The organism is Citrobacter sp. L55 (assembly GCF_002850715.1).
Classification (GTDB): domain Bacteria; phylum Pseudomonadota; class Gammaproteobacteria; order Enterobacterales; family Enterobacteriaceae; genus Citrobacter; species Citrobacter braakii.
Genome location: NZ_KZ559421.1, coordinates 1 through 45,298 on the forward strand (window position 1 = coordinate 1; position 45,298 = coordinate 45,298).

Here is a 45,298-nt window from a genome sequence, read left to right on the forward strand (position 1 = left end):
ACCCGAAATACCGCGATGCGTATTCCACCCACATTCCGGCGGTGATACTGGCCGTAAACAACAATCCGATGCGCTTCACCGACCGCAGCGGCGGCGTGTCGCGTCGCCGGGTGATAATGCATTTCCCGGAACAGATAGCCCCGGAAGAACGCGACCCTAAACTGAAAGATAAAATCGCCCGCGAGCTGGCCGTCATCGTGCGCCAGCTTATGCAGACGTTCAGCGACCCGATGACCGCGCGCACGTTGCTCCAGTCGCAGCAGAACTCCGACGAGGCACTCAGCATCAAGCGCGACGCCGACCCGACGTTCGATTTTTGCGGCTACCTAGAAGCACTGCCGGAGCCTGAGGGTATGTATATTGGCAATGCCAACATCATTCCGCGTCAGCCGCGCCTGTATCTGTATCATGCCTATCTGGCGTATATGGAAGCCCACGGCTACAAGAATACCCTGAGCCTCACCATGTTCGGTAAGGGGTTGCCAGCCATGCTGAAAGAGTACGGGCTAAGTTATGAGAAGCGCCGAAAAAATCAGGGTATACAAACCAATCTCGCACTAAGAGAGGAAAGCAACGCCGACTGGCTGCCGAAATGTGATGACCTCATAGCGAAATAACCTAACCTGACCGGCAATAGCCGGTCTTTTTTTTATACTCTCAATCCAGACATCATACACAATTAAAGATACAGTTCTGAGTGAGAATTGATTCAATGCAATGAAATAATCGTATGATTGCATTGCAATGAAGGAAGTCGCTATACTTCACTTATCACGGCTAATTTCTCCATATTAATAGCATTTACAGGCAGTTATTAAATGACAACTCTCAATTATCAAGGAATTTCAATGGAACTATACACAGGCAGCTCCGATGAAAAAGATGCAAGTTATCTCCTTTCTTATTTGGATGAGGTTTTAACCCCTGCATCTGAAGAATTTTTCACAATACTAAACAACAACACACTGAATCTTCATCATGTATTTTCATTTAACGCAATATTGGCCCATGTTGTTGATTACATGATATTCATTGCAAAAAATAAAATTAAAATAACCAGAACTGATTTCATTAAAAGCTTCGATGAACGATATAAAGTGGATGGAAGTAAGCACATTAGCAATAAGTTTGCTCTTTTGGATGCGATTAACAACTCATTCAAGCACGTTGAACTGGATAAAAAAAGATATAAAGAACTTATAGAAAAATATGGGGATTTGTCTTTTCACAGTCTTAAAGCTGATGGTGGTAAGGTTTTCTTTGAAATGCCCCTATACAAATTTGATTATGCGAGGGTAGTGCTTAGACCTATATCAAATATTTTCAACTGCCAGTTAAGAAATATTAGTGACATTGACGATTTCATAAATGGAAGAATTTATGGCAGTAGTGGTTATGGGCATTTCGACTACGATTATGAGCCTTGGGATGCCATTGATAGGATGATAGATTACTGTAATGCTGAATGCATGGACTGCGGCGAAAGTGACAGAAATTGTGATTGTCAAAATTTCATTTATGAAAGTAAAAATGGCCAATTTAACCCAGATACAGATCCAAGATTCAATTTCGACGATGTGATGTCTAACATTAGTGGAACAAGAGAGTGGCGAAAATGACCGCAAGTGCTTAAGGATTCATATGGTATATCCTCTGCGAGCCAGTAAAATGAACAGTAAAGTGTTCACTGTTCACCAACCATTCACCTTGTAACATTATGATTATAAAAGATAAATAAACGAAGTGAACAGTGTGAACAGTTTTTCTAAAAAAAAGTTTTTTTCTCAAAGTGATTCATGCAAAGCATGGTTTGATTAAGTTCAGGTATTACTGCAACAAACCACCATTGGTATACGCTTAGGTATACCAATGAAAGTTGAATTGATTAAAACCCTGTATAAACAAATGATTATCGGCATTATTCAGACTCCGCCAGCACCAAAATTCTCCATCGGTGATTACCAGAGTCATCCGATGAAGTCCTAATAGCCCGCACGGCGCAAGCCCTGCGGGCTTTTTTGTGCCCTCAATTTGTCCCACGAAGTCCGAAGAGAACTAATTAAATCCGAACCTTTTAGGCCCATTGATAGGCCCAACGAAAAGCTCTATTGTTTTCGTTGGGCCTAAACGCATGGAGACTTACACATACTTAATATATCCATGCTTAATAACGACAACCACTTATTATTTAACCTAACATTAAATGCGTCTTTTTGCCCCACCACAAAATTACCGTATTGATCGCTCACAGCTGCACAAAATGGATAAATACCGTCATCAGAACTTACAGTTTTTTCCTAAAGCCAGCGCTTCGTTCGTGTGCCATGCTTAATCACGCTAATAACTTATAACGCTAAGCGAGGATATTATGAAAAAGTCAATTATCGCATTATCTGCAATTCTGCTGGCTTCTCCCGTTATTGCCGCGACGACACACGCAACTGATAATGATGTAGCCGCCGCGCACGAAAATGCCAATACCGCAAAAGAAAAACTGCATCAGGCACAGAATCAAGGCGAAGAGCAACAGTTAAAAGCAAAACATGCTGCTGAAGGTAAACAAGATGACCTGAGCAGTAAAGTGAGTGAAGGCTCACAAAAAGCCTGGAATACAACCAAAGAAGGTACTGAAAAAGGTTGGAATGCAACAAAAGAAGGTACCGAGAAAGGCTGGAATAAGACCAAAGAAGGTGCTGCCTCCGTTGAGAAAAAAGTCAGCGAGTAATCTTCCATCCATTCAATAATAAAAAGCCGCTTTCGCGGTTTTTTATTATTAGCAATCCTTATAATAAACGTAGAAACGCATTAAAGGGTATTGGTTTACTGAACAGATACCCCTGACCAAAGCTAACGTTAATCCGTCGCAGTCTCTCCATCTGTTCTTCACTTTCTATTCCTTCCGCCACCAGTGGGATCCTGGCTAGTTCAGACAGGTGAACAATATTGCTGATGATAGTATCACTCACGCCGCCTTTACCCAGTGAGTCGATAAACATCTTATCAACTTTCAAGAACCGCGGCGAAATGCGTTGCAGCGCAGCATAGTTAGAATATCCGGTCCCAAAGTCATCCAGGGCTAGCGCAGCGCCTGCCTCTTTCAAGCGTCTAAGAACACTTTCACGGATCAGATTCTGCTGCCGTTCGGTGATTTCCAGCATTACGCCAATATGAAACAAGTTCATCCGCTGAATAAAGGCGATAGTGGCATCGGTAAATTCATGATCCTCCAGTGAAAATGGAGGTACGTTAATACCGATATGAAATGGTATATCACACTGAGCCCTAAGGCACCGCATATCAACCTCTACCTGCGTCAACAATTTTAGCGTCAGCGCATTAATCAAGCCGCTATGTTCAGCCGTGTGGATAAATTCGTTAGGGGGAATAATTCCCTGCTCAGGGTGATTCCAGCGAACAAGCACTTCAGCCCCGACGATTTTTCCGCAAGCGAGTTCAACGACGGGCTGATAAAACGGAATAAATTCATCATTATTAATCGCACGCTGCAGTATTTTTATCGGTGATATCCGCTGCGCCCGGCGTAAGTGGAAATATAACAGCAAAGACAGAACCACAAATAAAATAAGAAGATAATGATTATCCCGCACATAATCCGCAATGCCATCCTGTGAATCCGTCACAATCCAGAAAGGATAGTTTTGCGAGGCCATCTGCACGAAAGGATGTTTTTCTGGATACAATAAAAAATGCACATCAATTTTTTCTTTACGGGCAAAATCCATAAGAATTTTATCGATCGCCGCTTTATATACTGCAACAGCCACCACCTGCCCCTGAAACGGAAAATAGATTATATACATCTCCGTGTTCAGCCGATAAATCTGTTCAATCATCAGTGAGTGTGTAGTCGTTCCATTGGAAATAATCCCCGGCGATTCTCGACCTTCAAGAGAAGAGCAGTTCCACTCACCGTTCCTGATGATACTGACTGAACGAATCTTCTCGCCAGACGCCGTAAGAAGACGCAATTTTCGTAGCAGATCGTCAGTGCAATTCTCTTGTATATGTGCGCTGGCTAACACAGCCAGTGTATTTACGTCGTCAAATATCGTATCGATTTCTTCGACCAGGCTATTTATCGCGTGTTCTCTGACAAGTTGTCCCTCTCTATCCCATTGCTGCCATGACGTCAGCACACCGGCCAGAAGAAAAAGCAACACCAGCATGATGGGTGTGATTTTCTTGGTTACAGACATGATTAACTCGTGTTGTTGAACAGAGCGCCCCGAAGGACGCTTTTTGAGATTATTTCAGGAGGAAATGGCCTGACTGACATGCGCCAGTCTGGCTGAAATTGCCCGGTAGAATCAGCTTAGAAGTTCCATTTCACACCTACCATCGCAGCGCTGTCGTTATACCCTTTATCGCCAGCCTGAACCCCGATATTGCCCCACAGATTAAGACGAGGACTCACCTGTCCCTCCACACCCACTTTTACCTCGGCAATATTTTTCGCTCCATCCTGGCGCACATTCACGCCATCCATGGTCGTACTGAAATCGCGTGAATTGTGCAGCCAGTTCAGCTCGGCAAACGGCTGGAATTCACGCTCTTTAGCGTTATCCATCTGGTGATGGCTCTTAATCCAAGTTTTCAGGCCCAGTCTGGTCTGCACATTACCATTATCGTTGCTGGTGATACGGGTACCGTTACTTTCACGATGGTCGTTCGCTTTCACTCCCATCCAGACTGCCTGCGCCTGAGGTTGTATGTACCATTCGTTCAGCGTTCCGTGACTGCCGGCAAACTCGCCCATTTTTTGGGCATATCCCATTTCCAGCGAAGCGGTAACCCCTTTCGATTTGTACGATTCGCCTTGCAGGTCATCGCCTTTAACATTGTTATCAAACCAGCTGTACTGAGCCCAGCTGTCCAGCCAGGCGCCGTTATGCGACGCATCATTGGCATACCACGTGGCATAAACGCCGGTGCTGTAGCCATTCACTGAGCCTTTTGAACGATAGCCCGTGCGTGAAGACTGGGTATTGCTGTGATCGTTACCGTAGCCCGCCATCACGCCAAGGTGCCAGCGATCAAGCCCATTCTGGCTCCATTGCGCAATGTCGCCCCCCAGTTGCAATACGTAACGGTTGCTCTGGGTTTTCAACTGGCCGCTACCGTCACGCCAGTTGTTGTGCCCACCGACGTGGCGCATCCACATGCTGGTGACTTTCTGCTCGCCGGTCAGGGCATCGATATACTGCGTTTCGCCCAGACGATCGTGCAAACGGGTGACGAACATGTTGTTGGCTGCCGCCAGGTTAGCCGTGTAGCTGCCGCCTTCCGGACGCAGATCTTTATCGGGATCCGGATCCGGGTTTGGCTGCGGATCGGGATTGGTTTTACCGCTGGTCAGATACCAGTTGCCGCTGTTTTCATCCTGACCACGTCCAAGGCTGTAGTCATATGCCCCCGCCACAATACGGCCAGCCTGAATAAACTCACCATCCGATACGCCATCAACATGGATAACTTCGATACCATCAATCGTTGCGGCACCTTTCCCACCGGCGTTAGTGACGCTGACAGAAGTAGTGCCACTGGTATCACCTTTCACCACCAGCTTATCCGTAACGGAATTGTCATCCCCCAGCGCAGTGTTTAAGGAAAGATGACCATCATTACCCGTGTAATTGCCATTGACCACCAGTTGATTACCGGCCTGCTGACCATTCACACCGGTTGCGAGGATACCGCTGTTAACCAGGTTTCCCTCTACAGTGAACAGGAGGTTGTCACCGGTCCCGGTACCCACCTGCAGCACACCGGCGTTATTCACATTACCTGCGACTCCCCCTACGCCCGAGAGCATCCCCGCCGTAGCTATGTTGACCTCGGTACTGGCAAGCGTGACGGGAGATGTGCCGTCACCCAGAACCAGGCCGCCCTGCTCAATATCCGTTTTCCCCGTCCAGGCGGCGTTATCACCGACAGTAATGGATCCGGCTCCCAGCTTGGTCACGTCGCCGCTACCATAAACGTCGTTATTAAGCTGCCAGTCGGTATGACTGTCCAGCACCAGTGAACCGCTATTGCGCACCTCTGCGCTGCCCAGATTTTCTGCGGTGAACGCGGTGAGCCGGGAATCCGCATCAATAGCAAATTGTCCCGTAAAGGCACTATTATTGCCCACCAGCGCGACATCGCTTTCGGTAAGTTCAATCCGTCCGGCATCGCTGATGCTGTTGTAAAGTACACCTGCCGCCTTATTCATCGTCAGCGTTCCCGTCGCCACAATATCGCCCGTGCCGAGACCCAGCGTCGTGTTCATCAGCACGCGCGCGCCTTCTGCAATGGTCGTTTTTGCCGTCAGCGTGCTGTTTTCACCGGTGATGGTCAGCGTATCGCCATTGATGTTTAGCGCGCCGTTTCCGGTCAATATTCCATCGGCTGTTCCGCCCTGCTCCAGGGTCAGGCTACCGCCATTGATGTTCAGCAGTGAGTCAGCCCCCGCCGTCAGCTTACCGACAGTCTGGCTATGACCATTCATGTCAAAACCGGTATCGGCGGCCAGACGTAGTTCACCGGTCTGTCCCAGAACATTATCGTTTTTCATCAGCAGGTTGCCGCTGCGCACATCGGTGATACCGGTGTAATCGTTATCCATATTCGATAGCGATACCGTCTGGCCTTTGGCGCTGTCAAACGCCAGATCGCCACTGCCAGTCACGCGAGCGCTCAGATCTGCAGCATTACCGGTTTTTCCGTTCGCATCCAGGACCAGTGCATTGTCTCCGGATGCGAGCAGTTCGACTTGTGTCAGACCATAGCTAATGTACAGTCCATCATCGTTATCCCCTCCGGTGAGGCGATAATCATAGGTTCCATTCGCAACAATCTCGCCATTTTGGCTGATACCGGCTTCAACCCCATCGCTGATGATATTGCCATTGCTATCGGTCAGCGTCAGATTGCCCGCACCGCCGGTGACGGAAGAATCAGATGTTGCCAGTTGAATCAGGGACTGCGCATCGTCCTGCTCAAGAAGTGATAGCGTGGTATCAGCCAGCGGACGATCGTTTGTAATCGTGCCGGTATCAACCTGCACGGTTCCGCGTCCGGAGAGATCCATCGCGCCAGCATGAATTGTTCCTTCGGAACTGCTCTGCCCCGGCGTCACCCCGTCAAAGCTGATGGTGCCGCCGTTAAACGCCAGGCCTCCGATATTTTGCTCACCAGACCCCACGTGGGTGACGTTCCCCTCGCCTACATTTAATGTTGCCTGGCTCAGCGCCTGAGTGTTTAATCCAGCCAGCTCAAAGGTGCTGTTCGTTAGCGCCAGCGTACCGTTGAATCCATCTGCCGTATTGTTGCTGGTAAAATCAAACGCATTACCGCTGGCATCAACGGCGACAGTTCCGGTTCCCGCCAGATGGCTATTAAAAGCCAGCGCAGCGTCAGAATTCAGCGACAAGGTGCTGGTCGTATCAATGTTGTAACCCGTACCGGTCGCATCGTTTTGGTTATCACCCAACGCAAAATCAACATTATTAACGGTAAATACTGAACCAGCAGTCAGATCGATATGCTCCATGCCGGTAATAGCATCGGCGTGATTGAGGATGTACTGTGCGCTATTCAACTGAAGTGTATCCTCCCCATCACCACCATTGAGGCTGGTAAACAGCGAGGTTTCTGTCTCTTTGACATCTTTCAGTAGGTACAGATCGTTACCGCTGCCCGTCTTGATGTCGGTTGCGGTACTGCCAGACTCCAGCGTAACGGTGTTATCACCGCTCATCAGGTTAACCTGACCAACAATGCTGGCACCCGCCGCGTTAGTAAACGCGATGCCTGCCCCCGAGAGCATTTCTACCGCTTTTTGCGACGCATCCAGCGCTTTAATAACGCCTTTATTAATAAACGTTTCCAGGGAACCGTTATCAACATTCACCACTGCGTGGCTGGTCGATTTCGATGTCAACTCACCGGCCTGTTCAACATTTTTGGTCGTGCCACCGACAATCAACGCTTCACCACCGTTAGCGTCGAGTACGTTAACGCTGACGCCCGTTTTCAGGTCGGTTGACGCATTGGTGACGATCCCTTTACCCGCAGCCTGCTCAACATTGATAACCAGATCGCGTGAGTCAGACATATCCAGCGTTTGATTCGTTTCGCTGCCGTCGATATTTTCAAACAGGATCCCCGTACCGCTCCCCGTAACATTAATCGTTCCGGAGTTGGTCTGCGCCAGGGATGCTCCGGTATGAATACCGATTCCATTCCCCACACTGATAGTTGTATCTTTTAGCTGGATACCCGCAATGTTGGCGACGTTTTCAATCGCGCTTCCTTTACCCGTACTGTCCATCGTGATGATGGCTCCATCGACCAGCAGACCTTTCGCACCGGCGGCCAACAAGATACCGTGCGCGTCTCCCGATGCTTTGGTTTCTCCCGAACCCGTCAAACTTAATGACGCATCATTGCCCACGAGATAGGCTGCGGTGCCATCCGTCGCGGTAACCGTCGCATTGTTGTTCACAACGGAATCAGCGCCTTCGATGCTGACCGCCACGCCATTAACCTTGATGTCGCCGTCGTTATTCAACGTACCACCGGAAACCAGCACGCCTGTGCTGCCCGCCTGGTCAAAGTCGATGCTGCCTTTATGGTTGAGCGTACCGCCGTTGCGGGCGATGTAGCCGAAAGCACCATCCGCCGTATTACTGGTATTCAGCGTGGCGTAACTGGTCAGCATTGAGTCACCTTTCTGATTCTCATCGACATTCCCGGACAAGTCATAATAATTACCGTCCACAATCCCGGCGGTGGTGTCTTTACCGGAAAGTTTCACGATCACCGCGTCTTTGGTGATAACCCCATCCGCTCCGCCTTCAACCCGAATCCCGGTCGCGCCGTCACCCGTGATACTCAGCGATTGCGAGCCGGAATCAAAATGGCTCCCCGTCCCGGTCACCTGCAGAATAGTGCTGTCGGTGCCTGATGCCGTCATTGTCGTACCAGACGACCCGCTGCCATCAAAAGTCGCACCACCTTCTATGCGATATAATGTTGACCCTTCAGTCGAGACATCTTGCGTATTGGTAGAGGAGGCGTTTACTTTTGAACCTTCACCATAAATAAAATAGCCAATCTGGTTTTTGCCACTGGTAAATGAGACTTTGCCCGTATCGGTAATATCGATAACGCCGCCGTCACGAACGTGCAGACCAATGGCGTTATCAGCAGCAAGATTCACACTCCCACTCATCGTAAGTTGAGACCCGGTCCCCTCGACCCAGGCACCAATATTTTTTAATGTATTATCCGTGGTACTACCATTGGTGATATTTATCGTACCCGAATGAAGCGCCTGACTCCCTCCCTGCAGTTCAATACCGCTGGCGCTGTACCCATTGAGGTTAATCGTGCCGCTGTTTACCAGCCCTTTTGCACCGTTAATTCCCATCAGGCCAATATTTTGCGCTGAGCCGATGCCATTGATGTCAATGACGCCGTCCTGGGTAACGTTGATTGCACCAGGAGACGCACTGCCGTTTGCCTGAATGGCAACAGCATTCTCGACTTTTTCTCCGATCGTGATGTTCCCGGTGTTATTGATGGTTCCACTCTTCACAAACATACCAATGGCTGGAAGAGTGACCTGGACTTCACTGGTCGCCTCATCTTTTACCGCTTGTGCAGTTCGTCCGATGTAGAGCGTCCCGTTATTAGTAGCCACTGCATTACGTTGAACAAACACACCGTAGGTATAGACACCATCGGAAGATTTCGCAGGCTCACCTCCGGTGGCAATATTCATTACTCCGTTATTAATAAAGGTCGCCGTGTCATTCATCAGCACGCCATAGGCGTTATAGATATCCTGATGCGAGGCAAGGTTGATGACGCCGTCGTTCTGTACCTTTGTCGTCCCGGTCGCGAGAATCCCGGTATGGGCGCCAACCCACGCATTTTTCACATCAAGACTGGTACCCGCATCAATAACTCCATTGTTATTTACGATGCTATCACGCGCTGAAACGACATAATCACCACCGGATGCACCGGCGGCAACCCCCAGTGTGCCGTTGTTATTGAGGGTGGCTCCGTCGGTCAGCGTCACCACGGAGGTATCGCTAAAAACCGCCTGAATATTGGCATCAGCAGAAATATTGACGACAGAGCGCGCACCGGAAGCTTTAATAAAACTGTTCACATCACGATTCGCAGCCTGCAACACCGCATCGCCATCCGGGATATTGGTGTCGAAGTGAATGTTTTTCTGTTCCGTGGAATAGGCTTTATGAAGCTCAGCTTCATAGTCCGTGGGCGAAAGTTGCCCAGCCTCTACGGCTTTCACCAGAGCATCATTGTAGTTTTTTAAATCATCAAGATTATTAACCGTATACTCGCCAAGCGCGCTGGAGAAGGTGCCGTTATAGGTTGCGGTATCAAAGTTATAATCTTTACCGGTATTTTTCGCGACATTACCAACGCTACCGCTTTGTACGATGGTTTTGGCGTTGTAATTCAGTACCGCGTCTTTAGTGTCACTGGCGCTGCTCTCAACGTTATAAACTCCAGAGACCTTGGTGACAGCATTGAAGATATTTGCCGAGTTTGATGCCCAGCCGCTTTCCCTTGAACCAACATTCACATCAAGCGTGCCGCCTGATGTCACTGTCGCCAGCTTCATATTCACATACTGCCCATCACCGACGCTGACCCCCAGATAAGTCGTCAGATCGCCAACGCTGGTAGAGGCAAAATTATCGCTGTCATACACCTGGACTGTACGCGAAGCCCCGGTGATGGGGTCAACGTATTGAATGCTGTGGGTACGACCACCTAAAGTCGTCTGCGTCAGATTTATATTTTCACTACCTGACGAAATATAACCATTATCCATTGCCTGCTGAATAGTCATCGTTTTAAAGCCCGATGCACCAGAGGCAATGCTGCCATATCCTTTAGTACCGGTGATAATATTCATGGTTTCACCGTCACCGACAACAAGTTGCCCTGCGCCATTAGCATTAGTCGACGGTAAGTAATCAGGCAAGACGTAGTCAGCGGCAAAAGCATATATTGAATGCGTAGCCAGTACGACACCTATTATACTTAGCGCAATTCTTGAAATATTAAATTTATGCGTTCCAGATTCAATGCGGGCAGAACTATTGGTTTCCACAGAAGCACCACAACGTTTTGCCAGTTCAGAAACAACAACCGCGCAAGAGTGCGAAACACTCCATACCACTTTAAAAATCTTATTCATCATTACCATTCCGAATAATTCCACGAATACCCTTCCTGGGAAAAATTCGTGGTCACATAGCATTATGGGATGCTCATAATTACCCAGCGGTCAGATACCTCTTCTCTGGAGTTTTTTCCGCTGAAACATTGAGCGATCTGTACATGACGAATGGTATTACCGCATCAACAACCAATCTATTTATACTGATAAATTTGCAATTTATAGATGTTTTATCTAAAAAGATAAGTTATTATAGATTTAAGTATCGATATCATCACAGGAACACATAAGCAACTGTTAATGAATTGCATAAAGAATGTAATATGATGAACTAATTTTCGACACAATAAACAAACATTTCAAATTAAATAAAACGCATATTAATTTATTTCATACCCCGTAAAAACATTTATAATCACAGCTCTTAAGCAACAAACAACTTATAAGAGAAATCTTATTGCATGGGTTATATTGAAAAACATAACCCATTTGAGTTACTTAAATTATAACTGCGAGAAACAGGGATTTCAGTCAGTCGAAAACACATCTCACGATAAGCAAGTTCCGCGGCATCTGTACCGCCAGGGGTTGAATGTAATAAGTGAAAAATATCAAAGCCTTTCTAATTGTTGTTTAAGACGCTTGATACCATACTATTTTTAGATTATTTTACTTAAGTAACTTTTCGTTTACTCATTATAAAAATGCCACTTACTAAAGTTACTGACAATTTGTAAATCAACCAGAGACTCAGAACTACGCAGTTCTCAAACCGGCGAATGACTATAATGGTCTATCTGAAAATAGTAGCACTCTTATAATTTAAGCAGAGTGAAGCAGGTATTTATACTTAAAATGAACAATTTTATAGTTTTTTATGCCAGAGGGGATATTTTATAATGCTAAAATGCCCCTCCTCCTGCCTCGGCCCTGTCACCTCTCACGATACTGTAGTGAAGAAGAAATACCACTATGGTTTATAATTAAGTAATACTCTGTTAATGATGAAAAAATGAAATATCTAATTAACAATGAAGTTACATTTAGGACTGATGATGGCGTTTTGGCGAGTCTGAGTCCGTCGGACAACTCACTCACCCTGTCTATTACCGCGAACAGGATCTTCACCTATCTCCTCGAGCAGGAAGGGAAAGTAGTCTCGAGAGAAGAGATGTTTACGAATGTCTGGGACAAAAATGGTCTGCAAGCCTCAAACAACTCATTAAGCCAGTATATTTCTTTGATTCGTAAAGGATTACAGGAGCTCGGTTGTGAACACGAGATCATTCAAACCGTACCACGGGTCGGCTTTTTCATCGCTGAAGGATTGGTAACCACCATAGAGGAACCGCCTTTGGTTTCCGCGGCGTCCCTCACTCCCGCAAAAGCCACGCCTTCCCTGTCAAAACGCGTAAAAATGATGCTGCTTGCAGCTGGGGGCGCCTCATTATTCATGCTTCTTTACCCAGTCAACACATTGTTTAACAGCACTCAAAACCACCTTCCCGTCGTGCAGTTGTATAAACTTGGCAATATCGATCTCTGTCCGGTCTATACCGTTTTTGAAAGCTCACGAGAAGTGGCAACTGCGAAACTTGAAAAAGCCAAAAAAATGGCTGATTTACACCTGAAGTGTCTGGCTGGCGCATTGTTTATTTTCCAGCCTGACGATCTGTACGTCTACGGCGAAAAAGGTCGCATATTTTTATCCCGCTGTACTTTCAATAATGCAGAAAAAACAAAGTTTGCTGGATGCAAGGACCTTTATATCCATGAATACTAAATATAAAACCAAGATATTACTTGCAGGAGCGGCCGTTCTGGTCGCTGTCAGCGCCTTGTTAAGCGCGAATGGAATCACCCTCATTCCAGTCAATCAGGGAATAAGCGTGCATTGCGTCTCCACACTTTCACTACCCGAACTGCCCGGGGGTGGGAAATACGATGGTAGCCTGATGATCCAGTTGCAAACAGATAACACTGGCGTCATTGATTTCTCAGGGATTATTACCACAACCCCACTGGCAGACAACCGCCCAGGACGTCGCCTTATCCTGCAACGCTCCGTCAGTTTTAATTATCGGATAAAAGATAAAGGCGTCGTTTTTCTGCAAGACGTGAAAATGAGTAAACACAGTCTGGATAACGTGTCGGATGAGATGTTTATCCATAATATCTATGACCCGTTCACACCCAGTAAGCGTGCGCAAATATATAAAATTGATAATGCCTACCTGTTAGGCAATACCTTTTCGCCAACGAACGTCTGCGTTAGTAAATCGTAGTAATAAGCCGTAATCCAGGATTGCCTAACCGCAAGGCTAAACCAGAGCTGGGCCACGATAACGCATTGGACCTGACTCCACATGTGGCGACAGTAAATCGCTTTCCCTGTCGCCACACACTTTCGCCCTCATCCAGCGACCAGAGAAAATACAGTCCGTTATTACCATAAGCTACAATAATATTAATTTTAGATAATCAACGGCACGTTTGCTGACAATAATGAGCAAAGGGTTACTATAGGCCTGTCTTTTTTTTAGCAGGAAAGTAAAATGAAAAAAACAAAAGGGTTGATAATTGTTGCCCTTGCTTTCACCCTGGCGTCATGTGCTTCAATTCCTGAGAATATCAAAGGTAATAATCAACCAGATATACAAAAAAACTTTATCTCCGTGCATAACCAACCGGGATTATATACCGGTCAGCAGGCCCGCTTTGGGGGTAAAGTCATCAATGTGATTAACACCAAAACGGATACATTACTGGAAATCGCCGTTCTGCCACTGAACAACTATGCTAAACCGCAAATAGACGCGAGCTATCAGGGGCGTATTCTTGCCCAGCAGAAAGGTTTTCTCGATCCGGTAAACTACAGAAACCATTTCGTTACTATTTTGGGGACAATTCAAGGAGATGAACCAGGATTCATCAACAAAGTCCCGTACAACTTTGTTAAAGTTGATTTACAAGGTATTCAGGTTTGGCATTTAACAGAGTCAGTCAACACCACCTATAATATGTGGGATTACGGCTATGGCTCATTCTGGCCTGAACCCATGTGGGGCGCCCCCTACTACGCTAATACAGTAACTCAGGTAACTCCGGAGCTAGTGAAATAATCTCTGTAGTAAGATGGCGCGAATATATACCGGAGTCGGGTACTGACAAACGCCCAGCACATCACCCCGCGTTGACCTTATTGCGCCATCCTGCTTTATGAGATCCTTCGCTTAGCACGCATTCTTCCTGTTACATATAATTTTACCCGCTAACACTTGAGCGAAAAAATGGGCTTTAGCCATCTCATGCCTGAGCATCTTTTGTTATTTACCGATAACTCTTCCACCCTGCCTGTAATAAAAGAACATTGGTGTTTACGATTTATTCAGGGATTACTATGAACAGAAAATGCTTACTGTTGATACCATTATTTTTTAGTAGCGTCATCATCACCGCCTGCGATAATAAACCTGCAGTAAAAACCACCGCGATGGAGCCCGAGGTCGGCGTTGTTACCTTAGCGCCCTCTTCAGTGAATATTAAAAGTGAACTTCCAGGTCGCGCGGTTTCATTCGAGATCGCCGAAATCCGCCCTCAGGTTGGTGGGATCATCATAAAACGCAACTTTATTGAAGGTGATAAAGTCAGCAAAGGAGAGTCACTGTATCAAATTGATCCAGCCCCGCTGCAGGCACGACTGGATTCAGCCAAAGGCGCGCTGGCAAAGGCACTGGCGACGGCCAATAATGTGCGTCTGACATTAAATCGGCAGTCAGCGTTAATAAAATCCAATTACGTCAGCCGCCAGGACTACGACACGACACGCTCACAGCTTAATGAAGCAGAAGCCAATGTCGCCGTCGCCAAAGCGGATCTTGAGCAGGCCACCATCAACCTTCGTTACGCTAATGTCACCTCACCGATTGATGGCATCAGCGGTAAATCCTCCGTAACCGTGGGTGCCCTGGTCACCGCAAATCAGGAAAACGCGCTGGTCACCGTTCAGCGGCTGGATCCGATTTATGTTGATTTAACACAGTCAGTACAAGATTTCTTACGCCTGAAAGAAGAGAAAGCCAACGGCAAAATTGCCCAGCAACAAGGCAAAATTCCTGTTGAGCTGATGCTGGAAAACGGCAAACCCTATCGCCATACCGGTACGCTTGAGTTTTCCGATCCCGCCGTCGATGAGACCACCGGATCGGTGACTTTGCGCGCCGTGTTCCCCAATCCTGAAGGTGAAATTTTACCCGGCATGTATGTCACGGCGTTGCTGGACGAAGGCAGCCAGCAGAACGTTTTGATGGTCCCCCAACAAGGGATTACGCATAACGAACAAGGAAAAGCCACCGCGCTGATCCTTGACCAGCAAAACGTGGTGCAACTGCGCGAAATAAACGCCGTGAAGGCCGTTGGCAATAAATGGCTGGTGACCGCAGGATTACGCCCCGGCGATCGGGTCATTGTGTCCGGATTACAAAGAATTCGTCCGGGAATCAAAGCCCGGGTCCTCCCTTCAAAACTGACCACTCCTGACGCGGGAACTGAACAGTAATATTTCAGGTATTAAGGACACTTTCTTCATGGCCAACTTTTTTATTGAGCGCCCGGTTTTCGCCTGGGTGCTCGCCATTATCATGATGTTTACGGGCGGTATCGCGATAATGAACCTGCCGATCGCCCAATATCCACAAATCGCTCCCCCAACCATTACCATCAGCGCTGCCTACCCAGGGGCAGACGCAAAGACCGTTGAAGACTCCGTAACTCAGGTGATTGAACAGAATATGAATGGTCTTGATGGCCTGATGTATATGTCATCCACCAGCGATGCGGCAGGTAATGCGTCGATTATCCTGACCTTCAAAACGGGCACGTCACCCGATATTGCGCAGGTTCAGGTACAGAATAAACTGCAGCTGGCGATGCCTTCTTTACCGCAGGAAGTACAGCAGCAAGGGATCAGTGTTGATAAATCCAGCAGCAATATTTTGATGGTCGCCGGCTTTATCTCTGATAATAACAGCCTGAGCCAATATGATATTGCCGACTATGTGGCCTCGAACATCAAAGACCCAATAAGCCGCACTGCCGGGGTGGGGAGCGTACAGTTATTCGGTTCGCAATACGCCATGCGTATCTGGCTGGATCCGCAAAAGCTCGACAAGTATAACCTCACACCTCAGGACGTAATTACCCAGCTCAAAGTTCAGAACAACCAGATATCGGGCGGGCAGTTGGGAGGCATGCCTCAGTCAGCCGATCAGCAGCTAAATGCGTCGATAATCGTCCAGACGCGCCTGCAAACTACCGATGAATTTGGCAAGATCTTCCTTAAAGTTCAGCAAGATGGTTCCCAGGTTCTGCTGCGCGATGTCGCGCGAATTGAGCTGGGTGCGGAAAATTATGCAACGGTTGCACGCTACAACGGAAAACCCGCCGCCGGGATTGCAATTAAACTTGCCGCTGGCGCGAATGCCCTGGAAACATCCCAGGCAGTCAAACAGGAGCTGAACAGATTATCGGCCTGGTTTCCGGCCAGCATGAAAACCGTTTATCCCTATGACACCACTCCGTTTATCGAAATTTCGATTCAGGGGGTTTTTCATACTTTGATCGAGGCAATCATTCTGGTATTCCTCGTCATGTATCTGTTTTTGCAAAGTTTCCGCGCAACGCTTATTCCCGCAATCGCCGTTCCGGTAGTGATCCTTGGCACCTTTGCGATACTCGACGTCGCGGGTTTTTCGATTAATACGCTCACGATGTTTGGCATGGTGCTGGCGATAGGGTTGCTAGTCGATGATGCCATTGTGGTGGTTGAGAACGTAGAACGCATTATTGCCGAAGAACACTTGTCACCAAAAGCGGCGACCCACAAAGCGATGGGCCAGTTGCAGAGAGCGCTGGTCGGTATTGCCGTTGTGTTATCCGCCGTATTTATGCCGATGGCATTTATGAGCGGAGCAACCGGTGAAATTTTCCGTCAGTTTTCTATCACCTTAATCTCCTCCATGCTGCTGTCGGTGTTTGTGGCGATGAGCCTGACGCCAGCACTCTGCGCCATGCTGTTGAAATCCCACGAGGGAGAAAAAGCAAACACACATTTTCTGTTTACCCGTTTCAATCACTTTATGGAGAAATGTACTCAGCACTACACGGACAGCACCCGTAAACTGCTACGTTGCACAGGCCGTTATATGGTCGTGTACTTAGTGATTGGCGCGGGCATGATTGTGCTGTTTCTACGTACCCCGACCTCCTTTTTGCCTGAAGAAGACCAGGGGGTATTCATGACCACCGCGCAATTGCCTTCGGGCTCAACGATGGTGAACACCAGCAAAGTGCTCGGGGAAATAACGGATTACTACCTGACGAAAGAACAGAAAAATGTCGCTTCGGTTTTCACCGTCGGCGGATTTGGTTTCAGCGGCCAGGGGCAAAACAACGGTCTGGCGTTTATCAGCCTGAAACCGTGGTCAGAACGCGTTGGTGAAGAAAACTCAGTTACCGCCATTATTCGACGGGCGATGATGGCCTTAAGCACCATCAATAATGCCGTCGTTTATCCGTTTAATTTACCCGCTGTTGCAGAACTGGGAACGGCTTCAGGGTTTGACATGGAGCTGCTGGATAACGGTAACCTTGGGCATGAAAAAATGATGCAGGCCCGAAACGAGCTTCTGGCGCTGGCCAACCAGTCGTCCGGAGAGGTCGACGGGGTGCGCCCGAATGGTCTGGAAGATACACCGATGTTCCGCATTCATGTCAACGCCACGAAGGCAGAAGCCATGGGCGTTGCATTATCGGATATCAATCAGACCATCTCTACGGCGTTCGGTAGTCGCTATGTCAATGATTTCCTGAACCAGGGACGCGTTAAAAAAGTGTATGTCCAGGCCGATACACCGTTCCGTATGTTGCCGGATAATATTAATCACTGGTACGTACGTAATGCCTCCGGCGCCATGACGCCGCTTTCGGCCTACTCATCCACCGAATGGACCTACGGTTCTCCCCGCCTTGAACGCTACAACGGTCAGCCTGCAATGGAAATTCTGGGCCAGCCGGTCGAAGGGAAAAGCAGCGGCGATGCGATGAAATTTATGGCATCGCTGATAAACAAACTGCCCGCGGGCGTCGGCTATGCCTGGACCGGTCTGTCTTATCAGGAGGCGCTGTCCACAAACCAGGCACCAATGCTGTACGGCATTTCGCTGATCGTCGTGTTTCTGGCACTGGCGGCACTGTATGAAAGCTGGTCGATACCGTTCTCGGTAATGCTGGTTGTGCCAATCGGGGTGGTCGGCGCTTTGCTGGCGACCGACTTGCGCGGCCTGAGCAATGATGTTTACTTCCAGGTAGGCCTGCTCACCACCATGGGGCTCTCGGCTAAAAACGCCATTCTGATCGTCGAGTTCGCCGTCGAGATCATGCAAAAGGAAGGAAAAACGCCGCTTGAAGCCGCAGTAGAGGCCGCGCAAATGCGCTTACGCCCTATTTTGATGACGTCACTGGCCTTTATCTTAGGGGTTATCCCTCTGGCAATAAGCAACGGCGCGGGCTCTGGTGCGCAAAATGCCGTCGGTACGGGTGTTATTGGTGGGATGCTGGCCGCAACAGTGCTGGCGATCTACTTTGTTCCGCTGTTCTTTGTTCTCGTAGAAAACATGCTGGCGCGATTCAAAATACGGCGCTGATTCCCTGCCCTCGTACGTGATTATCCCTGGGATAAGTTTATTAAATCCCAGGGATTCTCAATGCTCTCTCAGAGAAAGGGTTCCATTCACCTTAATTTCTTCATTTCATTACAGCGACGATACTGTGACTACGTTAAGAGTGGCATTCTCCACCACACTTGAGTCCCTCTGCTCTGCGGGTAATCAATGCCCGGTGGCGCTTCGCTTATCAGGTCTACGGTTGTTAGCGGGCCCTGTTATCCAGCGAATTTCTCGTGGATAGCAGGGTAAACATTACGGGGATTTTTTCTTGTAGGGTAACAACTAAGGTAGGTACAGAGGTTGTCAATTCGGACTCATGCCAGGCTATCAAAACGGGTAATCAATAGTGCAGACCGGAACCCTTCAGATTTACGGCCAGCTCGCCCAATTTAGTATCAGGGTGTCGATGACACATTTTAATCATCTTCGGTACAGCGACAGTTTCCACCTCATGCAGGGGAACATAATCATCGCCTTTAAAGTCCGAATTTTTATTAACAATCACAAAGGCAATTGCTGTCATGTATTGCCGACTCATATCAACGAATTCTTTACAGGTCATATCTTGTGGCGCCGCTTCCGTTGCCTGTGTAGCAAAAGCACGGCTCATCGGCGCCATAACAGAGGCCATAAGAATAGCTGCAGAGACAATCAATTTAATATTCACAATGCGCTCCAGAAGTAGCATTAATTTTTATCGGCGAGTTTTTCAGTTTGTACCAACGACGCATTTCTGCGCAGACTGATAAAAGCCAAAGAGCTAAAAATCATCTCAACGCCTATAAAGATGGAGGTAAACACATAAGAACGGTCGGGATCCATATTCAGCCATACGGCTGCAATAAGCAGGTCAAAGATACCGATAAAAATATTCCATCCATAGCCCGGACTGCGGAACATTTTGACGCCGGAAGCAACACGAAAAATCCCGCCAAGAATAAACAGGCAGCAAAAAACCATTGCCAATGAATTCATACCTATCACAGGATTTTCGAGGAAACAGTATCCCAGCAGCAACCATGCGATAGCAAAAAAGGCATAGGTAAATTTGGCTTTCAACTGCTTTTTACCCGAGGAAAACAGGCTGTAAATAGAATAGAAGCCGCACACCAGGAACATAAAACCTGTTGCATAGCTTAAGTAAACACCTGCAGCGATTGGATAGATTAAGCAGCAGATGCCGCAAACCAACAACAGCACGGCCATGATTGTGGCGTGTCTTTTATAATGAAATAGTGTTTTTTCATTAAATGCTTTCAGGCTACGCTGATTAAAAACAAACATACATCCTCCGTTACATAGAAACGCAATGCAACCTACTAATAAAAGAGTAATATTCAATTAATACATATCACTTACAATGGGATGATAAGACTTTCACTCCGAATTCGTATATAAGAATAAAGGAATGTCATTATCCGTATAATCCTACAGGTGTCAGACGTCTGACACCTGTAAGATTAAACGCTCATTATTCTATCCTGGCTCTGATTCCACTCTTCGAAGTTATTTAATATGCTTATTTCGTTTGGTGAGATATACCAAATTTATTCAGGAGAAAGTAATGAAAAAGATTATTCTTGCAGGTCTGCTTGCAACCATGATGGGCTCAACCCCGGTACTGGCAGCTACCACTACCACGCCGGCACAAACTGCTACCGCCAATGTACAAAAAGAAGCTGCCGATATTATGCAGGTCGCAGTACAAGGTGCAAACGCGATGCGTGATATTCAGCTTGCCCGTCTGGCCCTGTTTCATGGACAGCCTGACAGTGCTAAAAAGTTAACCGATGACGCCGCTTCCCTGCTTGCAGGTGACAGCCACGACTGGGCGAAATTTGTAAAAGCTGCGCCTAAAGCCAAGATGATTGACGATCAGTACGTGATTATTAACGCTACGATTGCGCTGTCAGAAGACTATATTGCCACCCCAGCTAAAGAATCCGCTATCAATACAGCGAATGGCAAAATGGCTAAAGGCGACTGGAAAGGTGCTGTGGATACCTTGCAACTGGCGGGTATCAGCGTGCTTCAGACCCAATACCTGATGCCCCTGAATCAGACGCGTAAAGCCGTTGCCAGCGCTCAAAAACTGCTGTCTTCAGGTAAATACTATGAAGCAAACCTTGTGTTAAAAGGTGCTGAAGAAGGCATTGTGATCGATAGCGAGATGCTGGGCGCAGGCCAGTAATACTCAGCACTACGGAGTGTTGAACCAGGACTTTCTCTCCTGATCGGGTTGCTACGGCAACCCGATCAGGGGGGTTAATGGCTAATCAAACTGTTAATCTCAATCTCAATTTCCCGCATGACGGCAACAATCTTCTGTAATGCTTCCTGGCGTACTGCCAGAGGAAGATCGTCATGTCGCATCGATTCAAAAGGTTCGCATAGCATCTGAAGAGCAGTAATGCCCAGAATTTGCGCCGAACCATGCAACCGGTGAAGGGCTCGCAAAAACAGCTGGGGTTCGTCTTGCTCAACGGCTTTCTCGGCCGCCTGTAAATCGCTAAACGTTGCCTCGCGGAATGTTTCGAGTATCTCGTTCATTAATGCGCGATCGCCGCCGGTATTTTCCGTCAAGACATTGAATTTCAAATGCCGGATTGCACAAGGAGACGAATAACCGGTTTCGATTTTGCTTAATTCATGCGTCAGTGTCTGAATCGACACGGGCTTAAACAGACACAAATTCATGCCGTTTTGCAGACACCTGTCACGTGACTGTGGGAGCGCGCTGGCCGTCAGTCCCCATATTTGTAAATGAGGCTGCTGACGACGTAACGAAGCCGCAAGATCAAACCCGTCCTTCTTCGGCATATTCACATCGGTTATCAACAGGTCGTATGATTTTTTAGCCAGTTTGGCTTCGGCTTCCTCACCATCACACGCTTCATCCACGCTGTAACCAATGGCGTTCAACTGTCGCTTAAGCAGCAGGCGATTGGTCGGGTTGTCATCTGCTATCAAAATAGACAGACACGGCAGCGGCAACAGCGCCCCCGGCGTGTTGCTATCCGGTACAACTGACTGGCGGGCTGTCTCAACCGGCAGCGTTATGGTAAACGTGGTTCCTTGCGCCGGGACGCTCATCAGCTCCAGCGTACCGCCCATCAGCGTCACCAGCTCTTTGCAGATAAATAATCCCAGACCAGACCCCGTTTGTTGACGCCCACAGCGCCCCTGAGCGTAGCGACGAAACAGCCCGGCCTGCTCCTCTTCGCTAATCCCGCAACCGGTGTCGCTAATGGCGATGGTCAGGGTACCGTGATTCTCCCCGTCAGGTGTTAAACGGGCTGTCACATGAATGCTACCCTGCTCGGTAAACTTGAGCGCATTGCCCACCAGGTTGGTGAGATTTTGCCGCAAAGCTTGTTGATCGACAAACACCCGCTCGTTTGCCGGCAACTGACTTACGCAAGCAAGCGTAACGCCTTTCTGTCTGGCTAAGGCATCAAAAGAGTGACACTGCAATTCAATGAGCTGCGAGAGATCCGTCCATTGAGGAACAACCTGATATTTACCAGACTCAATCTTATCAACGTCCAGAATCTTACCGATCAGCCCAAGCAATGACTGGGCTGTCGCTGCGGTAAGAGCAATCGCCTCTTTTCGTTGTGCCGGGCTGAGTTCTGAGCTCGACAGTAATTCCAGAAAGCCCACAATCGAGCTGACAGGGGTACGTAATTCATGGCTCATGCTCGCAAGAAAGCGACTTTTGGCCTTGGTTGCTTCAATCGCTTTATTTTTTTCGGTTTCCAGTTCTTGAGACAATGCCTCTTTGAGATGAAGCTGCTCTTCCAGCTGCCGCTGCGATTGTTTTCTTTTATTTACCTCACGGGAGAGTGAGATCCCCCAGATCAGGCTAATTGCTATCAGCAACAGCGCAAACACCACCAGTTGATAGAACTGTTTGCTATACCGACTCCAGAGATCGACCTGCGTATTTGAAATTTTCGACCACTTCTCCGTCATCTGCAAAATCTCACGCGGCGGTATCGCCTGCAGCGCTTTATCCATTACGGACTTCAACATGGGCTCGTGGGGAGAAACCGCAAAGCTCACCGACGCGCCAGGCATATCTGGTAGCCTAAAAAAGTGCATGTTTTTCTGGTAGTCATGATCGACCATGAACCTTGCCGACAATTCGGTAGCAATTGCCGCGTCAACCTTGCCATCCCTGAGCATAGTCATCGCGACGCTGCCAGTATCAGCATCCACCCAGGTGGCCTGCGGGTAGCGTTGTTTCAGGTCACTTTCCAAAACATGTCCGGCGGGCAACGCAATACGGATCGGTGTATTCAGTAACGAGTCGGCCGTTTCATCGCGGGAAGTGATAATCACAAACGCCACATTCATCAGCGGATCGCTAAAGGTCGAATTGTGCTGATTTTGATTTGTCAGGGTGATAGTGGGATACATATCCCATCGTTCGCCGCTTATTTGTTTTGTCTGTTCACTTTTGGTGTTGGCCAAAACCGGCTCAAAATCAATCCCCGTTTGCAGATGAATAATATTCAGCAAATCGCCAAGAATTCCACGTAACTCACCGCTGCGATCGACAAGCGTGTAAGGCGGATAATCTGGATTGATAAGAATGCGAATAGTATGTTTCTTCTTCAGCCACGCTTTTTCCTGATCGGTAAAAGGAATAGGCGCATTCAGAAAAGCAAGGTTACCGCGGTTCAGCCAGTTCTGCATGACCTGCATATGAATTTCATTACTGATTGACGTAATGAAACCATCAAGAATATTTCTTAATACTGGCTGGTCGTCCTTCACCACAAAATAATTATATTGCTCTTGTTTATCAAAGTAGTGCGTAATAACCAGTGATTGCGAAAAATATCGGGAGACACAATGACTGCTGGTGATATTATTCCCAATATAATATTGGTTATCACCGTTCACTACCGATGCCATGGCCTGATACTCGTCGTCGTAAAATGAGACTTTAGCTTCAGGAAAAGCATCCTGGATAACATCAAGAAAAGGACAATCTCGCACACACGCGACGCTAACCGGATGCTCCGAGGTCAGCGGCAGCATAGTGTTTTTTAGCGAGGTCACAAGCGTCGGCCACGTCGTCAGTAATGCCGAAGTGCGCAATAAATGGCCGCCGACATCTTGTCGCCGGGACAGCTGAGTTATCAATGTATCTACATCGTTACTAGCAAGTGCGTTCAGCGCTTCATGCTCATTATCATACTGCTTTATAACAATTTTTATATTGAGATTCTTTTGCATTAGCGCAAGATAATCCGCGTTGACGCCCCGATAATATTCACCGCTATTTTGATAAACAATGGGGGAGACTTCCGGTAACCAGGTGCCAACAACCAAGGTTTTTTTATGCGCTAACCAGTTTGTTTCTTCCCTGTTCAAGCCGATATGTTGTACTGAGGTATTATAGTTACTTTTTAGCTCAACTTGCCGGGCTGAGCTTACACCCGTAGAAAACCCGATGGTAAATATGACCATCAAAAAAATAAACAAGCGTTCCAGCATTACTCTATCCTATTTTATTTCTTTGCGCATAATCATAAATTTCCATTAATGACGAGCAATCTAATTTCTCCATCAAACGGCTTTTATAGGTGCTTACCGTTTTATTACTGATGTTCATTTTGCTGGCAATAGTGCTGTAATCCATACCGTTAAGAATATAACGCAACACTCTCATTTCCTGGGTCGACAACGTATCAAGCTTATCCTGTTCGCTGACAGATGAGCCAGTAAAATGCTCAAGGGAAAAGGGAAAATAGCTATACCCATTTTTTGCAGCTTCGATTGCGGCAAGAATATTATTCATACCCTCTTTTTTACTCACAAATCCGTTGGCACCGTATTCGGCGCTACGTTTGCCGTAAAAAAATTCATTTTTGGCTGAAATGATAATGATTACACCAGCATAGTGCCGCTTTCGCAGTTGCTCCAGCACTTCGATGCCGCTGATGCCCGGAATATCCACATCAATAATCAGTAGCTCCGGCTTAGTTTTTTCAACGGTTTGGACCACATGCTCTCCGCTGTCGAGCTCGGTGGTTACGGTAATACCATTAGTATCGAGTAAGTTGCGGATGGCTATGCGAGCTAATGGGTGATCATCAACGATTATCGCGTTCATTGCGTATAAGAATCCCGATAAATAAAGAGAGGCGATGGCTATCGAGCAGGTGAGCCTTAAGCATTATAATTTATAAAAATAAGGCGTTATCAGGTAAATCCTAACACATTCACACGTATATTTATTAGTTTTTTATAAAAACGAAGAATAAGGCATAAATGCAACACTGTATTTTACAAATTTTAAACCTTGAGCCTATCTAAATATCAAACCATTAACACAACCAAAAGGAATATTCCTACACGCGTAGGATAAATCTCTCATTTATTATGATTCATTCTTAATGGCCGGGGTCATATAACCAGGGGGAGTTTTCATCACAACGACAAAGGTGTATATGCAGAATAGCTATCTAAGAATCATTTTTATACCAGGTCAAATCAGGAGAAAAAGATAATAAACCTGCTGATTTGATAGTAAAACGCCCTGTGGCTCAGGAAACAGCAGAGCCACAGGAGTCAGTCATGAATCAGGCTTTACTGGGCAACGCCCCAATAGCATGGGAGCTTTTCACGGTCAGCGTAACGACAGCAGAACACAACAGCGCGGCAATCATAAAGATAGATGAGTCCGGTAGAGTACCGGACTCTGACAGAGTAACAATGAAATTATGGTGTCCAGGTATAGGGGTTCAGTGCACGGTGAGCCTCCATTGCGCATTCACGGGTGTCTGAGCTTCAGAGAATTGATATCGCTGAGGTGAACGGAACCCTGAGCCGGAATCACATGTTCTCCATACATGCTTAACTGAACGGTATTGCGCGTAGCGCGGGCTTGTGGTTGGTATAACAGAGCAAATTAAGTACAGGAATACTTAATCAAACACACCATTGATAACCGCGGTGACAATTGCCGTGCTCAGTGCAATCAACACCAGATTGTCGCCAACAACCTGCCATTCATAACCCGGGTAATACGGCAGTTGATTCAGCATCGAGGATGGGACACTTTTCTTAGCGATCCCCGGAGGAAGTGGTTTTCCTCGCGCCAGATTTTTGGCGATGCCCGGAGGCAGTGACTTATATCCCGTCAAACCATATCTGACGGCATACTGCCTGGCCATGTTATAGCTAATATCACTATCAACATGGTCCGGCTTGCCATAATTTTTACGCTGTTCCGATTGCGAGTTGTTTTTTGGGCCTGGGTTTCCTTTCTGGCTATGACTGCTATTACCCTTATTCCCACTATTACCATGGTTGCCGCTATTACTATTTCCGTTGCCATTACCGGGGTTAGCCGAAACGGGGATAGCGCACATCGACATCGCGGCAACGGCAACTAAAGCCGTTGCTAAAGTACGGAGCCTGGACATGATGATTCCTTAAGATATGGATACATACAAAATGTATGGTATTGCGTGAATATTGGCTATCGCTATGAATCCGATTTATTGGCAGAAAAACGCTGTCGTTTTGCAAAGTGAGCAGCTTTGATTGACTGTTTTTAAAATTAAAACCCGCCATTCCCGTTAACTCAGATCGGCAAGCGACAGGCACAGGATCTGAGTTTTTGGGAATAACTTCGCGAAAATGGAGAGAAAACGGCGTTTTTTTTCGGTTAAGCTATGTTCATGCTTTGGCGCTACCCATGGTCAGATTCACTATTCAGGAACCCACCCATAATGGCAAAAAGTACCCCGCAGCTGCCGCTCGACCCACATATGTGTCGCAGCTATGAAAAAAAGTCGCGAAGTCCGCTGGCGCTCTACTCAGAGTATCAGCGGATGGACGTCGAGCTGCGGGCTCCGCTGGCCATGACCTACAGCCACTGGCACGGTCAGGTTGAAGTGAATGTGCCGTTTGATGGCGATGTGGAGTACCTTTTCAATGACGAAGTAGTGAAAAGCAAACAGGGCTTTATCACGCTGTTCTGGGCCTGCACACCCCATCAGCTGACGGATGCCGGGCACTGTAAACAGATGGCCATCTTCAACTTACCGATGCATCTTTTTTTGTCCTGGCCGCTGGACAGGGAACTGATTAACCACGTGACGCATGGGATGGTGATTACGTCGCTTGCCTCGCAGCAGCTGAGCGCTTTTGAAGTGCAGCGTTGGCAGAGTGAACTCAATAGCGACAATGAGCAAATTCGTCAATTAGCCATTGATGAGATTGCCCTGATGCTCAAGCGATTTAGCCTCGCTGGCTGGCGGCCAGTGCTGGGTAACAAAACATCGCGCACCCAGAAAAACAGTATTTCACGGCATTCACAGTTTTACGTCAGCCAGATGCTGGAGTTTATTGCCGCAAACTGCGACAAACAGCTTACGGTCGATGCTATTGCCGAACACGTTAAGCTCAACCCAAATTATGCGATGGGCATTTTTCATCGCGTGATGCAACTAACCATGAAACAGTATATTACCGCAATGCGCATCAACCATGTGCGGGCTTTGCTCAGCGATACGGATAAAACAATTCTGGATATCGCTACAATTGCAGGTTTCCGATCCAGCAGCCGTTTTTATAGCTCATTTCATAAATACGTCGGCATGCCGCCGCAGCAGTATCGCAAACTGAGCCAACAGCGCCGAAATCATTCACCTTATGCCGAGGGGTAATTTATTCGTCAAACTCACTCTTACCTTACAACCAAAATATAAACATCAGAATAGCAGGTCAAAATAGATAATCTGCAGCAGTTAATAAAATAGGGTTCAGACATGAACTCTGGCAACTATGTTACTCAGTTATGGGTGACCTGTAGCAGGTATTTATTTGACGTGTTCAACCATTATCGATTGGGATGGAATTATGGAATTAAATAGCTGCACCGCCAACAACAGAAAGCCATTGTCTTTCTTTTGGTCAGTTTTACCCATGATAGTCATGCTGGGTGGCATTAGTATCGGATATTTTATCTTCAATATTCGAGCTGAACCCATGATCCTCATGGGAACCGCAACCGCCTCGTTTATCGCCATCGCTCACGGCTACACATGGGATGACATTCTACAATCTATTTGCAATAAAATATCTGAAGCGCTTCCTGTCATATTAATCGTCGCCAGTATCGGTTTCTTAATTGGCGCATGGATGGTGTCAGGCACTATTCCAATGATGATTTATTATGGTCTGAAGTGGATTAACCCGCAGTATTTCTATATTTCAGCATTTATGCTGGGGGCGCTGATCTCAGTCTGTACCGGCACCTCCTGGGGATCTATCGGAACCGTCGGGATCGCCATGATTGGCGTAGCGATTGGTCTGAATGTTTCGCTGCCCATTGCTGCTGGCGCTATTGTCTCCGGCTGCTGGTTTGGTGATAAGCTTTCTCCGGTTTCTGACTCAACCAACATGGCGGCGCTGGCTGCCGGTGTAAACCTGTACTCGCATATCGGCCATCTGCTGTGGACCACCGGCCCGGGATTTATTATTTGCTGCGTCGTATACAGCTATATGGGCATGGGCATTGATGCCTCATCCAGCGCGCCAGCTAATATCACCAACTTGATGAACGCTATCGGCCAGATTTATCACTTTAACATTCTGCTACTGTTGCCACCGATCATCGTTTTGTATGGCTCACTGTCAAAAAGACCGCCAATCCCGATGCTCTTTTTATCCACAATAGTCTCGATGATTCTGGCATTAGCCTTTCAGCAATTTACCGCATCATCGGTTGGCGAATCCGTGGTTAGCGGTTTTAAGCTCGCGATGCTCACCGGAGATAACCTGCCAACACTGTCATCAGATGTTTCGCGCTTACTGGAACGAGGCGGCGCCATTTCAATGTTTAGCAGCTTCGTCACCGTCTTCAGCGCCTTCAGCTTTGCCGGCGCAATGAGTGCGACAGGCTCTTTGCACACCGTGATAAACGCGCTCACGAAAGGCGTTAAATCCACATTCCGCCTGGTGGCCACCACGATTGTGACGACGTTCACCATCTGTGCCTGTACGGCAAATGGAACCTTGCCACTGCTGCTGTGCGGCGATGCCTTTAAAGAAGAATATAAAAAACGAGGGCTTGCGACAAAGAACCTCTCGCGTACTACCGAAGATGCCGGAACCGTTGTCGAACCGATTATCCCCTGGTCTGCCTCGGGCGTTTATTGCGCCACGATGCTGGGCGTGGCGACGCTTGATTATTTGCCATGGGCAATCCTCTGCTACAGCGGCATCATCTTTGCCCTGCTGTGGGCTGCCACCGGTATTGGCATTGCTAAATATGAACCAAATGAAGCTACAGAGCATATGGTTGAGCAAAAATCATAGGCTAATAAATAGCTAAATATTGGCTACCACCAGGGTAAATTTAATATATCAATTAGATATATAGAAATATTCTTCACTGTTGCGTTGCTTAAACTATTTTTCAGAGACTGTCCAGGAGTCAGCAATGTCTTTGTTTGATGATATTGTCATAAGGGATGTTAATTGCCGTAAATACGGTCAATTACAACAGATGTACGGCACCACCGATGTATTACCGCTGTGGATTGCAGATATGGATTTTGTGACGCCAGAGCCAATCATGAGCACACTGCGTTCAGTGGTATCGCAGCCAGTACAAGGCTACAACCTGGATTATCCGCAATGGAAAGAGTCCGTTATTCATTGGTATGTGCAACAGTATGATATCGACATAAAGCCACACTGGTTGCATTTTATTCCCGGCGTCATAAAAACTATCGTACTCTCTCTGATGGTGTTTACCCGACCAGGTGATAATGTTTTAACCTGTACGCCAATATATGACCCCTACCCTAATCTGGTAAACACCAGCGGCAGGAATTTGATTCAAACGCGCCTCATTGAGAAAGAGGGTCATTACGAATTTGACTGGCATGATTTCAGCGAAAAACTCAAGCAGTGCAAAATGTTTCTTTTCCCTTCGCCGCATAATCCGGGCGGTATGGTGTGGTCGCGGGAAACGCTGGAAAAAGTAAGTCACTATTGTCAGCAAGCTGGCGTCATTATTCTCTCAGATGAAGTGCATAGTGATTTAACCCTGCCAGGCAAGCGCCATCTGCCGTTTTTTACTTTAGACGAAGCGACAGGGAGCCAGTCAATCGTGCTGACCTCAATCAGTAAAACCTTCAACACGGCGGCGATCCAGGGCGGAATTGCCATTATTAAAAATGATGAATTACGCCATCAGTTCTATGGTTTCCTGGATAACTGCTACCTTGCCGAGACACATTCATTACAGCAGGCGGCCATTTACAGCGCCTTTACCCATTGTGGCGACTGGCACCAAAAATTATTAGCCTACCTGGCCGACAATGTGGCGTTTGTTAAAAGTGAAATTGAAAAGCACTGTCCCTTAATCTCCATTGTGTATGGCGGCGCATCGTATCTTCTGTTTCTGAACGCGGAAAAAATGAATCTTAGCGATGAACAGCTAAGCGCATTTTTTGTGCAGGAAGCAAAACTGGGTCTGTCACCAGGCGCGCAATATGGCCCCGGCGGAGAGGGTCACATGAGACTCAACGTTGGGTGCCCGCGCTCGGTACTGGTAGAAGCGATGAACCGACTGAAAGCGGCGTACCAAAAACGACAGAACGCGTAGCGCGCATCACACTCTTTGCCCCGCCACGGTGGGGCAAAACTATACAAAGATGTTGCAGAACTGCTATAAAGTTTTTCCGTTCTGTCGGCTGGTGTTAAACTGGAAAGTGTGATCTTCATCATAACCTGCTTAAACAGAGAAAAGAGACACTGCTATGCAACATATCATTGAGGGCTTCCTCAACTTCCAAAAAGAGATTTTCCCTCAACGTAAGGAACTCTTTCGCAGCCTGGCATCCAGCCAGAATCCCAAAGCGCTTTTCATCTCCTGTTCCGATAGCCGCCTGGTGCCAGAACTCGTTACTCAGCAAGAGCCCGGACAGCTTTTCGTTATCCGCAACGCCGGTAATATCGTTCCGTCTTTTGGACCGGAACCCGGTGGCGTATCTGCTACGATTGAATACGCGGTTGTCGCACTTGGCGTGACGGATATCGTCATCTGCGGACACTCCAACTGCGGCGCGATGAAAGCCATTGCCGATAGCCAGCCTCTGGATCCGATGCCCGCAGTGGCTCACTGGTTGCACTATGCCGATGCCGCGAAAGCCGTGGTTGAGAAGAAAACCTGGGATAACCCAATCGATAAAGTTAACGCCATGGTGGAAGAAAACGTTATCGCACAGCTCAATAATATTAAAACGCATCCTTGCGTCGCGGTTGGGCTGCGAAATAATGCGCTTCGTCTGCACGGCTGGGTATATGACATCGAAAGCGGTGAAATCCGTACCCTGGATAAAAACAGCAAAACCTACGTTTCCCTTGCTGATAACCCGCAGGTGCATTTCGAGTAAATCGTCCACTGGAGCAAGGATGCTCTGGAGAGCTTTTACCTACTTTTGTGCTATAGACAAAAAACATGCTTGCGACTAGTTTTAAAATAGCCACTGGTGTTCTCACATCAGTTTTCGCACATTTATACAACGTTGCGACAGGTCTCATGAACTGAGCCGCAAATAGCTGTTCATACATGATGCAGGCGATAAAAAGGAGCGGGTACGAATGCAAGCAAAAATAAAAAGAATAATAAATATGTTATTCTATCATGAGTCGTGGGATATCATGATTATTAAGGATCATGGTACACACTTATTCCCAAATAATACACTGGATATATTAAGTAAATCTGCTGCACAGCAGTTAAAAAAGAAATATACGTTTCAGGCCGATCCTTTTCTTATTGAAAAAGATGATAAACTGTTTGTCTTTTATGAAGCTTTTAGCTTTCGCAACTCGAAAGGCACGCTCCGATGCCGTATTCTTGATCGTGAACTGGTTGAAATTGATGACGTGAAACTTGAAGGTTTTGACGACCTGATGTGTCATTTGTCATTTCCTTTCCTGATTAATATTAACGATCAGCTCTTCATGATTCCTGAATCATCAGAAAGAAAAGAAGTGATACTGTTTCAGTCAGTAGAGTTTCCTACACGCTGGAAGAAAATTAAAGTTCTAATCTCTGACACCGAAGTGACAGATAACATTTTTCTTTCAATGAACGAGACCTGCTATCTTATGTCGACCACCATGGATAATAAAATAATTATTCATTCGGCAGAGCATCTTCACGGACAGTGGCAGAGAATTACTCCTGCATTGAAGGTGAGCAATCATCATCATCGGGGAGCGGGTGCGCCTTATCTTGTCGATAACAAAATGTATTTCTTAACCCAGGAATGCACACCTGAAACATATGGAAAATCTATCTACATCAAAGAATTAGTTACACTGAATGACGCTACTTTTGATGAGAATCTGATCGAACAAATCAATTCGTCGATCAACCACAGTGATGGCGTTCACACGCTAAATTTCTCAAGTAACTATATTGCCTATGATACAAAAATAAATAAGTTCAGTCTGTTGGCAATCTTTAAAAAAATATCCTATAAGTGTATGATAAAATATAGAAACGTATATCTTTCCCGGCAAAATAACTGATCCATTGGATCCTTGGGTGCATTGCTGGAAAATCGCTCGGGTTTTTAGCATTTTTCTGGAGTCTGTATGGCTATTCTTGTCACTGGTGGTGCAGGTTATATTGGTTCACATACTGTTTTAACGCTACTGGAAAGAGGCGATGATGTCGTTGTCATCGATAATCTGGCGAACGCCAGCCGAATCTCGCTGGACAGGGTCGCGGAACTCACAGGAAGGGAACCCATTGTTATATCGCTGATGTTCTCGACAGGCAGGCATTAAAAAACATTTTCGCCAACCATAACATCACTGATGTCATTCATTTTGCGGGCCTCAAATCGGTTTCCGAGTCGATAAAAGAACCTCTTGCTTACTACGAAAACAACGTCACTGGAACGCTGGTTTTACTGGATGAGATGCTGGCCGCAGGCGTTAATCGATTCATTTTTAGCTCATCAGCTACGGTATACGGTAATCCGGAAAGCGTGCCGCTGAGCGAGCAATCGCGTACGGGGGGTACCACCAATCCGTACGGTACCTCTAAATTAATGGTCGAACAGATTCTGGCCGATTTCTCCCGTGCGCAGCCCGATTTCCGCATTACCTGCCTGCGCTATTTCAACCCGGTAGGCGCCCATCCATCGGGTCGAATTGGTGAGGATCCCAACGGTATCCCCAATAACCTGGTGCCGTACATCTCCCAGGTTGCGATTGGTAAGCTGAAAACCGTGTCGGTGTACGGTAATGACTATCCAACCCCCGACGGCACCGGCGTTCGTGATTATATCCACGTCATGGATTTGGCGACCGGCCATTTAGCCGCGCTGGATAGCCAGAACAAAGGCGCAGCCTACAAGGTGATTAATCTCGGTACCGGGGTCGGTTATTCTGTGATTAATCTGATTGAGGCGTTTGAAAAAGCGGCGCAGAAAAAAATAAGCTATCAGTTTGTCGACAGAAGGCCCGGCGACATTGCCGAATGTTGGTCTGACCCGTCACTGGCATACAAAGAGTTAGGCTGGAAGGCCATCTACAACCTTGATGAAATGATGCGTGACACCTGGAACTGGCAAAAAAACAACCCGAATGGTTATAACATCTGATGTACCCGGCAACGAGCCTGAGCCTCAGGCTCGTTGCAGTGACGGGCTAGTGTGCCGTTATCGTTGATACGCGATACCAGCCGCTGCTCTGCTTTCCTTCGTTGGCAAAGTTAATTCTTGCCGCCCCGGATTTATCCAGCATCGAAACCTCAATGGCGTATTGCCCTTTCGCCAGTCGACCCGGCATGGGCAATGCGTAGCTAACCTGATAAACGCCCGGGAGCCAACGTCGTATATCATCCGCCGCATTCCCCTGCGCCACCACCTTATTGGCGCTATCCACCACACGAAATGCCAGCGTGTAGGGCAGATAAATCGGTGCGATACCTTCGTTATACCAGGTACTGTTCAACCTCAACGTTTGTCCGCCGTCCCACACGGACTCATGGCTCAGAGACGCTAAGCGAAACCGATAGCCCAGTTTGGTCAGCGCATCATCAACAATCGGTCGATAATCGCTGGGTATCGCTCTCGATTTCAGGTTGATCGTGCTGGCGTGCTGCTTGACCGCCCAGTCAAAAATGCCCTGCACTTCGGCACGCGTATAGTGGAAGGTGTTCTTCCAGTCCTGCATATATGAACAGATTTCCAGACTGACCGGCGCACGTTTCCAGGCATCGTTAAACCCCGAATAGCTCTGCTGTGCTGCCAGTAATCGCTGCGGGTAATCATCGGCCATATGGCTCCAGGAGTCCGAAAATACGCGCAGGTCACCCCAGCAATCCGCCCGCCATCCAGCCCCTCGCGCCACCGCATTCGCCAGGCTTTGCCCACCGCTCATCAACATTATTTTCGGCGTCGAAGGGAAGGCAGAAAAGTGCATTGCGACGTAGCGGTCTAACTGCGCGGTGGTGTACTGCTCCAACAGTGGTTTCAGATCAGGGAAATTGCTGTTATGCCATTCACCCCAGGCCCCCACCATGCCGATATCCACAAAAGCGAGATTCGCATTACCGTCGTAGCGTTTTCCGAATGCGTTCAGCAGACGCTGGCTGTACTCAATAAACAGCGGGTCGCTTAAATCCGGAATAAATGTTTTATTATCGGGCGTCCAGCTGCCTTTCACGCCTTTTTTAATCAGCCAATCGGGAATTTTGGTGCCATCCCCCGGATCGGCAAGCACCATAAAGCGCAGCCCGACATTCATCGCGGGACGATGCGCTGCCGCGTATTTGAAGGCATCATCCACCAGCGCAAAATTATACTGACCTTCAACAGGCTCCAGCTCTCGCCAGTAAAATCGCTCGTATTCAAATCCGGTATTGGGATAATCCGCCAGACCCAGCGTTTCACCGTACCCCTGATGAAAACTTGCCACGCCAATCCCCGGATTGGTTAGCGGGCCCGTTAATGCTTTGGGGGTTACGGTCGTTAATGCAGACATAACCGCCAACGGAAAGGACATCAACAACAGCGCAGAAACCCATTTACACTTCATCGCAGTGACGCCCTCCACAGGTTTGTTTACGCTAGCGGTTTTTCAGACTTAACCACCAGTCCCATATACCCACATGAAAATTTTGGAACACATCAATACCTAATGCTGATTTGATCATATACAGCGTCAGCAATACGCAGCAGGTAACGAACAACACGGCTATCAGCAGCAAAAAAGTGAGCAATATTCTCGACAGGGTCGATTCCTGACGATGCTGCCGACGCAAATCTCTGCCAAACAAAAAAACCAGATAATAGCGTTTACTGAAAAAGGGAAAGCTTCGGCGAATATCGATCTGATGCCGCGAAGTCAGAGTCGAGGCCAGGATCGCTTTTTCCACCCCTTCTTTTTGTTCAGGAGTCAACCCTTGCGCAATCGGCTCGTCAAGGTGAGCATAAAATCGTTCGATGACGGGAGGACGATTTTGAGGACTGGTCAAAATTAACCTATATCTTTATCAATTGAGTGATAGACGTTAATCGTCTTTTTGGCGATTTCATGCCAGTTATAGTTTTGCAAATATACACGATAGTCCACGCTATTGGTTGCCGCCCACTCGGTTAATTTCTCGGCCAGGCTGGTCACATCCCCCACCTTAAAATAGGCCTCGGACGGCAGTTGAACTTCGAGGTTAGCCGGAATATCACTGACGACGGCAGGAAGAGAAAATGACATCGCTTCCAGCAGCGCAATGGGCAATCCTTCATGGTATGAAGGCATCACAAACAGCTGTGCCTGCGAAAACACCGCCTGAAGCTCATCACCACGCAAGAACCCCGTCATCACAACGCCAGGGGTGTCCGCGGCAAGCTTTTTGAGGCGAATGCTGTATTCGGTCGGATGATCCGCATCGCCAATTAACACTAACGGCATAGTTAAACCGCTGCGCTGATAGGCGGCGATGGCATCATGCATCCCTTTTTCTTCCACAAATCGCCCAACCACCACGAGGTAGTTTTTCGGCTGCAGCCCAAAGCGGGAGAGCGTATTGTCGATGGTCAGCGCAGATAACGACCGCGGCTCGTTGACGCCATTGTGAATTAAATGCGCATCATAGCGAGCGTGTTTTTTCTGGATCAGTTGATTAATAACCTCAGAAATCACAATCACTTCGTTGGCATATCTCACTGCCCAACGCTCACCCAGCAGCAATATTTTTTTGGCAACGAATCCCCATTTTTGACGATCGTAATCAGGTCCATGGTGGGTGAACACCACCTTTTTCCCTAACATACGTAATAATGGGATCACAAGCCCAGGCCCGATAGCATGGACATGCACAATATCTGAATGGTCGATACTTGTCCTAAATGCCGCTAAAACGGAATGGACAATCGCTTCCAGCGAGCGCTTTTTGGGTGCCCACAGCGCGTAGGTTTCAACTTTCTTATATAACGATCGTTTGTAATTTACATACGGCGAGCGTGCAATCACGCAAATATCAACGTCCAACTGCTGCTTAATGGCAGGATATAGATTCTGACAGTGTGTCTCCACCCCGCCCAATACATCGGGAATACCACGCGTACCAAAAACCGTTATTTTTTTACTCATACTATGGCCTGCTCAGCAGTTCTTTATAGAGCGCCAGTAGAGTATCCATATGTTTACTCAGCGCATATTTTTCACTCAATCGCGCACGACCCTGTAAGCCCATGACCCGCGCCTTCTCTGGCGAGTCGGCTAGTGCATCCATCGCATTTGCTAGCTCCTGCGCATTGCCAGGTTCGAATAAAATCCCTTCGATACCATCACGAATTTGTTCCGGGATACCGCCGATGCGCGATCCGATCACCGGCTTGCCTAAGGACATCGCCTCTAATATCGCCATAGAACAGTTTTCATAGCATTCTGAAGGAAGGATCACTGCCCGGGCATGCTTAATAAGGTTATCGAGAGCTTCCCCTTGTTGCACATAACCTAAAAACTCAACGTCCGGGTATTGGGCGACTAATTCGTCGTGCAGGGGACCGTGCCCCACAATTTTCAGCGGCGCTTTGTTCTGCATTTTCTCATGCGCCGCCAATAACGTTGCCACGCCCTTTTCACGGCTCAGGCGACCGAAGTACAGCATATAGCCCGCATCGCTTACCTCACCCAGAGGACGGCTGTCATCAACGCCATTGACGATGACATCAATGCGCGAATTCGGCAGCGTACGCAACAATACGCCGCGTAAAAAGACGCTCGGCGAAACGATCACATCCAGCGCCTGGTAATTTTGCGCAATATACTGCCAGGTCGCCTCTAAAGAGAGCAGGAGGCTTTTTGAAGCAAAGCCTTCCTGGCAACGATACCTGAAGGCATTGAAAACCGTCCCGGTAATACAGGAATCACACACTTTACCGTCACGCAGCATGGAATAGGCAGGACAGACGATTTTATAGTCATGCGCGGTCAACACCGTTTTGCAGCCAAAATTGCGGGCCACTTTAATCAACGCCGGCGTTAACTGATGGTAAATGTTATGGAAGTGGACGATATCCGGACGCTCTTTTTGTAGTAGCGCCAGCATCTTTTTGCAGGCCTGCGAATTATGAATAAAGTTAACCGCCGTTTTGAGCCCGCCCAGCAGATTGCTCTCCTGGTGGTAGTCCACATTGCTGACGAAATAATCCGCATAGTTCGAAGGGAAATTGTTCTCATGCTGCATCGAGAAATCAATAACCTGCACTCCGGCCTGTTTCAGCATCTCGCGCTCTTGAAAATAAACGGTTTCCGCGCCGCCTTTAATGAAAAAAAACTTATTCACTAATAAAACTTTCATTGCGCCAGCCTTAGTTATTCATGAATGATTTTACTGTCAGGCGGAGTCAACGGATCGCGTACTGGTTTAGTCAACCCTTTAACAAGTCCCGCAGAAAGCACGGCCAGGTTCATTACGCTCTGCAATCCGTTCAATAACGATCGATTCTGCACGGTTTTCAAGATAATAAAGGCTAGCAAGGGTAGAAATGCAATATCGAAAAGTTCGAGATTGAAGGTCACCGCCGCAATAAACAAGGCAATCAGATACACAGAAAAAATCGCCTCGTTCTTAACCATTTTTAACGCTTTGCCGAAATAAGGTTTTCCCCACGCACAACGTAAAAGCTCGCCCGGTGCCTGATAGTATCCACTTTTCCAGCGGTGCTTCAGCATCTGAAAGGTCGGCATGGTATGCGAAGTATGAATAAAATACGGAATATTCAGGCGGCGTAGTTTATAACCCGCATCGAGCAAACGCAGGCCCAGTTCGGCTTCTTCATAAGCGTGCAAATTACGGTTGGTGAGATAACCAATTTTCTCAATCGCAGAGCGGCGATATAACCCACCACCGCCTAAATGGTCACTATCTCCAAGCGGATAGATTTTACTAATACGCTGCTTACGCGATTTAAATTCATAGTTAACGGCATCGTCCATTTCAACGGTTCCCGCGACACCTGCATATTCCGGCTCAGCCTGCAAAAAAGCGACAGCCTGATCCACAAAGCCCTCTTCCAGCTCCATGTCGCCGTCCATCAGCAACAGATATTCCCCTTCACTATACAGATAACCTAACTGATGCCCGACGCCGCAGCAGCGATCGCCAGGGTCAGTTAAAGAGACCACGGTCACCCCTTTATCGATCGCAAGCTGTTGGGTGTTATCCGTTGACAGGCTATCTGCCACTATAATTTTATGTGGATAATCAACAAGCTGTCTGCGGATACTGTCTATCGTTTTCTCAATACATTCAGATTCATTGAGTGTTTTAATACTCACTGAAATAAACGGTTTTTGGTCCATACAATTACCCTACACAGCGAAGGACGGTTCGACGAATCACTAAACTTGATCCTAGTGATAAATAGAACAGGAATTGTAACATCGGTGTAATCATCAGTATCTGGCTGTAAGGTAAGCTAATTAAGCAACTGATAGCAAAAGCGTTAAACGCCGGTGCAAAGCTCAGCAACTGAAGATCCTGCTGGTCCAGTTGTTCAAGCGTCAGTAATGGCTTTGGCTGACAAACTTTCAGGATATAAATGAATAAGCTAATAAAAAGTAACGTGCCGATCACCCCGACTTCCCACAGCAGCATACTCAGGGAAGTCGAGTCGAGAATTAAGTTATAAATGATATTCAAAAAGCCCGGCGACACCGTACTCCCGCTGTTAGTGGCGTTGAGCCCGTACCCAAATAATGTTCCTGAAAGCCCCCACAGATCGTTATTTTTCAACCAGAACAGGAACGTCGTAAAGCGCCCTAACTCCCCGGTAGACATGATGTAGTTCGGGTCAAAAATATAGCTTAAGGAGTCGATGAAAATGCTTAACGAGCTTTTCGACGGATCGCCGCCAAACGCGGAAGAATAATAGTACGCGAGGATCACTATCGACAGGCTAATAAGCAGCAGCATGCCCGCCACAATAACCAACAGCGTCTTCAGATTAACCTTACTGACGTCTTTGACGTAGCTCGGTGAGATCCACACCCACGCGAGGAACAGAGGTGACAGCAGAATGACGAACTTCACTTCACCAATAATACATAGCCCGATCCCAAGAACAATGTGCAGCGCCATGGACTTGAACGTGGTCAATCCGTGCTTATACTCAGAGACTTTTAACAACATAATCAACAAGCAAAACAGGCCCATCGCAGCAGTGTTACCGCCCCCCATGGGGTCACCGCCAAACGTACCAACCACGGAGTCCCATTTCTCATCTTCGCCACGCACTGCAACGCGCTGGGGAACGACCAGCAAAACCTGATAAATCATTACCGGGATTTGCGCGTAAAACACCCAGTACAGATAGCGCGTTGCACGGTAAATCTGCGACTCCCGGCAAAATCCCAGCAGCAAACAGATCATCACCAGTGACAATGCGATTTCATTTTTAAATGCCACAATCGCGACGGTGATCCCGCCCTGAATCAGCGTCGATGTTCCGGCCAGTATCAGGAACGAAAAATACAACGCCAGGACAATCGTCTCCTGCGCATCCAGCTGCAGCGAGCCATCACGCGTCTGCATCACCAATAATCCCACCATCAACAGGGTCAGGAAAAAGGGGATCCACAGCACCGACTGTATGCCGGTAAAGTATTGCACCAGGCCACACAGGATCAGCGTGATAAAGCTAAAAACCTGTAAATAGTATCCGGTATTCAGCGTCATAGTATCACCGGCTTGTCTTTCAGAAGATTGGCTCGCTTATTCATTTTCAGATAAATGAAGGCGTAGCGAATAAATGTCAGTGAAGAAAACAGGATAACCGACGTAGCATAATCTTTATGAAAATAGGGAATGACGACAAATGCGAATAACACAATCGCCAGCTGTTCCAGTTGGATACGCAGAAAATAGCGGTGGGAACCAAAAATAAGCTCAATCACCGTCAGAGGGCTTATCGCCAGCGCCGGGAATAAATAGGGCAACATGTAGCGCGACGTCTCAATGGAGTTAATCCAGTCTTCGCTAAAGCCCAGACGCATCACTATTGGATAGAAAATAAACACCCCGAGAGTACAGATAACCCCCAGAACCAACAGTAGCATCCGCACCCTGGTATATTCCTGATAATTAAAGGTGTTATTTCTGAAGTCGATAGACCACTTGGAAAAAATAGTATTGCGCACTGCGTTGCCGATGATCACCACCGGCGCCAGGCAAAAGCGGCTAACCACGGAAAAATAACCTGCCGTCAGCGCCGAGAACCAAAAGTTAATCAACATAATCGGCAAATTGCTGCTGGCCATCGCCAGCACTTCCGCACTACCGACTTTGGTAATGTGATGGATATTTTGTTTGAAAAAATGCCAGTTACTGGCAGGTCGCAAATGTCTGGCCGCCACAGAGCGAATATCAAACGAATGCAAAATACAGCTTATGGTCAGCACCATCGTCGCGCAGGCCCATGACCAATAAAACAGTTGCACCTGATGCGTAACCAGCACCGAAAGTAATACCACCACAGAGACAGAGATGCGCTGGAAAATCAGAAAACGAAAATTGGCCGTGCGCAGCGACAGGTTTTCCGAGATTAAAACCCACGCCGTCGCCAGCGTCAGCAAATAGAGGAACAGGATGTTCTGGTGAAACAGCCACGCTGTCAGTACGGCGTACGGTAAGGCAATGATCGTGCTTTGGATCAGGCAAAATACGACGTTCTGTACCAGTTCGTCGTCGTGCTGTTTTGGAATTAAAAGCTGCGATGCAAAGGTACACACCTGCGCGCCCACCACGGCGATGCTGTAATTGAGCGCATAAAGCCCCACCTCAGCCATATCGTACTTGTGTGAAATCAACCAGATAGACAGCGCACCAATCAACTGCGAGATGACTGATGAACCGGCTATCGTGGAAGCGCTCTTCAGTAGACTCATACCCGGCCTGGCGTCGTCATCAGTTGATCGGTACTGAAGTTAAGTGAACGCAGACCCTCCTGGGTTTCAAGATCTTTTTCTTCAACCGCATTGAGTACCGCGCCAATCACCACGCCGTTATTTTCCTCAATCTTATCCAGCGCGCTGGCGATGTGTCCCGCCGACTCCCCCCCGGCTTTCACTATGAAAACAACCCCATCGACGGCACGCTTGATCAGTTGAACATCCTGGCTCTGATTCACAGCAGCCACATCAATAATGATGCGCTGATAATGCGATTTCAGTTCGCGCATTAAGGGTTCAACGTGCTCCGACGACAACATCAGTAAAGAAGAGATGGTGCTCTTGCCGTGCGCAATAAAGTCGAGATTATCACTGAGCGTGATCCGCGCCTGTTCCAGCTGAGTCTCTCCGCGCAGCAGCTCAGCCAGGCCTGCGGATGTGGCTGATGCCAGTTCAGAAGAAAGCCCGCCCGTATTAAAGAAATCTGCATCAATAAGCAGCGTTTTCTGGTCAAAACTAAAGGAGTTCGCTAACAGATTCGCCAACAAAGAACGCCCATCACCGTGTTCCGTCGATGCCACGGCGAGCGTCTGTAATGGACGATTATCCAGCATAATCCGGGTACGGATACCGTGCACAATATCGGCATTCAGCGGGTTCTTCAGGATCATGTCCCGCACTTGCGCACGCCCTGAGGTTCCACTAAAACGACGGATTTCGCCCAGCGGGGTAACGTTGAGGCGCTTTTTCATGCGACTCAGGCTAGCGATTGAGTTATCCATCGCCGCTTTGACAATGAAATACATGATGCTGAACACGACCACCAGCATGACCACCATCACCAACAGCAGTGATTTATTCGGCTTCGCCGGTTTTAGTGCGGGAACAGCGGGATCGTATAACACCGCATCGGCATTCACGCCGGACAGCGACAGCTCCTGAGTACGCTGATAGAGCGATTTATACAGGTCTTCCATTTTATCTAACGACAGTTTTTGGCCGTTCCAGGCATCCCGTTTTGACGCCATTTTCTGGAAGATCTCTTTCTGCTGTTCCACCTGTTGCTGATAGTTCTTTTCATCCGCCAGCGCCGCCAGATATTGCTGACGTAAGCCGACTTTCAGCTCACCCAACACCCGTCCGGTTTGGCTTTGGATCGACTGAACATCGGCCTCTGCTTTTAAAATGGCGGGGTTTTTTGGCCCATAAACTTTGCGCAGTTCAGACAACGTACGCTGCGCCTGAATCAGCGCAATGCGCAGATCCTGAATCTGAGCGTGGTTAGAGACCGAAGGCAGCGAGATAACGCTTTCGGCGGACTTCCCTGCGCCATTCACTTCGTTATAAACGGATTCAGCGGCAACACGACGTTGGGTCGCATCGGCCAGACGATTGGTCACGATACTTAACTGCTCGGTTTCAAAACCATCGATACCGCGAAAGGTCAACAGCCCGGCATTTTTCAGATAGCTTTCCATCTCTTCTTTTTGCTTCGCTATCGACTTCTGAATCTCTTCCATTTTTTCATAATTCAGTTCGCGGGCTTTCTCTACTTTCTGACGCTTTTGCTCCAGCGTATAGTTGATGAAAGCCTGCGCGACGCCGTTGGCGATATCAGCCGCAACCTGGGGCGAAGTCGATTCATAGGTAATAGAGGCGAGGTTCGTTGTCCGAATACCGATGACATTCAGGTTTTTCGACAACGTTTTCAGCGCCAGCTCCATTCTCAGTTGCCGACTTTCATTGCTATCAGCGCCCTGAGCATCGGCTTTTTCCCCGGTAAATGCCGGGTTTTCATCCAGCTTCATATCGCGAACGGCTTGCTCGAGCACAATTCGTGAATGCATCAACGCATATTGCGTTTCGTAGTAACCACTGCGCGTTGAATCGAAACCATCAACCTGTGGGAACGGAGAAACGTTATCGGCCTGCGCCTTAATCAGCACCGTCGCCGTTGATACATACTTTGAGGACATCATGCTGATTAACGGATAAGCCACGACCCCGGCAACGATACCGGCCAGCGCGATTTTCCAGGCGTTCTTTTTCAGCGCTTTGGCAAAGCGGGAGAATTCAACAGTGCTTTCTCGTTTTTTGCCGTTTTCCACTATTGATAGTTTCATCGTCAGAAGAACCCCATGCCAATAATCACGACATCCCCAGGATGAACAGAGTGCGTTAAATCAACATTCTCAAGCAGCTGATTGCTACCTGACAGGCGAATGTTGATATCTTGACGGTCAGCACGATCTGTAAATCCCCCCGCCTGCGCAATAGATTTCTCGACGGTAAGCCCTGGCTCATAAGCGAATCCATTCGGACTTTTCACCTCGCCAGAAACATAGTATTTACGGAACTCGGCAATACTCACCGTCACCATCGGTGTTGTAAAATAATCTCCAGTCAGGCGTTGAGTTAATTCGTTAGTCACCTGCTCAACAGTTTTATCTTTTAATATAAGAGCACCAACAAACGGGAAATTAATCTCCCCACTCTTATCCAAAATAAACCGCATCGTCATATCGGGTTGACCATGAACAGCGATATTGACAGTATCCCCTGCCCCAAGTCGGTAATCCTGCTGAACAGTAGCAGGATCGTCCATTAATCTCGGGCTGGACGTTGTGCATCCGACCATCAGGATACTGAATAGCAAAACCGCGCACAGTTCTATTATTTTCATTTTAGATCTGAACCTTAGCTTTAAGCATAATCATAGAATTATCATAACCCAACGTTCTGATGACTTCCTGATTGTCGTTGGGACCGATATAAAACGAATCAGTATCCTTATTCGAATTCAACGTATCTATTTGATATTTAATCTCAAAATTGACCGACGGTGTGTAGTCATAGCTCATGGTTACGCTAAATACCCCATCTTTATCATGCCGATCTTTATTCTGTTTTTTATAGTCTTCTGAAGTGTATGAGTAATCCAGCAAGGTAGAGAAACGGTTGCCTAACCAGAAGTGCTGGTAAGAAAGACCATACTGGGTGACTAAAATATATCCCCCAACTTCCGATGGGTCTTTAATGCTTTGCGCTGAGTGCACCGTGAAAACAGACTGTTGTAACGGCTTCCACTCCCCTTTTACATCCCAGTTTAGACCATTAAAATCATGCGAGTTTGCGTTGTTTTCAAATGTCTTGTACAACCATGAAATATTCATGTCGACATTGGTTTTTCCCGTCAACTGTGACTTCAGGCCATACAGTAAATAATACTCATTAGTGTCTTTTTCTGAGTTGTTATCATAGTGACGCTGGTTAGTAATAAAGCTATAGCGAAAACGCGTTCTGGATGTGTATTGGTCAAAAATTTCTGCCACCAGGCTATTTTCGTGCCATTCCTGTTCCTGAATGTAATTGTAGAAATCTTCACTACTCTCCTGGGCGTCAGACGTATTGCCGAACGTCAGTTTTTTGTATAACAACGCCAGTTCCGCTTTCCCGCGCCCATCCGGCGCGCCAAAGCTGTAGCGCAATTCACTGTTAATAAAATTCGTCGTCAGCGGAGATTTAATCCCATACTGCTCGAATTGACCCGGTAGAAACCCCTCAGTGATCCCTCGACCGCGGGATTCGTGCCCAAGCGTATCCTCCAGATTGAGTGTTAAGCCGTGCTTGAGCCCATAGCGCCAGGCACCGTTAAAACGGAATCTATGGTCACTCCCGTTTTTGCAACACCGATTTTGACGATAAATTGGCTTGCTTGAATCTATCCGGCGTCTGAATGGGATTTTATTCCCGCGCCTCGATGAGTTCCGCGCCTGATGAACCTCCAGAAAATATACGGCTTCAATGAGCCTTTCCGTTTTACAGGTTCCTCAACAGGCCGGTGGGCCGTTAGTATCATCAATATCAGTATTCGCAAAACCAGATCAGT

Annotated in this window: 30 protein-coding genes and 2 pseudogenes; 15 read left to right on the forward strand and 17 right to left on the reverse strand. The window is 47.6% G+C overall.

Annotation, left to right across the window (positions count from 1 at the left end):
- From B9P82_RS25415 to B9P82_RS25425, 3 genes are all read left to right on the forward strand, one after another.
- Nucleotides 1–617, forward strand: a 617-nt coding sequence (locus tag B9P82_RS25415) for a primase-like DNA-binding domain-containing protein (protein WP_246842168.1), incomplete at its 5' end; no start/stop codon positions are given.
- Nucleotides 618–818: 201 nt separating this feature from the next.
- Nucleotides 819–1,619 carry a hypothetical protein gene (locus B9P82_RS25420; protein ID WP_101701214.1) on the forward strand — a complete coding sequence of 267 codons (801 nt, stop codon included), beginning with the start codon at nt 819–821 and terminating at the stop codon, nt 1,617–1,619.
- Nucleotides 1,620–2,368: 749 nt separating this feature from the next.
- Complete coding sequence (locus B9P82_RS25425; protein WP_101701215.1) at nt 2,369–2,725, forward strand: hypothetical protein; 357 nt, start codon at nt 2,369–2,371, stop codon at nt 2,723–2,725.
- A gap of 58 nt (nt 2,726–2,783) precedes the next feature.
- Here B9P82_RS25425 and B9P82_RS25430 read toward each other — a convergent pair whose 3' ends face one another.
- Together B9P82_RS25430 and B9P82_RS25435 are read right to left on the reverse strand one after the other, a co-directional pair.
- Nucleotides 2,784–4,217: an EAL domain-containing protein gene (locus tag B9P82_RS25430; RefSeq protein WP_101701216.1), complete on the reverse strand. Its 1,434-nt coding sequence runs from the start codon at nt 4,215–4,217 to the stop codon at nt 2,784–2,786.
- Between the two features lie 116 nt (nt 4,218–4,333).
- Nucleotides 4,334–11,248, reverse strand: a complete 6,915-nt coding sequence (locus B9P82_RS25435) for an autotransporter outer membrane beta-barrel domain-containing protein (RefSeq protein WP_246842169.1) — start codon at nt 11,246–11,248, stop codon at nt 4,334–4,336.
- 994 nt (nt 11,249–12,242) lie between these two features.
- Between B9P82_RS25435 and B9P82_RS25440 the strand changes: the two genes are divergently transcribed.
- The 5 genes from B9P82_RS25440 to B9P82_RS25460 all read left to right on the forward strand — a co-directional run bounded on the left by B9P82_RS25440 (nt 12,243) and on the right by B9P82_RS25460 (nt 18,933).
- A complete protein-coding gene (locus B9P82_RS25440) occupies nt 12,243–13,013 on the forward strand; it encodes a winged helix-turn-helix domain-containing protein (RefSeq protein ID WP_101701218.1) in 771 nt (256 codons plus the stop codon).
- The gene (locus B9P82_RS25445; RefSeq protein ID WP_047414843.1) at nt 13,003–13,515 is read left to right on the forward strand and encodes a hypothetical protein; all 513 of its coding nucleotides are present in this window, start codon (nt 13,003–13,005) and stop codon (nt 13,513–13,515) included. Before B9P82_RS25440 ends, B9P82_RS25445 begins: the two co-directional genes overlap by 11 nt.
- A 270-nt stretch (nt 13,516–13,785) precedes the next feature.
- A complete protein-coding gene (locus tag B9P82_RS25450) occupies nt 13,786–14,352 on the forward strand; it encodes a Slp family lipoprotein (protein ID WP_101701219.1) in 567 nt (188 codons plus the stop codon).
- A gap of 278 nt (nt 14,353–14,630) precedes the next feature.
- A complete protein-coding gene (locus tag B9P82_RS25455) occupies nt 14,631–15,788 on the forward strand; it encodes an efflux RND transporter periplasmic adaptor subunit (protein ID WP_101701220.1) in 1,158 nt (385 codons plus the stop codon).
- Nucleotides 15,789–15,816: 28 nt separating this feature from the next.
- Nucleotides 15,817–18,933, forward strand: coding sequence for an efflux RND transporter permease subunit (locus B9P82_RS25460; protein WP_101701221.1), 3,117 nt, complete (start codon nt 15,817–15,819; stop codon nt 18,931–18,933).
- A gap of 361 nt (nt 18,934–19,294) precedes the next feature.
- Here the strand turns inward: B9P82_RS25460 and B9P82_RS25465 are convergent, their stop codons facing one another.
- The gene (locus B9P82_RS25465; RefSeq protein ID WP_101701222.1) at nt 19,295–19,642 is read right to left on the reverse strand and encodes an HdeA/HdeB family chaperone; all 348 of its coding nucleotides are present in this window, start codon (nt 19,640–19,642) and stop codon (nt 19,295–19,297) included.
- Nucleotides 19,642–20,238: a DUF308 domain-containing protein gene (locus tag B9P82_RS25470; RefSeq protein WP_047358942.1), complete on the reverse strand. Its 597-nt coding sequence runs from the start codon at nt 20,236–20,238 to the stop codon at nt 19,642–19,644. Before B9P82_RS25470 ends, B9P82_RS25465 begins: the two co-directional genes overlap by 1 nt.
- A 280-nt stretch (nt 20,239–20,518) precedes the next feature.
- Here B9P82_RS25470 and B9P82_RS25475 point away from each other — a divergent pair, with 280 nt between their 5' ends.
- Nucleotides 20,519–21,145, forward strand: a complete 627-nt coding sequence (locus tag B9P82_RS25475; RefSeq protein WP_101701223.1) for a YfdX family protein — start codon at nt 20,519–20,521, stop codon at nt 21,143–21,145.
- A 74-nt stretch (nt 21,146–21,219) separates the two neighbouring features.
- On the opposite strand, the gene B9P82_RS25480 is transcribed toward B9P82_RS25475, so the two are convergent.
- The 3 genes from B9P82_RS25480 to B9P82_RS25490 form a co-directional block, all read right to left on the reverse strand.
- Entirely contained in the window at nt 21,220–24,462 is a 3,243-nt protein-coding gene (locus tag B9P82_RS25480) for a response regulator (RefSeq protein WP_101701224.1), read from the reverse strand.
- Between the two features lie 4 nt (nt 24,463–24,466).
- Nucleotides 24,467–25,081: an acid-sensing system DNA-binding response regulator EvgA gene (gene evgA / locus B9P82_RS25485; RefSeq protein ID WP_016157256.1), complete on the reverse strand. Its 615-nt coding sequence runs from the start codon at nt 25,079–25,081 to the stop codon at nt 24,467–24,469.
- Between the two features lie 814 nt (nt 25,082–25,895).
- Nucleotides 25,896–26,396, reverse strand: coding sequence for an anti-virulence regulator CigR family protein (locus B9P82_RS25490; protein ID WP_101701225.1), 501 nt, complete (start codon nt 26,394–26,396; stop codon nt 25,896–25,898).
- A 309-nt stretch (nt 26,397–26,705) separates the two neighbouring features.
- Between B9P82_RS25490 and melR the strand changes: the two genes are divergently transcribed.
- The 6 genes and pseudogenes from melR to galE all read left to right on the forward strand — a co-directional run bounded on the left by melR (nt 26,706) and on the right by galE (nt 33,614).
- Nucleotides 26,706–27,644 carry a transcriptional regulator MelR gene (melR, locus tag B9P82_RS25495; RefSeq protein WP_016154104.1) on the forward strand — a complete coding sequence of 313 codons (939 nt, stop codon included), beginning with the start codon at nt 26,706–26,708 and terminating at the stop codon, nt 27,642–27,644.
- A gap of 193 nt (nt 27,645–27,837) precedes the next feature.
- The gene (gene nhaC / locus B9P82_RS25500) at nt 27,838–29,298 is read left to right on the forward strand and encodes a Na+/H+ antiporter NhaC (RefSeq protein WP_016154105.1); all 1,461 of its coding nucleotides are present in this window, start codon (nt 27,838–27,840) and stop codon (nt 29,296–29,298) included.
- A 124-nt stretch (nt 29,299–29,422) separates the two neighbouring features.
- The gene (locus B9P82_RS25505; protein WP_101701226.1) at nt 29,423–30,595 is read left to right on the forward strand and encodes a MalY/PatB family protein; all 1,173 of its coding nucleotides are present in this window, start codon (nt 29,423–29,425) and stop codon (nt 30,593–30,595) included.
- A 154-nt stretch (nt 30,596–30,749) separates the two neighbouring features.
- Nucleotides 30,750–31,385, forward strand: a complete 636-nt coding sequence (locus B9P82_RS25510) for a carbonic anhydrase (protein ID WP_016154107.1) — start codon at nt 30,750–30,752, stop codon at nt 31,383–31,385.
- Nucleotides 31,386–31,593: 208 nt separating this feature from the next.
- Nucleotides 31,594–32,532, forward strand: a complete 939-nt coding sequence (locus tag B9P82_RS25515; RefSeq protein ID WP_049270986.1) for a glucosamine inositolphosphorylceramide transferase family protein — start codon at nt 31,594–31,596, stop codon at nt 32,530–32,532.
- A gap of 66 nt (nt 32,533–32,598) precedes the next feature.
- Nucleotides 32,599–33,614, forward strand: a pseudogene (gene galE, locus B9P82_RS25520) (UDP-glucose 4-epimerase GalE).
- Nucleotides 33,615–33,660: 46 nt separating this feature from the next.
- Here galE and B9P82_RS25525 read toward each other — a convergent pair.
- From B9P82_RS25525 to B9P82_RS25570, 10 genes and pseudogenes are all read right to left on the reverse strand, one after another.
- Nucleotides 33,661–35,052: a DUF4832 domain-containing protein gene (locus B9P82_RS25525; protein WP_101701227.1), complete on the reverse strand. Its 1,392-nt coding sequence runs from the start codon at nt 35,050–35,052 to the stop codon at nt 33,661–33,663.
- Nucleotides 35,053–35,083: 31 nt separating this feature from the next.
- On the reverse strand, nt 35,084–35,491 hold the full coding sequence (locus tag B9P82_RS25530; RefSeq protein ID WP_016154111.1) for a hypothetical protein: 408 nt from the start codon (nt 35,489–35,491) through the stop codon (nt 35,084–35,086).
- Nucleotides 35,492–35,493: 2 nt separating this feature from the next.
- Nucleotides 35,494–36,606: a glycosyltransferase family 4 protein gene (locus B9P82_RS25535; RefSeq protein ID WP_016157268.1), complete on the reverse strand. Its 1,113-nt coding sequence runs from the start codon at nt 36,604–36,606 to the stop codon at nt 35,494–35,496.
- 1 nt (nt 36,607) lies between these two features.
- Nucleotides 36,608–37,819 (reverse strand): glycosyltransferase family 4 protein, encoded by a 1,212-nt coding sequence (locus B9P82_RS25540; RefSeq protein ID WP_101701228.1) that lies wholly within the window; start codon nt 37,817–37,819, stop codon nt 36,608–36,610.
- 14 nt (nt 37,820–37,833) lie between these two features.
- Nucleotides 37,834–38,823 (reverse strand): glycosyltransferase family 2 protein, encoded by a 990-nt coding sequence (locus B9P82_RS25545; RefSeq protein ID WP_016154114.1) that lies wholly within the window; start codon nt 38,821–38,823, stop codon nt 37,834–37,836.
- Nucleotides 38,824–38,827: 4 nt separating this feature from the next.
- Nucleotides 38,828–40,198, reverse strand: a complete 1,371-nt coding sequence (locus B9P82_RS25550; RefSeq protein WP_101701229.1) for a capsular biosynthesis protein — start codon at nt 40,196–40,198, stop codon at nt 38,828–38,830.
- Nucleotides 40,195–41,406 carry a lipopolysaccharide biosynthesis protein gene (locus tag B9P82_RS25555; protein WP_101701230.1) on the reverse strand — a complete coding sequence of 404 codons (1,212 nt, stop codon included), beginning with the start codon at nt 41,404–41,406 and terminating at the stop codon, nt 40,195–40,197. The genes B9P82_RS25550 and B9P82_RS25555 overlap by 4 nt, the downstream gene beginning before the upstream one ends.
- Nucleotides 41,403–43,532, reverse strand: a complete 2,130-nt coding sequence (locus tag B9P82_RS25560; RefSeq protein ID WP_101701231.1) for a GumC family protein — start codon at nt 43,530–43,532, stop codon at nt 41,403–41,405. The genes B9P82_RS25555 and B9P82_RS25560 overlap by 4 nt, the downstream gene beginning before the upstream one ends.
- A gap of 2 nt (nt 43,533–43,534) precedes the next feature.
- Entirely contained in the window at nt 43,535–44,092 is a 558-nt protein-coding gene (locus B9P82_RS25565) for a polysaccharide biosynthesis/export family protein (RefSeq protein WP_016154118.1), read from the reverse strand.
- A gap of 1 nt (nt 44,093) precedes the next feature.
- Nucleotides 44,094–45,089, reverse strand: a pseudogene (locus tag B9P82_RS25570) (outer membrane beta-barrel protein); the annotation flags it as partial.
- Nucleotides 45,090–45,298 lie beyond the last annotated feature (209 nt).

What these genes read in the sequence shown, in the direction of transcription:
- B9P82_RS25420 (WP_101701214.1), top strand. Translation starts at nt 819, where the DNA reads ATGACAACTCTCAATTATCAAGGAATTTCAATGGAACTATACACAGGC.
- B9P82_RS25425 (WP_101701215.1), top strand. Translation starts at nt 2,369, where the DNA reads ATGAAAAAGTCAATTATCGCATTATCTGCAATTCTGCTGGCTTCTCCC.
- B9P82_RS25430 (WP_101701216.1), bottom strand. Translation starts at nt 4,217, where the DNA reads ATGTCTGTAACCAAGAAAATCACACCCATCATGCTGGTGTTGCTTTTT.
- B9P82_RS25435 (WP_246842169.1), bottom strand. Translation starts at nt 11,248, where the DNA reads ATGAATAAGATTTTTAAAGTGGTATGGAGTGTTTCGCACTCTTGCGCG.
- B9P82_RS25440 (WP_101701218.1), top strand. Translation starts at nt 12,243, where the DNA reads ATGAAATATCTAATTAACAATGAAGTTACATTTAGGACTGATGATGGC.
- B9P82_RS25445 (WP_047414843.1), top strand. Translation starts at nt 13,003, where the DNA reads ATGAATACTAAATATAAAACCAAGATATTACTTGCAGGAGCGGCCGTT.
- B9P82_RS25450 (WP_101701219.1), top strand. Translation starts at nt 13,786, where the DNA reads ATGAAAAAAACAAAAGGGTTGATAATTGTTGCCCTTGCTTTCACCCTG.
- B9P82_RS25455 (WP_101701220.1), top strand. Translation starts at nt 14,631, where the DNA reads ATGAACAGAAAATGCTTACTGTTGATACCATTATTTTTTAGTAGCGTC.
- B9P82_RS25460 (WP_101701221.1), top strand. Translation starts at nt 15,817, where the DNA reads ATGGCCAACTTTTTTATTGAGCGCCCGGTTTTCGCCTGGGTGCTCGCC.
- B9P82_RS25465 (WP_101701222.1), bottom strand. Translation starts at nt 19,642, where the DNA reads ATGCTACTTCTGGAGCGCATTGTGAATATTAAATTGATTGTCTCTGCA.
- B9P82_RS25470 (WP_047358942.1), bottom strand. Translation starts at nt 20,238, where the DNA reads ATGTTTGTTTTTAATCAGCGTAGCCTGAAAGCATTTAATGAAAAAACA.
- B9P82_RS25475 (WP_101701223.1), top strand. Translation starts at nt 20,519, where the DNA reads ATGAAAAAGATTATTCTTGCAGGTCTGCTTGCAACCATGATGGGCTCA.
- B9P82_RS25480 (WP_101701224.1), bottom strand. Translation starts at nt 24,462, where the DNA reads ATGCTGGAACGCTTGTTTATTTTTTTGATGGTCATATTTACCATCGGG.
- evgA (WP_016157256.1), bottom strand. Translation starts at nt 25,081, where the DNA reads ATGAACGCGATAATCGTTGATGATCACCCATTAGCTCGCATAGCCATC.
- B9P82_RS25490 (WP_101701225.1), bottom strand. Translation starts at nt 26,396, where the DNA reads ATGTCCAGGCTCCGTACTTTAGCAACGGCTTTAGTTGCCGTTGCCGCG.
- melR (WP_016154104.1), top strand. Translation starts at nt 26,706, where the DNA reads ATGGCAAAAAGTACCCCGCAGCTGCCGCTCGACCCACATATGTGTCGC.
- nhaC (WP_016154105.1), top strand. Translation starts at nt 27,838, where the DNA reads ATGGAATTAAATAGCTGCACCGCCAACAACAGAAAGCCATTGTCTTTC.
- B9P82_RS25505 (WP_101701226.1), top strand. Translation starts at nt 29,423, where the DNA reads ATGTCTTTGTTTGATGATATTGTCATAAGGGATGTTAATTGCCGTAAA.
- B9P82_RS25510 (WP_016154107.1), top strand. Translation starts at nt 30,750, where the DNA reads ATGCAACATATCATTGAGGGCTTCCTCAACTTCCAAAAAGAGATTTTC.
- B9P82_RS25515 (WP_049270986.1), top strand. Translation starts at nt 31,594, where the DNA reads ATGCAAGCAAAAATAAAAAGAATAATAAATATGTTATTCTATCATGAG.
- B9P82_RS25525 (WP_101701227.1), bottom strand. Translation starts at nt 35,052, where the DNA reads ATGAAGTGTAAATGGGTTTCTGCGCTGTTGTTGATGTCCTTTCCGTTG.
- B9P82_RS25535 (WP_016157268.1), bottom strand. Translation starts at nt 36,606, where the DNA reads ATGAGTAAAAAAATAACGGTTTTTGGTACGCGTGGTATTCCCGATGTA.
- B9P82_RS25540 (WP_101701228.1), bottom strand. Translation starts at nt 37,819, where the DNA reads ATGAAAGTTTTATTAGTGAATAAGTTTTTTTTCATTAAAGGCGGCGCG.
- B9P82_RS25545 (WP_016154114.1), bottom strand. Translation starts at nt 38,823, where the DNA reads ATGGACCAAAAACCGTTTATTTCAGTGAGTATTAAAACACTCAATGAA.
- B9P82_RS25550 (WP_101701229.1), bottom strand. Translation starts at nt 40,198, where the DNA reads ATGACGCTGAATACCGGATACTATTTACAGGTTTTTAGCTTTATCACG.
- B9P82_RS25555 (WP_101701230.1), bottom strand. Translation starts at nt 41,406, where the DNA reads ATGAGTCTACTGAAGAGCGCTTCCACGATAGCCGGTTCATCAGTCATC.
- B9P82_RS25560 (WP_101701231.1), bottom strand. Translation starts at nt 43,532, where the DNA reads ATGAAACTATCAATAGTGGAAAACGGCAAAAAACGAGAAAGCACTGTT.
- B9P82_RS25565 (WP_016154118.1), bottom strand. Translation starts at nt 44,092, where the DNA reads ATGAAAATAATAGAACTGTGCGCGGTTTTGCTATTCAGTATCCTGATG.